The sequence below is a fragment of the Nocardioides sp. NPDC101246 genome, from assembly GCF_044767415.1.
Taxonomy (GTDB): domain Bacteria; phylum Actinomycetota; class Actinomycetes; order Propionibacteriales; family Nocardioidaceae; genus Nocardioides.
Genome location: NZ_JBIWNX010000008.1, coordinates 109,990 through 167,660, shown reverse-complemented (window position 1 = coordinate 167,660; position 57,671 = coordinate 109,990). Strand labels below are relative to the sequence as shown.

Annotated in this window: 49 protein-coding genes and 2 pseudogenes; 15 read left to right on the top strand and 36 right to left on the bottom strand. The window is 66.9% G+C overall.

Annotated features, from left to right (window positions below):
- Window positions 1-57: 57 nt before the first annotated feature.
- The 3 genes from ACIRON_RS16745 to ACIRON_RS16735 form a co-directional block, all read right to left on the bottom strand.
- Window positions 58-1,992: a flavin-containing monooxygenase gene (locus tag ACIRON_RS16745; RefSeq protein WP_402993523.1), complete on the bottom strand. Its 1,935-nt coding sequence runs from the start codon at window positions 1,990-1,992 to the stop codon at window positions 58-60.
- Window positions 1,993-2,205: 213 nt separating this feature from the next.
- Complete coding sequence (locus ACIRON_RS16740; RefSeq protein ID WP_402993521.1) at window positions 2,206-2,973, bottom strand: crotonase/enoyl-CoA hydratase family protein; 768 nt, start codon at window positions 2,971-2,973, stop codon at window positions 2,206-2,208.
- Entirely contained in the window at window positions 2,970-3,737 is a 768-nt protein-coding gene (locus ACIRON_RS16735) for an SDR family NAD(P)-dependent oxidoreductase (RefSeq protein WP_402993519.1), read from the bottom strand. Before ACIRON_RS16735 ends, ACIRON_RS16740 begins: the two co-directional genes overlap by 4 nt.
- A gap of 100 nt (window positions 3,738-3,837) precedes the next feature.
- Here ACIRON_RS16735 and ACIRON_RS16730 point away from each other — a divergent pair, with 100 nt between their 5' ends.
- On the top strand, window positions 3,838-4,602 hold the full coding sequence (locus ACIRON_RS16730) for an enoyl-CoA hydratase/isomerase family protein (RefSeq protein WP_402993517.1): 765 nt from the start codon (window positions 3,838-3,840) through the stop codon (window positions 4,600-4,602).
- Between the two features lie 131 nt (window positions 4,603-4,733).
- Here ACIRON_RS16730 and ACIRON_RS16725 read toward each other — a convergent pair whose 3' ends face one another.
- Genes ACIRON_RS16725 through ACIRON_RS16715 form a run of 3 tightly spaced genes read right to left on the bottom strand, consistent with a single transcriptional unit; the run spans window position 4,734 to window position 9,367 of the window.
- Entirely contained in the window at window positions 4,734-5,933 is a 1,200-nt protein-coding gene (locus tag ACIRON_RS16725) for a CaiB/BaiF CoA transferase family protein (protein WP_402993515.1), read from the bottom strand.
- Between the two features lie 30 nt (window positions 5,934-5,963).
- A complete protein-coding gene (locus tag ACIRON_RS16720) occupies window positions 5,964-7,763 on the bottom strand; it encodes an AMP-dependent synthetase/ligase (protein WP_402993513.1) in 1,800 nt (599 codons plus the stop codon).
- A 14-nt stretch (window positions 7,764-7,777) separates the two neighbouring features.
- Entirely contained in the window at window positions 7,778-9,367 is a 1,590-nt protein-coding gene (locus tag ACIRON_RS16715; protein WP_402993511.1) for an aldehyde dehydrogenase family protein, read from the bottom strand.
- Window positions 9,368-9,514: 147 nt separating this feature from the next.
- On the opposite strand from ACIRON_RS16715, the gene ACIRON_RS16710 reads away from it, so the two are divergent.
- Entirely contained in the window at window positions 9,515-10,234 is a 720-nt protein-coding gene (locus tag ACIRON_RS16710; protein ID WP_402993509.1) for a TetR/AcrR family transcriptional regulator, read from the top strand.
- A 53-nt stretch (window positions 10,235-10,287) separates the two neighbouring features.
- Here ACIRON_RS16710 and ACIRON_RS16705 read toward each other — a convergent pair whose 3' ends face one another.
- The 16 genes from ACIRON_RS16705 to ACIRON_RS16630 form a co-directional block, all read right to left on the bottom strand.
- On the bottom strand, window positions 10,288-11,478 hold the full coding sequence (locus ACIRON_RS16705) for an NAD(P)/FAD-dependent oxidoreductase (RefSeq protein WP_402993507.1): 1,191 nt from the start codon (window positions 11,476-11,478) through the stop codon (window positions 10,288-10,290).
- 1 nt (window position 11,479) lies between these two features.
- Window positions 11,480-11,674, bottom strand: a complete 195-nt coding sequence (locus ACIRON_RS16700) for a ferredoxin (RefSeq protein WP_402993505.1) — start codon at window positions 11,672-11,674, stop codon at window positions 11,480-11,482.
- A gap of 25 nt (window positions 11,675-11,699) precedes the next feature.
- On the bottom strand, window positions 11,700-12,953 hold the full coding sequence (locus ACIRON_RS16695) for a cytochrome P450 (RefSeq protein WP_402993503.1): 1,254 nt from the start codon (window positions 12,951-12,953) through the stop codon (window positions 11,700-11,702).
- Window positions 12,954-13,110: 157 nt separating this feature from the next.
- Window positions 13,111-13,518 (bottom strand): SCP2 sterol-binding domain-containing protein, encoded by a 408-nt coding sequence (locus ACIRON_RS16690; protein WP_402993501.1) that lies wholly within the window; start codon window positions 13,516-13,518, stop codon window positions 13,111-13,113.
- A 29-nt stretch (window positions 13,519-13,547) separates the two neighbouring features.
- Entirely contained in the window at window positions 13,548-14,114 is a 567-nt protein-coding gene (locus ACIRON_RS16685) for a hypothetical protein (RefSeq protein ID WP_402993499.1), read from the bottom strand.
- On the bottom strand, window positions 14,111-14,599 hold the full coding sequence (locus tag ACIRON_RS16680) for a hypothetical protein (RefSeq protein ID WP_402993497.1): 489 nt from the start codon (window positions 14,597-14,599) through the stop codon (window positions 14,111-14,113). The genes ACIRON_RS16685 and ACIRON_RS16680 overlap by 4 nt, the downstream gene beginning before the upstream one ends.
- Window positions 14,599-15,942 (bottom strand): MCE family protein, encoded by a 1,344-nt coding sequence (locus ACIRON_RS16675; RefSeq protein WP_402993495.1) that lies wholly within the window; start codon window positions 15,940-15,942, stop codon window positions 14,599-14,601. The genes ACIRON_RS16680 and ACIRON_RS16675 overlap by 1 nt, the downstream gene beginning before the upstream one ends.
- A 1-nt stretch (window position 15,943) precedes the next feature.
- Entirely contained in the window at window positions 15,944-17,218 is a 1,275-nt protein-coding gene (locus tag ACIRON_RS16670) for an MCE family protein (protein WP_402993493.1), read from the bottom strand.
- Complete coding sequence (locus ACIRON_RS16665) at window positions 17,218-18,417, bottom strand: MCE family protein (protein ID WP_402993491.1); 1,200 nt, start codon at window positions 18,415-18,417, stop codon at window positions 17,218-17,220. Before ACIRON_RS16665 ends, ACIRON_RS16670 begins: the two co-directional genes overlap by 1 nt.
- 2 nt (window positions 18,418-18,419) lie before the next feature.
- Window positions 18,420-19,442, bottom strand: a complete 1,023-nt coding sequence (locus ACIRON_RS16660) for an MCE family protein (RefSeq protein WP_402993489.1) — start codon at window positions 19,440-19,442, stop codon at window positions 18,420-18,422.
- Entirely contained in the window at window positions 19,439-20,476 is a 1,038-nt protein-coding gene (locus ACIRON_RS16655) for an MCE family protein (protein ID WP_402993487.1), read from the bottom strand. The genes ACIRON_RS16660 and ACIRON_RS16655 overlap by 4 nt, the downstream gene beginning before the upstream one ends.
- Window positions 20,473-21,711 (bottom strand): MCE family protein, encoded by a 1,239-nt coding sequence (locus ACIRON_RS16650; RefSeq protein ID WP_402993485.1) that lies wholly within the window; start codon window positions 21,709-21,711, stop codon window positions 20,473-20,475. Before ACIRON_RS16650 ends, ACIRON_RS16655 begins: the two co-directional genes overlap by 4 nt.
- A gap of 6 nt (window positions 21,712-21,717) precedes the next feature.
- Window positions 21,718-22,524 (bottom strand): ABC transporter permease, encoded by an 807-nt coding sequence (locus ACIRON_RS16645; protein ID WP_402993483.1) that lies wholly within the window; start codon window positions 22,522-22,524, stop codon window positions 21,718-21,720.
- Between the two features lie 85 nt (window positions 22,525-22,609).
- On the bottom strand, window positions 22,610-23,374 hold the full coding sequence (locus ACIRON_RS16640; RefSeq protein ID WP_402993481.1) for an MlaE family ABC transporter permease: 765 nt from the start codon (window positions 23,372-23,374) through the stop codon (window positions 22,610-22,612).
- 133 nt (window positions 23,375-23,507) lie between these two features.
- Window positions 23,508-24,677 carry an acyl-CoA dehydrogenase family protein gene (locus ACIRON_RS16635; RefSeq protein WP_402993479.1) on the bottom strand — a complete coding sequence of 390 codons (1,170 nt, stop codon included), beginning with the start codon at window positions 24,675-24,677 and terminating at the stop codon, window positions 23,508-23,510.
- Between the two features lie 21 nt (window positions 24,678-24,698).
- Entirely contained in the window at window positions 24,699-25,496 is a 798-nt protein-coding gene (locus ACIRON_RS16630; protein ID WP_402993477.1) for an enoyl-CoA hydratase/isomerase family protein, read from the bottom strand.
- A gap of 148 nt (window positions 25,497-25,644) precedes the next feature.
- Here ACIRON_RS16630 and ACIRON_RS16625 point away from each other — a divergent pair, with 148 nt between their 5' ends.
- Window positions 25,645-26,772 carry an acyl-CoA dehydrogenase family protein gene (locus tag ACIRON_RS16625; protein ID WP_402993475.1) on the top strand — a complete coding sequence of 376 codons (1,128 nt, stop codon included), beginning with the start codon at window positions 25,645-25,647 and terminating at the stop codon, window positions 26,770-26,772.
- Window positions 26,773-26,851: 79 nt separating this feature from the next.
- Here the strand turns inward: ACIRON_RS16625 and ACIRON_RS16620 are convergent, their stop codons facing one another.
- Together ACIRON_RS16620 and ACIRON_RS16615 are read right to left on the bottom strand one after the other, a co-directional pair.
- Window positions 26,852-27,652, bottom strand: a complete 801-nt coding sequence (locus ACIRON_RS16620) for an alpha/beta fold hydrolase (protein WP_402993473.1) — start codon at window positions 27,650-27,652, stop codon at window positions 26,852-26,854.
- Window positions 27,649-28,116 (bottom strand): PaaI family thioesterase, encoded by a 468-nt coding sequence (locus ACIRON_RS16615; RefSeq protein ID WP_402993471.1) that lies wholly within the window; start codon window positions 28,114-28,116, stop codon window positions 27,649-27,651. Before ACIRON_RS16615 ends, ACIRON_RS16620 begins: the two co-directional genes overlap by 4 nt.
- Window positions 28,117-28,218: 102 nt before the next feature.
- Here ACIRON_RS16615 and ACIRON_RS16610 point away from each other — a divergent pair, with 102 nt between their 5' ends.
- On the top strand, window positions 28,219-29,013 hold the full coding sequence (locus ACIRON_RS16610; protein ID WP_402993469.1) for an enoyl-CoA hydratase/isomerase family protein: 795 nt from the start codon (window positions 28,219-28,221) through the stop codon (window positions 29,011-29,013).
- Between the two features lie 33 nt (window positions 29,014-29,046).
- Here ACIRON_RS16610 and ACIRON_RS16605 read toward each other — a convergent pair whose 3' ends face one another.
- The 9 genes from ACIRON_RS16605 to ACIRON_RS16565 all read right to left on the bottom strand — a co-directional run bounded on the left by ACIRON_RS16605 (window position 29,047) and on the right by ACIRON_RS16565 (window position 40,546).
- Window positions 29,047-29,946, bottom strand: a complete 900-nt coding sequence (locus ACIRON_RS16605; RefSeq protein WP_402993467.1) for a lipase family alpha/beta hydrolase — start codon at window positions 29,944-29,946, stop codon at window positions 29,047-29,049.
- 208 nt (window positions 29,947-30,154) lie between these two features.
- Complete coding sequence (locus ACIRON_RS16600; RefSeq protein ID WP_402993465.1) at window positions 30,155-31,180, bottom strand: acyl-CoA dehydrogenase family protein; 1,026 nt, start codon at window positions 31,178-31,180, stop codon at window positions 30,155-30,157.
- Between the two features lie 11 nt (window positions 31,181-31,191).
- The gene (locus ACIRON_RS16595; RefSeq protein ID WP_402993463.1) at window positions 31,192-32,349 is read right to left on the bottom strand and encodes an acyl-CoA dehydrogenase family protein; all 1,158 of its coding nucleotides are present in this window, start codon (window positions 32,347-32,349) and stop codon (window positions 31,192-31,194) included.
- Window positions 32,350-32,370: 21 nt separating this feature from the next.
- On the bottom strand, window positions 32,371-33,564 hold the full coding sequence (locus tag ACIRON_RS16590) for a thiolase family protein (RefSeq protein WP_402993461.1): 1,194 nt from the start codon (window positions 33,562-33,564) through the stop codon (window positions 32,371-32,373).
- A gap of 26 nt (window positions 33,565-33,590) precedes the next feature.
- Window positions 33,591-34,013, bottom strand: coding sequence for a nuclear transport factor 2 family protein (locus ACIRON_RS16585; protein ID WP_402993459.1), 423 nt, complete (start codon window positions 34,011-34,013; stop codon window positions 33,591-33,593).
- An 81-nt stretch (window positions 34,014-34,094) separates the two neighbouring features.
- A complete protein-coding gene (locus ACIRON_RS16580; RefSeq protein ID WP_402993457.1) occupies window positions 34,095-35,513 on the bottom strand; it encodes a wax ester/triacylglycerol synthase domain-containing protein in 1,419 nt (472 codons plus the stop codon).
- Entirely contained in the window at window positions 35,506-36,456 is a 951-nt protein-coding gene (locus ACIRON_RS16575) for an alpha/beta fold hydrolase (RefSeq protein WP_402993455.1), read from the bottom strand. Before ACIRON_RS16575 ends, ACIRON_RS16580 begins: the two co-directional genes overlap by 8 nt.
- Before the next feature lie 127 nt (window positions 36,457-36,583).
- The gene (locus tag ACIRON_RS16570; protein WP_402993453.1) at window positions 36,584-38,134 is read right to left on the bottom strand and encodes a class I adenylate-forming enzyme family protein; all 1,551 of its coding nucleotides are present in this window, start codon (window positions 38,132-38,134) and stop codon (window positions 36,584-36,586) included.
- 66 nt (window positions 38,135-38,200) lie between these two features.
- On the bottom strand, window positions 38,201-40,546 hold the full coding sequence (locus tag ACIRON_RS16565; RefSeq protein ID WP_402993451.1) for an ATP-binding protein: 2,346 nt from the start codon (window positions 40,544-40,546) through the stop codon (window positions 38,201-38,203).
- A 152-nt stretch (window positions 40,547-40,698) separates the two neighbouring features.
- Between ACIRON_RS16565 and ACIRON_RS16560 the strand changes: the two genes are divergently transcribed.
- Entirely contained in the window at window positions 40,699-41,097 is a 399-nt protein-coding gene (locus ACIRON_RS16560) for a hypothetical protein (protein ID WP_402993449.1), read from the top strand.
- A 350-nt stretch (window positions 41,098-41,447) separates the two neighbouring features.
- Here the strand turns inward: ACIRON_RS16560 and ACIRON_RS16555 are convergent, their stop codons facing one another.
- The gene (locus tag ACIRON_RS16555; RefSeq protein WP_402993447.1) at window positions 41,448-42,167 is read right to left on the bottom strand and encodes a hypothetical protein; all 720 of its coding nucleotides are present in this window, start codon (window positions 42,165-42,167) and stop codon (window positions 41,448-41,450) included.
- A gap of 613 nt (window positions 42,168-42,780) precedes the next feature.
- On the opposite strand from ACIRON_RS16555, the gene ACIRON_RS16550 reads away from it, so the two are divergent.
- The 5 genes and pseudogenes from ACIRON_RS16550 to ACIRON_RS16530 all read left to right on the top strand — a co-directional run bounded on the left by ACIRON_RS16550 (window position 42,781) and on the right by ACIRON_RS16530 (window position 49,830).
- A complete protein-coding gene (locus tag ACIRON_RS16550; RefSeq protein ID WP_402993446.1) occupies window positions 42,781-43,179 on the top strand; it encodes a hypothetical protein in 399 nt (132 codons plus the stop codon).
- 284 nt (window positions 43,180-43,463) lie between these two features.
- A complete protein-coding gene (locus ACIRON_RS16545) occupies window positions 43,464-44,711 on the top strand; it encodes a lytic transglycosylase domain-containing protein (protein ID WP_402993444.1) in 1,248 nt (415 codons plus the stop codon).
- A 229-nt stretch (window positions 44,712-44,940) separates the two neighbouring features.
- Window positions 44,941-45,781 (top strand): annotated as a pseudogene (locus tag ACIRON_RS16540) (acyl-CoA dehydrogenase family protein); the annotation flags it as partial.
- Between the two features lie 489 nt (window positions 45,782-46,270).
- Window positions 46,271-49,234, top strand: a complete 2,964-nt coding sequence (mobF, locus tag ACIRON_RS16535) for a MobF family relaxase (RefSeq protein ID WP_402993442.1) — start codon at window positions 46,271-46,273, stop codon at window positions 49,232-49,234.
- A gap of 107 nt (window positions 49,235-49,341) precedes the next feature.
- The gene (locus ACIRON_RS16530; protein ID WP_402993440.1) at window positions 49,342-49,830 is read left to right on the top strand and encodes a hypothetical protein; all 489 of its coding nucleotides are present in this window, start codon (window positions 49,342-49,344) and stop codon (window positions 49,828-49,830) included.
- 30 nt (window positions 49,831-49,860) lie between these two features.
- On the opposite strand, the gene ACIRON_RS16525 is transcribed toward ACIRON_RS16530, so the two are convergent.
- Window positions 49,861-50,781: a hypothetical protein gene (locus ACIRON_RS16525; protein WP_402993438.1), complete on the bottom strand. Its 921-nt coding sequence runs from the start codon at window positions 50,779-50,781 to the stop codon at window positions 49,861-49,863.
- A gap of 109 nt (window positions 50,782-50,890) precedes the next feature.
- On the opposite strand from ACIRON_RS16525, the gene ACIRON_RS16520 reads away from it, so the two are divergent.
- The 3 genes and pseudogenes from ACIRON_RS16520 (at window position 50,891) to ACIRON_RS16510 (ending at window position 54,772) form a co-directional block, all read left to right on the top strand.
- Entirely contained in the window at window positions 50,891-51,556 is a 666-nt protein-coding gene (locus ACIRON_RS16520; protein ID WP_402993436.1) for a helix-turn-helix domain-containing protein, read from the top strand.
- A 210-nt stretch (window positions 51,557-51,766) separates the two neighbouring features.
- Window positions 51,767-52,414: pseudogene (locus ACIRON_RS16515) on the top strand (DEAD/DEAH box helicase family protein); the annotation flags it as partial.
- A 309-nt stretch (window positions 52,415-52,723) separates the two neighbouring features.
- The gene (locus ACIRON_RS16510) at window positions 52,724-54,772 is read left to right on the top strand and encodes a hypothetical protein (RefSeq protein WP_402993758.1); all 2,049 of its coding nucleotides are present in this window, start codon (window positions 52,724-52,726) and stop codon (window positions 54,770-54,772) included.
- Window positions 54,773-54,884: 112 nt separating this feature from the next.
- Here ACIRON_RS16510 and ACIRON_RS16505 read toward each other — a convergent pair whose 3' ends face one another.
- Entirely contained in the window at window positions 54,885-55,724 is an 840-nt protein-coding gene (locus ACIRON_RS16505) for a hypothetical protein (protein WP_402993434.1), read from the bottom strand.
- Between the two features lie 138 nt (window positions 55,725-55,862).
- On the opposite strand from ACIRON_RS16505, the gene ACIRON_RS16500 reads away from it, so the two are divergent.
- Entirely contained in the window at window positions 55,863-56,969 is a 1,107-nt protein-coding gene (locus ACIRON_RS16500) for an ATP-dependent DNA ligase (protein ID WP_402993432.1), read from the top strand.
- Between the two features lie 33 nt (window positions 56,970-57,002).
- The gene (locus ACIRON_RS16495; protein WP_402993430.1) at window positions 57,003-57,527 is read left to right on the top strand and encodes a hypothetical protein; all 525 of its coding nucleotides are present in this window, start codon (window positions 57,003-57,005) and stop codon (window positions 57,525-57,527) included.
- Window positions 57,528-57,671 lie beyond the last annotated feature (144 nt).

The following is a 57,671-nucleotide window of genomic DNA, read 5'->3' as shown; positions in this document are numbered from 1 at the left end:
CGCCCATCTCCCGGAAGTGCGGCCAGGAGAACGGGCGCTGCTGCGATCAGAGGGGCGCTAGGCGCCGCTCGGCACCTCGACGTACTCGGTGCGGTCGAGGTCGTGCAGGCGGCCCCAGTAGTCGAGGTAGGTCCACGGACTGCTCACCACGACCCGGCCGGCCTCGTTGCGATACCAGTTGGTCATGCCCGGGTGGCTCCAGATGCACAGCTCCAGCTCGGCGTCGAGCTCTTCGTTGTACTTCGTGAAGACGTCCTCGCGGACCTCCACACTGTCGGCTTCACCGGTCGCGAGAAGCGCGACCGCCTGCATCACGTAGCGGATCTGGAACTCGCACGCCAGGAACGCACTGCCGCCGTGGCCGGCGTTCGTGTTGGGGCCGTTCAGGATGAAGAAGTTCGGGAAGTCGGGAACCGTGACGCCGAGGTAGGCCCGTGCGTCGTGATAGCCCCACTGCTCGGCGAGCGTCTTGCCGGACAGGCCCCGGATCTCCATCGGCCAGAGGAACTGCAGCGCCTTGAACCCGGTGGCCCAGACGATCACGTCGGCATCGTGCTGATCGCCGGACTCCCCCACCACACCGTTCTCGTTGATCTGCGAGATGCCCTCGGTGATCAGCTCGACGTCGTCGCGCTTGACGGTCTGGAACCACTTGTTGTCGAGCAGCGGCCGCTTGCCGTACGGCGGGTAGTCGGGGAGGCAGGCGTCCAGGAGGTCGGTACGCTCCCCGAGCTGATCCTTGATGTACCTCGTCAGGAACTGGCGGTGACGCTCGTTCTGCGTGTTGATCGATCGATCCGTCTGGGTCCACTCGGGGTCGATACGCAGCGACGAGTGGAGGCGGTCGCTGAAGTTCCAGAAGGCGCGCAGCCGGTACCAGCGGGTGTACAACGGCACGCGACGCATCAGGTAGCGCACCCCGTCGGGGACGTTGCGGTGGTAGTTCGGGTGCGGCACGGCCCACTGCTTCGAGCGCTGGAAGACCATGACCTTCTCGGCATCCCCTGCGATCGTCGGAACCAGCTGCATTGCACTGGCACCGGTCCCGATCACGGCGACTGTCTTCCCGGAGATCTCCGCCGAGGAGTCCCACGCCGCAGTGTGCATCACCGGGCCGGCAAAGGTCTCGGCTCCTTCGACGTTCGGGATCGAGGGGCGGTTGACCATGCCGACAGCGCTCACCAGCACCGGAGCCTCGAGGGCGTCGACGACACCGTCGGTCTCCTTCGTCTCCACCACCCACTTCGAGCGCTCAGCGTCGTACGTCGCGCGGACGACCTCGACGCCGAAGCGAATGTGGTCCAGCAGGTCGTACTCCTGCACGAGGCGGTCGAGGTAGTCGTGCACCTCGGGGCGCTTGGCGAAGAAGCGCGACCACTCGGCGTTCGGGGCAAAGGAGAAGGAGTAGAGGTGGCTGGGCGTGTCCACGCCGCAGCCCGGGTAGGTGTTCTCCCACCACGTGCCGCCGATGGCGTTGTTCTTCTCGAGGATCGTGAACGGGACGCCGGCGGCCTTCAGCTTGATCGCCAGCCCGATGCCCGAGATTCCGGCGCCGATGATCGTCACGCCGAACCCAGGACGGATCGAGGCAGGGACGTCGATGTCTCGCGGCGCCTCGCCGAGTTCCTCCGCGAGCAGCTCGCCGTACTCCTCCGGGATCTCCTCGACGAGGGCGGCCCCCAGCATGCGGGTGACCTTCTCCGGCGACAGCGGCTGCGCGGCAGAGGTGTTGTCCGCCTCGCTGGCGAGGATCGCGTTCAGCGCCGCGGCGCGGATCACCTCCTGGACCGCCTCAGGAAGCTGGCCGCTGTCGTTGTCGTCCAGAACCGGACCGCGCTGCGGCACATACGGCTCCTGCAGCCAGGTGTCGTCGCCCGTGAGGTGGGCGAGGACCAGGACGAGCGTGGGGATGTTGGCCTGCTCGAGCGCAGCCGCGAGCTGCTCCCGGTCCTCGCCCTCGCGGACGTCGACTCCACTGATCGTGTCACTCACTGGCTTCCTCCGAAACGCGTCACACCGGGGTCAGCCGGCGGGCAACGTGATACGGCGCTATGCGCCATCACGTTATTGAGTATGTGTGTCTCAATAATGCCCTGAGCCTGGCCGCAGCGTCAACTCGCCCCGTCCAGAACCCGCTCCATCCAGCCAGAAATACAGCGATGGCCGGTCGTAGTCCGACCGGCCATCACCCTTCGACTGCTGCGCTCAGCTACCCGACCAGACGGGATCACGCTTCTCCACGAACGCACGAGCACCCTCCGCGGCGTCGGCCGAGGAACGCACCGGATCCGTGTGGACCCGCTGGCGCACGAACTCCTCCTCCGCGGACCAGTCGGCGGACTCGACAACGATCCGCTTGGCGGCACGGATCGCGAGCGGGGCGTTCGCCGCCACCGCAGCGGCAAGCTCACGCGCCGTCTCGAGCGCCGCACCGGAAGGCGCCACCCGGTTCACAAGACCCCACTCCCGCGCCTGGGCCGCCGCCATCGGCTCCCCCGTCAGGACCATCTCCATCGCGATGCCGTACGGGACGCGTCGAGGCAGACGCAGGACGCCACCTGCGGCGGCAACGAGACCGCGCTTGACCTCGGGAAGACCGAGCATCGAGTCCTCGGCAGCGACGACCAGGTCGCACGCCAAGGCGATCTCGAGTCCGCCCCCCAGGGCCTTCCCCTCGATCGCAGCGATGATCGGCTTCGCCGGCGGACGCTCTGCAATGCCGAAAGCACCGCGTACGTCGTCGATCGGCCGTTCCTTCGTCGCACTGAACGCCTTGAGATCCATGCCGGCACAGAAGGTGGAACCGGCTCCGGTCAGCACGATGACCGAGACGTCGTCACGCGCGTCGGCCTCGTCGAGCGCGGCGGCGATCGCGACCGCCGTCGGCCGGTCGATCGCGTTGCGCACCTCCGGCCGATTCAGCGTGACGGTGGCGATGCCGCCGGCGACCTCGACGAGGACTGCGTCACTCATCGAGGAGCCATCCGGATCGCGCCGTCCAGTCGGATGGTCTCGCCGTTGATCATGCCGTTGTCGATGATCGAGAGGGCGAGCTTGGCATACTCGTCCGGCTGACCCAAGCGGCTCGGGTGCGGCACGGTCGCCGCCAACGAGCCGCGCACGTCTTCACTGAGTCGATTGAGCAGCGGCGTGTCGAAGGTGCCGGGCGCAATCGTGCACACGCGGATCTGCTTGCGAGCCAGGTCACGGGCGGCGACGATCGTCATACCCACGACTCCCGCCTTGGCCGAGGCATACGGGATCTGGCCGATCTGACCCTCGAACGCCGCCACCGACGCGGTGAGGATGCACACGCCACGATCACCGTCGACAGGCTCGTTCTTCGCCATCCGTGCCGCAGCCAGACGCAGGACGTTGAAGCTGCCGATCAGGTTGATCCCGATGACCTCGCTGTAGAGGTCGATGTCCCCGGGCGAACCGTCCTTGTTGACCAGGCGGACCGCACCACCGCGCCCGGCACAGTGGACCAGGGCCCGCACGGGGGCGACCGCTTCGGCGGCGTCGTAGGCGGAATTGACCTCGTCAGCGTTGCGAACGTCGGCCGGGGCGAAGACCGCCTTGTCGCCCAACGACTCAGCGACGGCCTTGCCGTCCGAGGCCGGCAGATCGACGAGGACGACCACCTCGGCGCCTGCTTCGAGGAGACGCTTCGCGGTGGCGAGCCCAAGGCCGGACGCGCCGCCGGTGACGACCGCCGAGGAACCTGTGAGATTCATGCGAGAACCTTCCAATATTTTTGAAATCGCTTGTCTCGAATATACTTCGACGCGTAGGGGCGGTCAATCGCCGCGCCAGCACACCTTCCGGAGGAGTCGCATGAACACGACCACCCACCTGCTCGTCGAGCGTCGCGACGGCTATGCCGAGGTCACGCTCAACCGGCCCGAGCGCTACAACGCGCTCAACCACGCCCTCGTGGGTCAGCTGCGGGAGACCCTGGAGGAGCTCGAGACCGACCCGTCGGTACGGGCCGTCATCCTCACCGGCGCGGGCCGCGCCTTCTGCTCGGGCGCCGACCTCAGCGCCGGACCAAGCGATGTCGAGGACGTGATCCGTCGCCTCTACATCCCGCTTGTCACGACGATGACCGAGATGTCGACGCCCATCGTGGCCGCGGTCAACGGGGTGGCCGCCGGCGCCGGCTTCTCGCTCACCCTGGGAGCCGACCTCAGGATCGCCTCCGCCGAGGCTTCGTTCTCCCTTTCCTTCGTCAAGGTCGGCCTGGTGCCCGACGCGGGCGCCACCTGGCTCCTCCCCCGCCTCGTCGGGGCCACACGCGCCGCCGAGATCGCTCTCCTGGGGCGCAAGGTGACCGCAGCGCAGGCGGAGTCCTGGGGTCTCGTCAACGAGGTGGTCGACGCCGATCACGTGCTGACGCGAGCGCGAGAGGTGGCCACCGAACTGGCCGGCCTGTCCGCCTCGGTCGGGACCATTCGCAGGCTCCTGCGGGAGGCATGGTCAACCAACCTCGACCAGCAGCTCGACGCCGAGGCGACCGCCCAAGGCGACTCCCAGCGGCACCCCCACTACGCCGAGGCGAAGCAGGCGTTCAGCGAGAAGCGGGCTCCGCGCTTCTGGTGAGCCCGGGCTGAGGGCACCGGCGATCCCGCGTGCGACTCGTCGCGGCATCGTCAAACAGCAGGCGGGCCGGTCTCGTCTCCCGACGAAACCGGCCCACCACGGCCTCAGCATCCAGGACCCTCTCGGGACGGTCACGCCTGCTCCGCGACCCCGTCCCGGAGCAGCCCGTCGATGTCAGAGACGCCCAGCTCCGTGAACACCTCCCGCGTGTGAGCGCCGATCGCCGGCGGTGCCTCCGGCACACCTGACGCAGTGCGACTGAAGCGCGGTGCCGGCGCAGGCTGGTTGACGCCACCGACGTCGAGGAACGAACCGCGCTCAGCGAGGTGCGGGTGGTCCGCCGCCTCGACCAGCGACAGCACGGGGGCAACACAGGCGTCGGTTCCCTCGAACACGGCCGTCCACTCCGCACGGGTCCGCGACGCGAACGCGCTCTCGAAGGCGGAACGGAGCTCGCCCCAACGCTTCGGGTCCGAGCGATCCCCCTGCTCGGGCGAGAGACCGAGCAGTCGCACGAACTCGTCGTAGAACTGCGGCTCGAGCGCGCCGACGGCCATCCACAGATCGTCGGACGTACGGTACGTGTCGTACCAGGGCACCCCACCGTCGAGCATGTTCGCGTGCGGCCGGTCGCGCCAGAGGCCGGAGGCCAACATGCCATGGAGCAGGCCCGTCAAGGAGCTCGCGCCGTCGACGATGGCACCATCCACGACCTGGCCCAGCCCGGATCGCGCCGCCTCCCAGCACGCGGCCAGGATTCCCGTCACGAGGAACATCGAGCCACCGCCGAAGTCGCCCACCAGGTTGAGGGGCGGCACCGGCTTGCCGTCCGGACCCGCAATCGCACCAAGGGCACCGGTGATCGCGACATACCCGATGTCGTGGCCGGCAGCCTGGGCAAGCGGACCTTCCTGGCCCCAGCCGGTCATCCGGCCGTAGACCAGCCTCCGGTTCACGGCCCAGCAGTCCTCCGGCCCGACCCCGAGACGCTCGGTCACCCCGGGTCGGAAGCCCTCGATGAGCACGTCCGCGTGCTCCACGAGCTCGAGGACGGCCTGGCGACCCCGCGGATCGCGGATGTCGAGGACGACCGAGCGACGGTTGCGACGGAGTACGTCCTTCTGGGGAGGAACACTGCTGCCCGGCCTGCCGGGCCGCTCGACACGGATGACCTCCGCTCCCATGTCCGCCAGGAGCATCGCGGCGTACGGCCCCGGGCCGATGCCCGCGAGCTCCACGATGCGCATACCCGCGAGAGGTCCACGGTCGGTGCCGAGCTGGGGGCTGCCGACCGCGTCCGCGATCTCCTCGATGCCGTGACTCTCAGGCACTCGGGGTCCTTTCGTTTGCGGGTACGCCGACTAGTCGGCGTACATCTCCTCGATCTGGGGGGCGTACTTGCTGGTGATCACCCGACGCTTGAGCTTCGCGGTCGGCGTGAGCTCATCGCTGTCCGGAAGCCACGCCGAGCCGAGCACGGTGTACTTCTTGATCTGCTCGTTGCCGTGCAGCCGCTTGTTGGCGCGGGCGATGACGTCGTCGATCGCGGCGAGAAGGCTCGGGTGCGTGACGAGTTCGTCGAGCGGCAGCTGCTCGAGGCCGAGCTCGCGAGCGCGCACCGGAACCGCCTCTGGGTCGAGGGTGATCAGCGCGGTCACGTACTTCCGGGCGTCACCGATGACAACGACCTGGCCGACCAGCGAGCTCTCACCGCGGACCGTCGACTCGATGTTCGCGGGCGACATGTTCTTGCCCGCCGAGTTGATGATGATCTCCTTCTTGCGGTCGACGATGGAGATGAAGCCGTTCTCGTCGATCTCGGCGATGTCGCCGGTGTGGAGCCAGCCGTCGGGGTCCACCGTGTCGGCGGTGGCCTGGGGCTGCTTGCGGTAGTCGGCGAAGTTGAGCCTGCCGCGCACCAGCAGCTCGCCGTCCTTCAGCTGCTTGACCTCGACGCCCGGGAGCGCCTTGCCGGCCGAACCGGTCTTGTAGTCGTCCACGCGATTGAAGACGTTGAGCGACCCTTCGGTGAGCCCGTAGGCCTCGAGCATCGGGATGCCGACGGCGCGGAAGAACTGCGAGAGCTCCGGGCTGGAGGGCGCACCGCCGACGAAGGCGGCCTTGATGCGGTCCAGTCCGAGCCGGGCCAGGATCGGCTGAAGGCGAGCAAGGAGCGCCTCGTGCTTGTCGACCAGGGCAGCGGCATCCTCCGGGCTCACACCCGAGCCGGCCTCGACCGCCTGGACCCGCTCGAGGCCCACGTCGATGACCTCCCGCAGAGCGCCGCGCTCCTCGTCGGGCTGACCCGCGATCATCGCCTGGATGCCGACCTGGAGCTTCTCCCACAGGCGGGGCACCGAGAAGAACGCGTCCGGGCGAGCCGCCACGAGCGCGGCCGGGACCTCCCTCATGTCCGGGCAGGCCGTGATCGTCGCACCCTTGGCGAGGCACATGTACTGGCAGGTGATCCGACCGCCGGCGTGCGCCATCGGCAGGAAGGAGATGATGCCCTCCTCCGGCACGGGCAGCGCCTCCGCCATCGCTCGCTGCGCGGACATGACCGTGTCATGGGTCCACTGCGCACCCTTCGGCGGGCCGGTCGTGCCAGAGGTGTAGATGAGGGTCGCCAGATCGTCCGCTGAGACCGCCTGCCAGGCAGCATCGACGTCGAACGCCGGGTCCCCGGCTGCCTCTACGTCGGCCAGAGTGACGACCGCGCCCGAGGCCTCACCGTCGACGACGACGACCTTCTCCACCTGGCCGTCGAGGACCGCAGCGGCCTCGAGTGTCTTGGGCAGGAAGGCCTGCTGGGTCACCACGACTCGCGCGTCGGCGTTGCGCAGCTGGTGCGCGATCTGCTCGGCGGGCGAGCTGTTGAAGATCGCGAACGGCACCGCACCGAGGTGCGCAGCACCGAAGTCGACCAGGTGGCACTCGGGCGTGTTGGGCAGCATGAGCGCCACCGTGTCGCCACGGCCGACCCCGATGCCAGCCAGCCCGGCAGCAATGCTGCGGACACGGGCGTCGACCTGGCTCCAGGTGAGGCTCACGCTTCCGTCGATCGTGCGAAGCGCCGGCTTGTCGGCGTACACGGCGACCGTGCACTGGAAGGCCTCGGGCACCGTACGTGCCTCGAGCGGGTGGGAGATTCTCGTGCTCACGGGTGGCTCCTGCTCTACTTCTTCTCGGACGGGGTGGAGGGGGTGCCCGGCACCGGCCGGCCGAGACGGCGGCGCCAGTCGTGCATGCCGACGAGGCGTAGTGCCTTGTCGGTGATGGCCGCCTTCTTCGGCGTGTACGGGTACCAGTGCAGCTCGCTCTTGAGGTTGACGCGCTCGCTGACGAAGGCCTGCTGACGGCAGTACTTCTGAACGATGTTGGGACCACCGAAGCGGTGACCGAGGCCGGACGACTTCCAGCCGCCCATCGGCAGGGGGAACTGGAAGACGTGGGTCATCGCGTTGTTGATGTTGACGCCCCCCGCCTCGAGTCGTCGACCAACCCGCTGGGCGCGCTCCTTCGAGGAGGTCCAGACGCTGGCCGAGAGGCCGTAGGGCGAGTCGTTGGCGAGGCGAATCGCCTCCTCCTCGTCAGCCACCTTCATGACGGGAAGCAGCGGACCGAAGGTCTCCTCGGTCATCGCGAGCATCGAGTGGTCGACCTCGGTGAGGACGGTCGGCGGGTAGAAGAGGCCCTTCTCCCCGCGCTTGCCACCCGTGATGACGGTGGCGCCCTTGTCGACGGCGTCGGCAACGTGGCGCTCGACGATGTCCATCTGGTTCTGGTTCGCGAGCGCGCCGTAGTCCGCCTCGAAGGCACCCGGAGCGTCGTGGCCGATACGAAGCCGATCGGCCTCATCTGCGAGGCGGCGGACGAACTCGTTGTAGGCCGGGGCCTCGACGTAGATGCGCTCAACCGCGACACACGACTGGCCGGAGTTGAACAGGCCGCCCCAGATCGCACCCTGGACGGCCCGGTCCAGGTCGGCGTCGCTCAGCACGACCATCGCGTCCTTGCCGCCGAGCTCGAGGCTCGAGGGAATCAGCCGCTCGGCGGCACGGACGCCGATCCGGCGACCCGTGGCGGTGGAACCGGTGAATTGGATCATGTCCACCTCGTCCACGACCGCCTGGCCGGTCTCGCCCAGACCCGTGGCGATGCCGAGCACCGGCGGGGCTCCGATCTCGTCCCACCCGCGGACGACCTCGGCCCACGCAAGCGGGGTGACCTCCGACGGCTTGGTCAGCACGGCAGCGCCTGCCATGAGGGCACCAGGAACGTCCATCATCGGCATCGCGACCGGGTAGTTCCACGGGGTGATGATGCCTACCAGCTGATAGGGCCGACGGAGCAGACGCAACCTCTTGGTCACCGCCGACACGTTGTGCGGCGTCCTCCGCTCGCCTGCGAGGAACTCCGCGCCGTGCTTGACCGCGTAGTTGATGACCTCGACGGCGACGAGGAGCTCGATCTGCGCGTCGCCCCAGCTCTTGCCGGCCTCCTTGTGCACGAGCCCGAGCACGTGGTCCTTGTTGTCGACGATCCAGTCGAGCCACGCGAGCAGGAACTTCTTGCGTCCCTCAGGCCCGATCTCCTCCCAGGCAGGCTGGGCGTCTCGGAGGCTCGCCGCCAGGGCCGCGACCTCCGCGGCGCCCATGTCGGTCACCGAGCCGACGATGCTGCCGTCGGCAGGGTTCACGACGTCGACGACGCGACGCTTCGCCGCCTTGGGAACGGGGTGGATGGACTCGTCGGTCGTCGACATAAGAGGAACTCCTCGGGATCGGGGACACCATGACATAGATTATGAGACAGTGAATCTCATTACAAGAGGAAACCGCTTGAACCTTTTGAGACACCGGATGGGTAATATTCTGGAAAGCACACTGCCCAACCGCCGATGGAGCCGACGATGACCGCAGATCCCACCGAGGGGCAGAAGACGAAGCGTCCGCGAGGACGCCCGCGACGCGACATCGACCCGGACGCCGTGGCCGACGCCGTCGCGGAGCTGTTCGCCGAGGGAGGGCTCGAGGCAGTGTCGATCCTGGACACCGCCGAGAAGCTCTCGGTGAGTCGAGCAACGCTCTACCGCACCGTGCCGACGAAGGAGCACCTCGTCGGCATCCTCTTCGAGCGGAGCACAGGCGAGCTCACCGAGTCCGCGCGTGCCATCGTCTCTGACACCGAGGACCCCGCCGACCAACTGCTGGGGCTGGTCCGCCTCCAGGTCGACGCCGCGATCAAGATGCGCCGATACATGCCGGTCTTCTTCGGCGGCGGCGACCTGCCACCCGAAGTCTTCGAGCGGTGGCATGAGTGGAGCCGCTCATATGAGGAGATCTGGGCCGACGTCATTCGTGCGAACGTCGAGACCGGCCAACTGAGCGACGTCGATCCCGCGATCACCGCCCGCCTCCTGCTCGGCGCGTGCATCTGGGTCTCCCGTTGGTACCGACCGAGCGATGTCTACGACGCGGAGGCGATCACGGAAACCGCTGTCTCCCTCACTCAGACACTCCTGGGAGGACCGAGCCGACAGCAATCGTCAGCGCGGCCCACCAAGAAGGCGGCAACTAAGAAGGCATCTGCCCAGAAGAAGACCGGCAGCAAGGCCTCTGGCAAGTCCTGACCGCGACCCGAGCGACCGACGACTCACCGGTCATGCCGCGGTCGTACGCCACGTCAGACGGCCGCACCCTCCGCCGCCAACGAGCGGTGGTAGGTGATGATGCTGCGGTTCATGTTGAATCCCACAGCAGCGACGAGCTCGTCACCCCTGTGGCCCTCGACAAGGAGGGACGGTTTCTCGACATCCTCGGAGACCACCGTCCAACGGTCGGCTGCACGCAGGTAGCCAGCCGACTTGATCTTGACGTTGTACTGGTCGGACCAGAAGGTCGGGACCGAAGCAAGCGCCGCCATCGGAGCCCGATCGGGCACGTCGACAAGAAGGTTTCGCGCGGCGAGATCCGCCATGTCACGCGCGTTCGACCAGTGCTCGATGCAGACCGCGCCGCGACCGTGCGGATGCGGCCACGCGGCGACATCCCCTGCAGCCATGATCTCCGGCACGGGCCGACCAGCTTCGTCCAGGACCGTGCACGTGATGTCGCAGCTCACGACGCCCCCGTCGACGGCCAGGCCCGACCCTTCGAGCCACTCCGAGTTCGGGACGGAGCCGACCGCGATGAGCACGACCGTCGCAGGGAGAACTTCGCCGGAGTCCAGACGGACGCCGGTGACCGTCTCGTCACCCTCAACGGCGGCGACACCAGTGCCGAGCCGGAAGTCGACGCCATGCGCCTCGTGAATCGCGATGGCACGAGCGCCGACGTCCGGCCCCATCACTGGCATCGGGTAGGCCGAGACGCCAACCACGGTGACGTCGGCCCCCTCGTTGCGGAGAGTGGCCGCCACCTCGCACCCAATGAAGCCGGCGCCGATGATGACCACCTTCGCAGCCTCACCGATCGATGCCCGGAACGCGGCGGTGTCCGCGAGGTTGCGCAGCATATGCACCCCGGCATGCGGCAACACCCCAGGCCACTCGCGGGCCCGGCGCCCCGTCGCGATCAGGAGGCCGTCATAGGGGATCTCCTCACCGTCATCCAGGATGACCAGATGTCGGTCCCGGTCCAGGCGAGCGGCGCGGCGACCGAGCTTCCAGATGGCATCGGCGACATCGCCCGCCAGCGCGCACTGTTCCTCCGTGTAGGCGCCGGAGAGCAACTGCTTGGAGAGCGGCGGCCGGTCATAGGGCCGGTCGAGCTCATCGCCGACCACCGTGAGCGACTCGGTATACCCGGCGTCGCGAAGGTCCTGCGCGAAGCGGAAGCCGGCCAGGCCTGCGCCGACAACGACGACGTTGCGCATGTCAGCCCTCGATGAGGATTGCGCTGACCGGACACATGCGGGCGGCCTGTGTGACCGTCGCACGGTGCTCCTCACCGGGATCGGCGAGCAGCAACTGCACCACGTCGTCGTCCTCACCGATGTCGAAGACATCGGGGGCAGCGACGACGCAGTCGCCGTGGACCTCGCACAGATGGGTGTCGACGTTGATCTTCATGTGGGTTCCTCGAGGTAGGGCCGGCTCAGGCCGGGGTCACGGTGACAGGGAGCGAGTAGACGCCGCGCGAGTAGGCGTCGCGGACGTATTCGATCGGCCCTGCCGGTTCGATGCTCGACGTGCGCTGGAAGAGCTCTTCGAAGAGGATCTTCATCTCGAGCGCGGCCACGTGCTGCCCCAAGCACTTGTGGGCACCGCGGCCGAAGCTGACGTGCGGGTTCTCGATGCGATCCGGACGGAACTCGTGCGGGGCCTCGAAGGCGCGCTCGTCGAAGTTGCCGGCAGCAAAGAGCATGGAGACGATGTCTCCTTCCTTGATCTGCTTGCCGTGAAGCTCGTGATCGCGGGTGGCTGTGCGGACCAGGTGGGTGAAGGGCGACGCGATGCGCACCATCTCCTGGATGAGCGTGGACGGGATGTTGTCCTTGCGCTCCCGGACCCAGGCCATCGCCCGCTCGTTGCGCATGAGCTCGTGCATGCCGTGCGACATGGCGGTACGCGTGCTCTCGGCGGCGCCGCTCGCGAGGAGCGCGACGTTGCCCATGATCTCGTCGGGCGACATCAGCGGGTCGCCGCCCTCGCCCGAAGCCACGAGCCGCGACATCACGTCGTCGGCTGGGTTGGCCCGCTTCAGCTCGGCCAGCTCCTCGGAGTAGACCATCAGGTTGCCGATCGCCTCCATCACCTCGTCGAACGAGGCGGTGATCCGGGTGTCGAACGGTGCGGCGAACTTGTCGACCCACCCGAAGAACTTCGACCGGTCCTCCTGCGGGACACCGAGCACGTCCCCGAGCGCCTCCATCGGCATGTTGTGCGCGATGGTCTGCACGAAGTTGAACGTGCCCTTCTCCAGCGCGTCGTCCACGACGTCCTTGGCGTACTTGCGGAACTTGCCGTCCAGCTTGCGGACGAAGCCCGGCGTGAAGCCCTTGGCGAGCACCTGACGCTGCGCACGGTGCCGCTCGCCATCGGTGGTCAGCATCGCCGGCATACCGCCGTTCTTCGGGTCGATCGGAACGACCTGCCAGATGTTGACGTACCCACGGTCGGCCGCATAGAGCTCGGTGTTCCGGTCGACCTCCCAGATGTCCTCGTTCCGGCTGACGACCCACGTCTTGTCGATCAGCATCGGGTCGTCGAGCTCCTGGAGGTAGCACGGTTCCTCGTCACGGAGGTACTGGTACTGGTCCAGGGGCAGACCGAACGTGGTCGGGTCACCGTTGGCGTACGTGTCGTAGTCGAAGACCTTGATGTCAGGCTGGGTCGAGGTGGTGGTCATCGCAATGCCGTCCTTCGCTGGATGTCGTTCAACGCGCGGTAGAGCCGGCGTCGCAGAGGTGGGTCTTCCCGGTATTTTTGAGACTGCCCACTCCATAAAAGATACGGATGGTCTCAAAAAGTGTCAACGACCTGGCCCCAACTCCTTGGTTCGGTTCTCAGGCAGCGCGGCCGATGGACTCGAGGTGCGCGCGGTAGAGCGCGTACGCCGGCTGGAGAGCGGGCACGAGGCCCATCAGCTTGGCCACACCGCCGTCGACCTTGATCTTGCGGCGCGCGAGCGCGACCGGCAGGTTGAGCTGGCCGAGCCAGAACTTGTGGCCGTCTTCGGCCGACATGGTCAGGTCGACCTCGGCTGACTTCCCCTCGGCCTCGTCGCCGACGTACAGGCGCGGCGGATCGACGGTCGCGTCGAGCAGGAAGACTCCGTCCGGGTCGGTGTGGTTGACACGGAACGACGTGTTCGCCGCGACGAACTTGCGGCCGACGACCGGGTCGGTGGTGAGGCTCTGCATGAACGGCGTGAAGACGCTGTACATCTCCTCTGCGGAGCTGAAGACAGTCATGGTGGTTCCCTTCGCTGGGTGGGTGGTGGTCAGATCGGGTCGATAGCGCTGATCAGCCAGTCGCCGTCGACCTCATCGAGGTCGACGTGGAGCCGACTTCCAGTGATCTGGGGGGTCTTGCTGCCGCCCTGCTGAACGGCGACGTTGACGAACACGAGCAGTTCGACGTGGTCACGACTCGACGACTCGACGCCGCTGGCGACCGCGTTCGCCTCGGTGATGAGCTTCGCCTTCTCGGCCTCGGGCCCGAACGTGTCCGAGATCAGCGGCGTGTAGGACTCCATGAAGCCCTTGGTCAACCAGTCGCGCTCGATCTCGAGCTCGTGCTCGATGTCGCGGTAGTCGTAGCTCAGGAGCTCCTCGACGTGCGCGACTCCCGTCGTGCGCGCGTCATCGGCGCTGTCGGCCAAGCTGTCGTGACGGTGGTTGACGACATACATGGCCGCGGCGGCTATCACCAGCACCGCGGCAACGGCGAGAAGCGGCCAGCGCGGGCGCTGCGGGTTCGTCTCGGCGTCGTCTGTGGATCGGTCCTTGGCGGCGGATCGGTCCTTGGCGGGGCGAACGGTCAGTCTTTCCTCGATCTTCGTGTTCACTGTACGAACTCCATTCCCGAGATCAGCCAGTCGTCTCCCGAGCGCTCGAGGTCGACGCTGAAGCGCCACCCGCGAGCCACCGTCTCCTGCCCGCCGCGACCGACGTCGGCGGCACTGGCAACGAGAACGGTGGCCTTGTCACCGTCGAACTTGGAGATCGCCGAGCCCTTGATCTTGCCCTTGGCGGTGATCTTGTCCTCGGTCACCGCGGTGACGAAGTTGGACGAGAAGCCGTTGAACTGTCGCTTGAAGTCGCCACTCAGACGCCCGGTGAGCGAATTCATCGTCTTCTTGACCGTCTTCGGGTCCATCGTGGTCAGGTCGAGAACCTGCGCCTCGGCAGTCTCGACCGCCGCGGCACGGCGATCGTCGTCGCGTTGGGCCGTACGCCACGCGGACGCCTGCCACACGAGGACGCAGAGCCCGAGCACAGCCAGGGCCATCACGGCCGCCACCGGGGCGGCCGGCATCGTGATTCGTCGCATCAGTTCACCAGTCCTTTCAGGAGATCGGTCAGGGTCATGGCGCCTGCTCCTCCACTGCTGAGGAAGGAGCCACCGTCGGTCGACGGCGCCAACACCGAACCGCGGTTCGGCGGAGTTCCGCCGGATGCCTGGGCCTGATGACGTGAGCGCTTCACCGCGCCCTTGTCGAAGACAAGGCCACAGCCCTCAGCCGTTGCGGCTCGCCCACCGTTCGGGCAGGGGGCGTTTCGGGCCCCGCGCGCGGCCAGGTCGCTCTTCGACGGCACCTTGCACCAGTCGTTCTGGGACGGATTCTGCATCGGCGCGATGATCGACGGGTCACGCATCTTGTCGGCGTCCCGGAAGCCGGTCGTGCACGGCGGCGGGTCGACACCGAGCTTGAACCAGAGGTTGGCGAAGCTGCGCTCACCACGCTTTTCGATCGGGACGCTGGAGAGCACGGTGGTGATGATCGCCGGCAGGACGATCAGGACGTGCTCGATGTGGCGCACGTAGACGTTCAGCACCTGGCCGAAGTTCGCGAGGTCGGTCAAGGCCGCAACCACCTCGGGGCTCAACTGGTTGACGAAAGCACCGACTTCACGCATGAACGGGGCACCTGTCCGCACAAGCCCACGCATCTGGGCGTCCGCCCCTTCGACAGCACCCGTCACCGAGCTCAGGCTCTTGGCGTAGGAACGAATCTCGGGATCGAGCCCAGCTTGCGTCTTCAGCACCGGCTCCGCATCCTCGAGCAGCTTGATCGTCTCCGGGAGGTTTTCACTGGCCGCCGCTTGGAAGTCGTGACTGTCAGAGATCAGCTGGCCGAGATCGTCGCCGACGCCGTTGGTCGCCGCACCAGCCTCGTCGACCGCGGTCCTGAGGTCGTCCAGCGGGATCGAGGTCAGGAAGCCGTCCAACGACGTGAGCAACTCGTCGGTTGTCGTGGGGATGCGAGTGCGGTCGACCGGGACCGTGGCGCCTTCGGCGAGGAGCTTGTCCGACTTCCGCTCCGCAAGGGGTACGAAGTTGACGTACTGCTCGCCGATGACCGACGCACTGCGAACCTCCGCGGTCGACTCGACCGGGATATCAGTGCCCTCGTCGATCTCGAGGTGGGCGAGAACGTCTCCGCTGCCGTTCGCCAGCGACACTTTGGTCACCTTGCCGACCTCGACGCCACGATAAGTGACAGACGCCTGCGGGTAGAGGCCTCCCGCGGCCGCGAGCTCGACGTCGACGCCGTAGCGGCCGATGCCGACCTGCTCCGGCAGGCGGACGTAGCTCAAAGCCATCACGACGAGGGTCACGACCGCGATCGCAACGAACACACCGAGCTTGACCTTGGTGATTCGAGTCAGCATCTCAGTCTCCCCCCAGCAGGCCGCCGAGGCCGCCGCCCAAGCCCGACCCCGAGTCGGTGCCGTGGCTCTTGGCACCGCTGTCATCGGATTCCTTGTCGCCCGCCCCAGGATTGAGGGCGCTTTCGCCGGGCTCTGTTCCGGTGCCGCCGAGCAAACCGCCCGTGCCGTTCCCGAGAAGCCCCTCGAGGGAGCCGGCGGTATCGTCCACTGTGCCGACAGGGGCACCGAGGAAGCCGTTGAAGAGTCCGTCTAGCGGCGTTCCACCCAGCCAGTCGCGAGCCAGGTGCTCGGCGCTGACCTCGATCTCCGCGATCAGGTTGATGTAGTCACCTTGGATCGTGCGGTTTCCGGCTCGGACCATGAACGGGTAACCAAGGGCATCGGCGTTACGGGCAAGCACTTCACTGTTCTTCGCCAGCTTGCCGGTCACCGGCCGAAGATTGTCGAGGTTGGTCTGCAGGTCGGCCTTGTTGGCGCCGACGACCCGGTCGGCCGTCTTGCCGAAGCCGTCGACCGCCTCGAGCGCGTCGACCAGCTGGGCGCGGTCGCGCTCGAGGAGCTCGACCCCCTCAGGGACCTCCTCGAGTGCCCTGTCGATCTTGTCCTCGTCCTCCACCACGGTGCGGGACAACTTGTCCAGCTGCACCAGGGTGGTCGCGATGTTGTCGCGCTGGCCGTCGAGCCGTGCGGTGAAGCGGCTGGAGGTACGCATGAAGGACTTGATGTCCCCCTCGCGTCCGCCGAGGGCCGCGTTCAGCTCGTGGGAGATCTCACGGATCTGTGGGAGGCCACCACCGTTGAGCAGCATGGAGCCGGCGGCCAGCACCTCCTCGGTCTCCGGGTAACGACCCGTCCGCTCGAGCCCGATCACGTCCCCGCTCGCGAGGTAGCCGCTCGACCCAGCCGCCGCGCTGGCGTCCTCTGGGTCGGACAGGGCCAGGTACTCGGCACCGAGGAGGCTCTTCTGGGCGACTTTGGCGGTGACGTCGTCGGGGATCTTGGCATCGCCGTCGATACCGATCGTCAACGTCGCCGTCCAGTCCTTCAGCTCGATCTTGCGCACCGAGCCGATCGTCACCTCGTCGTACTTGACCTCGGAGTTCGCGACGAGGTTGGCGGCGTTGTCCAGCTGCACCGTCACCCGATAGCTGTCGTCCCCTCCTCCCTTGGTGAAGGGCAACGAGATGCCGTTCAGTCCGGACCAGGTGCAGCCCGAGGCCGTCACCGTCACTGCGGCGAGCGCAGCCACGGATCGGGCGAGGCGTGGGATTGTCATCATCGCTTTCCTCCGAGCAGATCGTCGACGAGGCCGGGCTCGCTGTTGGACGAGGGCGACTGCTGCTTCTGCTTGCCGCCTGGCTCGATCGACCCTTGTTCACCGGTGCCACCCGACTCCAAGAGACTGGTACCGACGGGCGGGGCGTTCATGGCGAGGTACTGGACGAGCGGGCCGAGCGCCTGCTGGCACGCGACGCGGTCGCCTCCCATTGCGAGCAGCGCGCCACAGATGATCTGGGCCGGGGCCTTGAGGTTGTTGACCGCCAGCTCGCCCGTGATCATGGCGCCGTTGTCACCGCGCGTGTCGAGGATGTTGTAGAAGTTCGACACCGTGGACGGCGCGACCTGCAGCAGGTCGGCGACGCTCTGCCGGTTCTCGGACAGCAGCGACGTGGTCGCGCGGACCTCACGGAGGGTCTTGACCGTGATGTCTCGGTTGTCGACGAGGAACGCGTCGATCTCCTTGAAAGCCCGGTCCAGCCCCTTGAGCGCCCCCACCAGGGCGTCGCTGTCCTCCTCGAGACTGGCTGACACCGTGGCCAACCTCTCGTTGAAGAGACGGACCTGCGTGTCACTGCCCTTGATCGCCTCGATGAAGACCTGGAGGTTCCGGACGGTGGCGAAGAGGTCTCCACTGTTGTCCGACAACGTGCTCATCGCCTCGGACATGTTGCGGATCGTCTGGTTGAGCGATTCTCCGGTGCCGTCGAGGAAGGCGGCGCCCGCCGTGACCAGGTCGCTGGTCGCACCGTTGCGGTTGGCTCCGTTGGGGCCCAGTGCCGTGCTGAGCGAGACGAGCTGGTCCTTGATGTCGTCCCACTCGACAGGGATCGCGGTCCGCGAGATCGGGATCTCATCACCGTCCTCCAGCGACGCTCCCTTCGCCGTCACCGGACCGAGAGCGATCGAGCGTACGGCCACCAGCGACTGCGCGATGACGGCAGCCTTGACGTCGGTCGGGATGTGGACGTCGGGGTCGAGATCCAGAGTGACCTTCACCTGGTCCTTCTGCGGCTCGACAGAGGTCACGCTCCCGACCGGTACTCCCCGCACGGTGACGTCGTCACCCTTGTAGATCCCTTTGAACTGGTCGAAGTACGCCGTCACCTGGATCGTCCCGCCACCCCGGAACGCGAACGCACCGAGGGTGGCAGCGATCAGGGCGAGGAGGATCACTCGCACGGTCAGCCTGGACACCATCACTTGCTCACTTCCTGCTTGATGAGCCCGGAGACGCCGCCCGTGACGAGGTCCTCGGGGGACAGCAGGTTGGCTACGTACGCCTGGAAGAAGGGGCCGCTCGCGACACCCTCACCGAGAGAGCGCGCGTAGACCCCGATGTTCTTGATGGCGTAGTCGAGTGTGTCGCGGTACTCCTTGAGGAGGCTCGCGGTCTTCTTGATCTCGATGAGCGCGGGCTTCAGGCTGTCCTTGTTGTCGCGTACGAAACCGACCATCTGCTGGGTGGCCGCCTCGATGTTGTGGAGCAGGCGCCCGATGATCTCGCGGCGCAGCTCCAGCTCGTGGAAGAGCGCGCTGCCGTCCGAGATGATCGAGGTGATCTCCTTGTTTCGCTCCGCGAGAAGTCCGGAGACGCTGCTCGCCCGCTCGAGGAGTGTGGCGAGCTCCTCGTCACGCGAGCTGAGGGTCTGTGACAGCGCACTGACACCCTTCAACGCGGCCCGATACTCCTCCGGCGTCTCGGCCATGACCGCGCTGATCGACTCGAAGGACTCCGCGAGCTTCTCCGTGTCGATCTCCCCCGTTGCACGGGTGAGCTTGCCGAGCTCCTCGTTCACCGCGAAGCCGGAGTCGGTGCGGCTGCGAGGGATGTGCCGGACGTCGCCGTGCCCGGACGGGTCGAGCTCGAGGTACTTGGCACCGAGAGCGTTGTCCGCCTTGACACGCGCCCGGCTGGTGTCTCCGAGCTCGATGTCACCGACGCCGAACGTGACGTCGACGTGGTCGGCGGCGAGCTCGACCTTCTTGACCTCCCCCACGGCGATGCCCGCGACCCGGACGTCGTCGCCCGCACGGAGGCCGCCGGCTTCGGAGAAGTCCGCGGTGCCGGTCGCGTGGCCGACGAGGTCAGCGATCTTGCCGATGTTGAGAGCACCCGCCATCAGGAGGGCGGTGATCGTGAGACCAACCACCCCGATCAGGCCGAGGTCCATCTCGCTGAACGCCGTGCGGATCTTCTTGGGCTTGGTTCGGGTCCTCATCGCTTCTTTCCTCCGCATCGGCCGGTGTTGTCGATGACCCACGGCGTATAGACGTCGAGCTCGTTCCCAGGGAGATCGACCTTCACCTTCGCTCCGCACAGATAGAAGTTGTAGATGGAGCCGTAGGCACCCAGGCGGGCGAGCTTCCGGCCGAACTCCGGGTAGGTCTCGAGGACCTCGCGGATGTCGTCGGCGTTCGCGTTGATATCGCCGGCAAGCTTGCCGAGGTTGTCGACGTTGGCCTTGACCCCCGGACGGGTTCGCCGGAGGAGGTCTTCTGTCTGCGCCGCAGCCTTGCTCACCGAGGCGAGCGAAGAGCCGATCACGACACGATCCTTCGCGAAACCGTCCATGAGCTGGGCGAGACCGACGATGAGCTGGTCGAACTCCTTGCGGTGGCCGTCCAGGACCGCCAGTGCCTTCGAGAGGTTCGTGATCGTCTCGCCGATGATCTCGTCGCGTTCGGCGAGACGACCGGTGAACCTCGCGACGTCGCTCAGCATCGCCTCGACCGAGCCGGCCTGGCCCTGCGTGACGGCGATGATGTTCTCAGCGAGGTCGTTCATCTCCCTCGGGTCCAGGCCACGCATCAGCGGGTCGAACCCGGCGAAGAACTGGTCAAGGTCCAGCGCCGCCTTGGTCATCTTCAGCGGGATGGTCGCCCCTCCCTCCAGCGGCTCGGCACCTCGCGACTTCCCCGGCTCGAGGTCGAGGTAACGGTCGCCGGTCAAGTTCGCGTAGCGGATACGGGCCATCGTGGCCTTGGTCAGATCGACACTGTCCTCGACGACGAACGTGACCAGCGCGGTGTTGCCCTTGCCGACCTCGACCTTCTTGACCGAGCCGATCGCCACGCCGTTGCCGCGGACATCGCTGCCGCCCTGGAGGCCAGAGGCGTTCGTGAACATCGCCTTGAACTCGTTGCTCGGGCCGATCCGCATGCGGCCGAAGACCACGCCCACGGCCGCGATGAGCAAGGACATCGTGCCGACGAAGATCAGCACCTTGATCAGTGGAATCGCGTTGAGTCTCATTTCTCGATCCCTTCGAGGAATGCCTTCTTGCCGTCCTTGCCGAGCCAGTCAGCAAGCAGGTCGCCATAGAGATTGATCGGCTGCTCGCCAGGATGGGCGAGCTTGTCGGTCTGTTCGTCGGAGTAGATGCCCAGCGAACCGTCGTCGAAGCGCACCCGGGGAGGCGTCGGGTTCTTCTTGGTCGCCAGTGGGTAGCAGGCCGGGCCGCCGCCTTCGATGAGCTTCGGCGCGTACTTCTTCATCGAGTACTTCTCCTGGCCGGGCAGGAATCCGACGCTCGCGTAGAAGTAGAACTCGTCCGGGTTCTCGTGACCGAAGAAGTTGTTGAACACCTTCCGGTGCTCGTCGAGCCCCTTGATCACGCAGTCGTACTCAGGCACGTACTTCTTCGCCAGGCCGGTGACCGGCAGCCACTCACGGTTGAACGCGCGCAGCGGAGCCTCCACGGCCAGCAGGAACTTGCGGGCGGCATCAGCGCCGTCCACGGCGCCGGCAAGTAGGCCGGTGAACTCGTCACCGTTCGCGACCAGCGTGTGGCTTGTCGTGGCGAGGTTGTCGGCGCTGTCGATCAGGGCCGGCGCAGCTGCGGAGTAGGTGCCCAGGACGGCCGGCGAGGTCTCGAGAACGTACTCGAGGGCGTCTAGGTGCGGCTCCATGCGCTTGAGATAGGCGTTCCACTCGGTGAAGAACTGCCCGAACTCGTTGCCACGTCCACGCAGCGCCGTCGAGATGGAGGCGAGAGTGGTGTTGAGCGTCGCCGGATCGACCGCACTGAGCACTTCCAATCCACGTTCGAAGACATCGTTGACCTCGATGGTCACCTCGTTGGCATTGATCGTGTCTCCGGCGGAGATCGCCTGCTCGGCGGGCACGTCGGGGAGGCTGAGGTCGATGAACTTGGAGCCGAAGACCGTCGTGCCCTTGATGCTGGCCAGCACATTCGCCGGCACCTGGTCCACCTTGTCTCCGTCGATCGCGAGCTCGATCTCGACGTTTCCGTCGTCCCCGAGCTTGGTGTCACGAACCTCGCCCACCGCCACACCCGAGAGACGTACGCGCGCGCCCTTGTCGAGTAGCAGGCCCGCGCGATCGGAGGCCACCGTCACGGGCACGGTGTCGGCAAACACCTTCAGGTAGGTCGCGATGAGGATCCCGCAGACCGTCAGGATGACGACGAGCCCGGCCAGACCCATGAGCTGGGTCATCGTGCGGTTCGTCTCGAATTCGTTGGACACCTCAGATCACCCCGTGATGTTGAGCGAGTGCGACGTGCCGTAGAGCGCGAAGCTCAGCAGCATGTCTGCGAACAGGATCGAGATGAGCGAAAGCCGCACAGCGCTACCGACGGCGCGCCCGACTCCAGCGGGGCCACCCTTGGCGTTGTAGCCGTAGTAGCAACAGATCGCCATGATCACGACCGCCATGCACATGACCTTCACGACCGACAACACGATGTCCGAGGGGATGAGGAACGTGTTGAAGTAGTGCTGATAGGCACCGCTCGACTGCCCGAAGGCCACGGTGACCACGAGCCGGGTGGCTGCATAGGAGGCGAGGAGCGACACGGCGTACAACGGGACGATCGAGACCAGACCCGCAACGATGCGCGTGCTCACCAGGAAGCGCACCGAGTGGATCGACATCACCTCGAGAGCGTCGATCTCCTCACTCACCCGCATGGCACCGAGCTGGGCGGTGAAGCCCGCACCGACAGTCGCGGTCAGCGCGATACCAGCCAGAGCCGGCGCCGCCAGGCGCGTGTTGATGTAGGCGGAGACGAAGCCGCTGAGCGCCTCGACTCCGATGTTGCTGAGCTGCGAGTAGCCCTGCAGGCCCAGCTCGATACCGGCGAAGGCGGTCAGGAAGGAGACCACCACGACGGTGCCGCCCACGAGCGCGAGTGCGCCACTGCCGAACGCCACGGTCGAGATGAGCCGGAGCACCTCGCGGCGGTACGTAGTGACCGCATGCGGGATGCCGGCGATCGCACCGATGTAGAACCGGACGTGTTCGCCGCTGTCGAGGAGGATCCGCCCCGGAGCTGTCACGACCCTCTTCGCGAAGGCCACCTGATTCGCACGCAGCTGTTTACTCAGACTGGCGCGCTCTTCGGACATCGAGACCGCAGACATTTCAGCCTCCCAGCTGGAGATAGACCGTCGTGACGGTCGAGTTGATGACCAGGAGGACCATGAGCGTGAAGACGACGGTCTGGTTGACCGCCTCCCCGACACCCTTGGGGCCGCCCTTGGCGTTCATGCCGAGATGGCAGGAGACGAGAGCCGCGGCGACGCCGAACAGCGCGGTCTTGATCAGCGCGGTGACGAAGGAGCCGAAGCCGGTGACCAACGTCAGGTTCGACACGAAGAGTCCGGGGCTGGCTCCTCCGAGCGTGACAGCGAAGACATAGGTGCCGAGCAGACCGACGACGCAGACGACGCCGTAGAGACAGAGAGACACGACGACGAACGCAAGGATCCGGGGCGCGACGAGACGCTGCATCGGATCGAGCCCGAGCACCTCCATGGCGTCCAGCTCCTCGCGGATCTTCCGCGAGCCGAGGTCGGCACAGACGGCGGTGGCACCGGCGCCGGCGACGACGAGAACACTGCAGAAGGGCCCGAGCTCCTGGATGACGACCAGTCCCGCACCCGCACCTGAGAGGTCGGTCGCGCCGATCTCCATGAGCAGCTGATTGATGAAGAACTGGACGACCACCGTAAACGGGATCGTGACGAAGATCGCCGGGAGGAAGGAGACACTTGCGATGAACAGCGTCTGCTCCAAGAACTCACCGGTCGCGAACGGCCTGCGGAACATCGCCCGCAGCGAGTCTCCGGCCAAAGCGAAGAACTGCCCCAGTGGGATAAGCTTCGCGCGAATCCGAGCGGCGGTCATGCGTCACCTCCTAGTCAGGTGCATTTATGAGACGGTGTGCCTCACATTAAACGAGCAAATGTGACGTTGGCTACGGTCGGCACCCAAAGAATCTCCTTTTTTTGAGATTCAGTGCCCGAAAACAGGCTGGGCCTCAGAACCGCGATGGGCGAAGGCCGTACGTGGCCGAGATGATGTCGCGCTGGATCTCGTTCGCTCCGGCGTAGATCGTCGACGGAATGGCGACCCGCAGGTGACGCTCCATGTCGAACTCCAGCGTGTAGCCGTAGCCGCCCATCATCTGGACACCCTCCAGAGCGACGTGCTTCGCAGTCTCGGTGACCTTGACCTTCGCCATCGAGGTCGCCCGGACGAGCTCCTCGGGCGGGGCCGTGCTCGCAGCGACCTTGCGCGTGGTGTCGTAGGTGAGGGCGCGTGCGGCCTCGATATCGATCGCCAGGTCGGCGATCCTGTGCCGGAGTGCCTGGAAGGACCCGATCGGCGCACCGAACTGCTCGCGCTGCTTGACGTAGGCCAGCAGGTCGTCGAAGGCACGCTGCGCCATGCCGAGCCCCTGGGCCGCACAGACGATGCGCTCGCCATTGAGGCCGGCCATCACCTGCCGCCAGGCGCGACCCTCCTCGCCCACGACCGCCAAGGCAGGAACGACGACGTCCGTGAAGAAGAGGTCGTTGACCTCCGCACCGCCACCCATCGTGCCGATGGGGCGGATCTCCAGCCCCGGAGCATCGGCCGGGACCTCGAACATGGTCAGCCCGTCGTGCGGGCGGTCGCCGCGGCCCGTTCGGGCGACCAGGAGAATCCGGTCGGCGAACTGGGCGTCAGAGCACCACGTCTTCTGACCGGTGATGCGGAACTTGTCGCCGTCGCGCTCGGCCTTGCACGCAATCGCGGCTGCATCCGAGCCCGCCCCCGGCTCAGAGATGCTGATCGACATGACCGCACCCGAACAGATCGCACCCAGGACGGAGGCCTTCTGCTCGTCGGTCGCATAGCGCTTGTAGACACCGGCGACTGTGTGGGACGTACCGGCACCATGCACCGGCACCATGCCACGCCACAGCTCCTCGAAGAGGATCACCTGTTCGGCGATCCCCCCGCCGCTACCGCCGAACTCCTCAGGGATCGAGACTCCGAGGTAGCCCGACTCCGCGAGCTTGCGATAGATGCCTTCATGGTGCTGTTCCCGACCGTTGTCGGTGAGCTTGTCGCGCTGCTCGCGGGTGCCGCACTCCTTGGCCGCGAAGTTGCGCACCGCCTTGGCGAACTCAACCTGCTCCTCAGTGAAACCGGGCGTATCCATCTTTCAGCTCCTCTGTCGTTGTCATCGTCCGGACCAGCGGGGATCGCGCCGCTCGACGAAGGCGTTCATGCCCTCGACACGGTCTTCACAGGCGAACGCGAGCTCCATGAGCTTCCGTTCGGCGAGCATCCCCAGCTGGATCGGTCCTTCGTCGGCCGCGAGCACGGCACGCTTGGCGAGACGGGTCGCCAACGGCGGGCCAGCAGCCACCTCGCGCGCGAGCTCGATCGCACCCGAGCGCCACTCAGCCGGGCCCACCACACGATTGACGAACCCGAGGCCACGCGCCTCCTCCGCCTTGACCGGGCGCCCCGTCAGCACGAGCTCCATGGCGACGTGCTTGCCCAGGGTGCGTGCGAGCCGCTGAGTCCCTCCGCCCCCAGGCATGATGCCGACCTTGATCTCCGCCTGAGAGAAGACCGTCGTCTCGGATGCGACAACGAGGTCGCACGCGAGCGCGAGCTCGCACCCGCCACCGAACGCATAACCGGAGACCGCCGCTACGAGCGGCACCTCGATCTCGCGAAGGCGCATCCAGAACCGGCTCGCAGACGCGGCCAGCACGTCGGCAACGGTCCTTCGAGCCATGCCCTTGATGTCGGCACCGGCAACGAAGACGTTGTCGTGACCGGCGATCACCACGGCGCCGACGGCGGGGTCGGAGTCGAGGTCACGGAGCACGTCGATGAGCCGATCCATCATCTGGGTCGAGAGGGCGTTCATCTCCTCGCGCCGATTCAGCTGGACGACGACGACGCCCTGGTGGCGCTCGATCAGGACAAGGTCAACGTCAGCGGAAGACGTCGTCGCGTCGGACATCGGCATCCCGTTCGATCGTGCCGGCAATGCGGCGCGGACTTGTTTTTGAACCTAACCGTCTCAATACTATGAGGGCAGTGGGATGGCCGTCAACAGACCGACAGGACAGCCAAGCCCGACGACGTAGACAGACAGGGAGTGACCCACGATGCTGAAGCGAACGGTCTTCAACGAGGAGCACGAGGCACTTCGGGCACGAGTCCGGCAATACCTCACAGACCACGTGGTGCCGGACTACCCCGACTGGATCCAGGCAGGAAAGCCCTCCCAGGAGTTCTGGCGGGCGATGGGTGACCTCGGCGTTTTGGGCATCGGCGCCCCCGTCGAGCACGGCGGCCTCGAGGGCACCGACTTCCGGCACAGCGCCGTCGTCACCGAGGAGATCCAGCGCCTCGGCCTCGCCATCGGCGGGCTTCGAGTGCACACCGACATCTGCATGCCCTACCTGGCGAGCTACGCGACCGAGGCACAGAAACAGCATTGGCTGCCGCGCCTGTGTGCCGGCGAGTGCGTCGTGGCACTGGGCCTCTCCGAGCCCGGCGCAGGGTCGGACCTGAAGGCGATGTCGACGCGCGCCGAGCGGCGCGGCGACGTCTACGTCGTCAATGGCGCCAAGACGTTCATCTCGAACGGCGCAGCTGCCGACCTCGTCATTCTCGCCGTCAAGACCGCACCCGAGCTCGGCCGCAAGGGGATCAGCCTGCTCCTGGTCGACTCCTCGACACCCGGCTTCCAGCGCGGGCGCAAGCTCGACAAGCTCGGCCTCGCGTCACAGGACCTCGCCGAGCTCGCCTTCACCGACATGGAGGTCCCGGTCAGCTGCCTGCTCGGCGAGGAGAACCGCGGCTTCGAATACCTCACCGCGAACCTCGCTCACGAGCGTCTCTCCATCGCCGTGAACTCCCAGGCCGCGGCTGTCGCCGCTCTCGACTGGACGATCGAGGCACTGCGCGGCACCGACCCCGACCAGGACGCGAAGTTCACGCTGGCCGCATGCGCGACCGAGGTCGCCGCCGGCCAGGCGCTCGTCGACCAGTCGATCAATCAGCACGTCGCCGGCGAGCTCGCTGTGGCCGATGCAGCCCTTCTCAAGCTCTTCTGCACCGAGCTCCAAGGCCGCGTCATCGATCGCTGCCTGTCGCTGCACGACCCCGCCATGGCGTACCGGGCCGATTCGCGGATCGGTCACGCCTATCTTGACGGCAGGGTCAGCCGGATCTACGCCGGCTCGAGCGAGATCATGAAGGTCATCGTCAGCCAGAACCTCGGCCTCTGACCGACACGAGCGCGACATCCTCGGCAGAGGGTGTCGCGCTCGTTGACTTCAGGCGGGCCGCACAACGTGCGGCAGCGGTTCAACCCAGCGCGGCCAGCAGTGCCGCGTCGAACTCCTCGGCCGCCTCGAACATCGGGTAGTGCCCGCAGCCCGGCAGTGTGACCAGGCGCGAGTCCGCCAGCCTCTCCACGAGCCAGCGGGCACCGCGGGCGGAATGAACCGGGTCGTCCTCACCGATGACCTCCACCACCGGATGCCGGACCTTCTCGATGTCGTCGACCAGGTCGGTCTCCAGCATCGAGCGATAGCACTCGATGGTCGCCCAGGACGGCATCATCAGCGACTGCGCGGTCATCCACTCGAGCACACCCGGGCGAGGCTCCGTACCGAACCCGCCCTGGATCGCCGCACGGCGCGCGGTGAAACGGTTCTCGAGCTCGACAGCAATGAGGCCGGGGAGCATCTGCTCGGGCGGGAGACCGAAGGGGAACGCCTCGCTGCGGCTCGCCCGGACGGCGTTCGAGCCGACCAGCACCAGTCGCGCGACACGCTCGGGCCGGGTCGCAGCGACCCGGAACGCGACCTGTCCCCCGAAGGACCATCCGACCAGGTCCGCCCGGTCGACCTTCACTGCATCGAGGACGGCCACGAGGTCGGCAGCAAGCTGGTCCACCTCGTAGCCGCGCAAGGGTTTGTCGGACCTGCCATGGCCGCGCTGGTCGTACGCGATCACCCGGCGACCTGCCTCAGCCAGCGTACGAACCTGGCGGTCCCACGCCTCGTGTGTCTGACCGAAGCCCGCCACAAGAACGACAGGGTCTCCCTCCCCGAGATCCTGCACGAACAGATGCACGCCCGGCTCGACCTCGATCATGGTCATACCTTGGCCTCCCCGGCCGTACGCCGGACCGGACCGACCGCCATCGTGCCCATGGCGGTGCAGCACCGCTGCCCCTTCGCGTTGCGAACGATGACCTCGATCGCCTGGATCACATTGCCGCCGCCGATAGCCACCGCATCCATCGTGATCTCCGGGAACGCCGGCGCGTGGTACTGGACCTGGAGGTTCGCCGTCACCGGGGTGGCGCCGGTCGGCGTGACCCGGGCCGAGAGGGCGCCCATCGCCTGGTCGACAGCAAGGGCGACGACCCCGCCGTTCACCGCACCGTTCGGATTCAGCGGGAAGAGCGTCTCGTCCAGACCGAACCGCGCCTTCCTCTCCCCCATCTCCACACAGCGAAGACCGCTCGCGAGAAAGGTCGGATAGGAGTTCACCCAGTCGCGCCAGGCGACATCGGGGTCTTCGTGGGCAGGGATCGCCGCCATGCGGGTCTGGGTGTCCATCCGGAAGTCCTTCTGGCGAACCGAGCCGCCATTGCTTATTGAGCCTTGTCGTCGCAATAATAGCAACGCGAAGCCCCCCGGACCAGTGAGCGAAGGAAACCCATGAGCACCTACACCACCATCCGCGTCAGCACGGACCCTCGAGGCCTGTGCGAGATCCAGCTGGCCAGGCCCGAGCTGCTCAACCGCTTCGACCCCGACCTCCACCACGAGCTGACCAGAGCACTCCGCGATCTCGCCACAGACCCCGATATTCGTGCGATCGTCCTCACCTCCACCGGCAAGGCGTTCTCGGCCGGCGGCGACTTCGAGCTCATGGAACAGGCGAACAAGGATGCGGCCACGCGCCGCGAGATCATCGCCGACGCACGTCGCCTCCTGGACGCGTTCATCGAGCTGCCCCAGCCCGTCGTAGTGGCCGTGCAGGGTGCCGCTATCGGCCTCGGGGCGACCGTGGCCATGCTGTGCGACGCTGTTGTCGCCACACGCACGGCCGTCCTGGCCGACACCCACGTCGCCATCGGTCTCGTGGCCGGAGACGGTGGTTGTCTCGTCTGGCCCGAGGCACTCGGGATGACCCGTGCCCGGCGCCACCTGCTCACCGGCGACCCGTTGGACGCAGGCACGGCCTTCACGCTCGGCGTCGTGACAGACCTGGTGGACACCCCGGACGAGGCCTCCGCCACCGCCCGCGAGATCGCCGGACGGATCGCGTCACTAGCACCCCTGGCGGTGCAGGGAACCAAGCGTGCACTCAACAGCCGCTCGCAGCTGCGCGCCCTCGAGGTGGTCGACCTCGCGCTCTCCCTGGAGGAGCAGACGCTCGGTTCCGAGGACCTGATGGAGGGCGTGAACGCCTTCCGACAGAAGCGAACCCCGGAGTTCCGCGGCCGCTGACCCCGGGGATCCTCGGCCGCGAGACCCGCCTGGTCAACGTGCGTACGCCCTCAACGGCGGTTCCGTGCGACTCTTGTGCGCACCCACGAGATTGAACGGCGACGCACCCGAGACCAGGTAGGGGAACGCGGTCAGCACGTGCGGCGCGGCGATCGGGTCGAGTCCGGGGATCACCAGCTGGGCGCAGGTCGTCGAGGAGACCCGCGACGCGCGGGCCGGACCGCGGTGGGTGATCGCGTCCATGACCAGCGCGAAACCGACCGGGTCGGTGGAGCCGATGAGCACGTGGTCGGCCGGGTTCACAGGACACACCTGCTGGAGCGCGATGTTGGCGATCTGGCCCTGTCCGGTGCGCAGCGGCGAGGTCCCACGTGCCCCGGCCGGCGTGGAGAGCTCGTCATACCGGGTGTAGATCTGGGAATAGGAGCTGCCGCTGTGGGTCTCGACCGGGTGGTTCAACGCGCGCAGGAACCGCGACCCCGGACGCAGCTGCCAGGCGGCTGGCACGCACTCCGCGCTGCAGGTCCCGAGGTCCCTGATGATCTTGGTGCCGTGGTTGGCAGGGGCCAGGCCGATCATGTCGGCGACCCTGCCTCGCACGTCGGGCCAGAACTTGAGTGCCCAGCGCGGGATCACCCCGCCCTGGCTGTGGCCGACGATCGCGATCCGACGACCGGCCACGCGGTGCATCCGGCGAACGGCGAAGACGATGTATTCGGCGGCGACCTGGATGTCGCCGAGCGTGTGGTCGGGCATCGTCACCGTGCACCACGGCACGTGTCGCGCGGTCAGCGCGGGCTCATAGTTCCAGCTGTACTGCTCGTGCGGCGTCGCACCGGTGCCGGCGACGAGCAGGACCGGCTCGTGCCGGGCGTTTCTCAGCCCGCCGCTGCAGTGCAGGGCGGCGGCGAGCACACTCTTCGGCGTACGCAACGCCGGGGGGTGCCGTCGTCCTGCGCAGCAGCCGGCGCCTGGAAGGACAGTAGTGCGAGCACACCGAGAACGAGCCCGACGAGCACCGCGACGATCCGGGCATCGACCCAGCGGGGTCTGTCCATGTCCACCTCCGCGTCGCGGGTTGCCGGGCTGGTTACCGCCGGACGGGCGAGGGTCGAATCGTCCGCCCGGCGGAGTCTGTGTCCTACAGGCCGATCGCGTCGGCCAGGACATGGCGCGGCTCGCGCCCCGTGGCCGCGCGGGTTCGTAGGAACCGCGCGTCGCCGAAGGCCCACGCGATGGGGTACTCGCGCATGTAGCCATAGCCGCCGTGCAGCTGCATACCGAGGTCGACGGCACCGTCATGGACCCGGCCGGCGACGAGTGTCGCCGCTGCTGCGGTCGGACCGTCGAGCGTCGCGTCGGCGAGCGCCCCGAGCGCCCGATCGACGAGAGCGCCGGCAGCGGCGAGGTCGGCGCCGAGCTCACCGAGCCGACACCGGGTGTTCTCGAACTCGGCGATCGGACGACCGAAGACCTTGCGCTCGCGCACGTAGTCGGTCGCAAGCGCTAGGGCAGCTCGGGCTCCCGCGGCCGCGACGACCCCGGACCAGAGGTCGAGATCCCGTCGGACGCTCAACGCGTCGGGGAGCCGGACATACGCCGCGGCGTCCTGGGCGACCTCGACATCAGCAGCACCAGCGTCGGCGCCACCGAGCAAGGCCACCGGCGTCACGTACGCCTGCTCCCCCGTGACCACGGCGGCCTCCTCCGACCCCGGGGTCAACGCCACGAAGCAGGTGGCCCGGCGACCGGCGGGAATCGACCGGGCCACGCTGCCGGCCAGGTTCATAGGGACGACGAGGCCCTCTCCTGCTGCAGCCGTCGACAACCAGGCGTCGCGCTCCTGACTGGGATCCAGACGCAGGAGTGCCGGTACGCCGACACCAGCGTGCCCAGCGACCGCCTGCGCGATCCCCAGAGCTCCGATGCCTGACAGCTCCTCGACGAGGACCGCGGGAAAACGAGGGTCCTCGATCCCCCCGCCACCGAGCTCCTCGGGGACTGCCGTCCCCAGGAAGCCCTGCTCCCCCAGTGCGCGGTAGAGCTCGGCCGGCGCCCCGCCCGACGAGCGCCACTCGTCAAGGTGGGGCGACACCTCCGCGGCCAGGAAACGACGGACCGACTCCCGGAAGTCCGCGTGGTCCTCGTCGAAGATCAGGCGACCCAACAGCGCCATCGTCAGGCCCGCTGGTCGAATCGGCGCCCGAGGTACTCGGACACGATGCGCGTACGTTGGATCGTCGGCGTGCCACCGGCGATGGCCCAGCCGACGGCGTCGCGGTGCATGCGCTCGATCTCGTACTCCTCCGCATACCCATAGCCCCCGTGGAGCTGGATCGCCAGGTCGGTGACCTTCTTGACCATCTCGTTCGCGAAGCACTTCGCCAGCGACGCGTCGATCTGCTTCGGAGCACCGTCGCCGGCGGCCTCGGCGGCACGCCAGATCAGCAGTCGTGCGATGTCGACCTGCGAGATCATGTCGGCGAGCAGGACCTGGTTGGCCTGGAACTCGATGATGTCCTTGCCGAACTGCTGACGCTCCTGGACGTACTTCGCTGTGCGGTCGAGGGCCTCCTGTGCGATGGCAAGGCACATGGTGCTGTTGCCGAGACGCTCGATGGAGAACGCGGTGAAGAGCTTGTTGAAGCCACCCTCCGGGATGATCACGTTCTCCAGGGGCACGCGGACGTTGTCGAAGAACATGTCCGCCGACCCCACACCGCGGTGGCCCATCAGGTGCTCCTGAGGGCCGAAGGTCAGGCCAGGGGTCTCCTTGTCGACGACGACTGCGCCCATGCCCTTGCCGCCGGGGGTGTCGCTGAACCGGACGTAGACGAGGTACTGCTCGGCAACACCGCCGCCCGAGCACCAGCGCTTCACGCCGTTGATGACGACCTCGTCCCCATCGATCCGGGCTCGGGTCTTGACGTCGGTGGCCGCGGAGCCGGCGTCGGGCTCGGAGATGCTGATCGCGATGATCTTCTCTCCGCTCGTGACCGGCGGGAGGAACTTCTGCTTCTGCTCCTCGGTGCCGAAGAGGTGGATGACACGCGCCGGACCGGCCGAGGCCTCGAACAGGGGCCATGCCGCGAGGGTGTTCGCCTTGGCGAACTCCTCCTGGACGATCAGCGCGTCGATCAGCGGACGGCCACCGCCGCCGTACTCCTCGGGAAGGGCGAGAGCGAGCAGGCCGAGCTCGGCCAGCTTCTTCCTCTCCTCACGCGGGAAGTGCGTACGCTCGCGGTCCATCTCACGCGCAAGTGGCGCATACAGGTCGCGCGCGACCTTGCGGGACAGCTTCTGCAGCTCCTGCTGCTCCTCGTTGAGGTCGAACATCGTGTGGGTCCTATCTGCTCGTCAGAAACGCTCGATGATGGTGGCGTTGGCCATGCCGCCGGCCTCGCACATGGTCTGGAGGCCGTAGCGGCCGCCAGAGGCCTCGAGGGCGTTGAGCATGGTGGCCATGAGACGCGCACCCGAACCGCCCAGCGGGTGCCCGAGGGCGATCGCACCACCGTGCGGGTTGAGGCGCGACTCGTCGGCACCGAAGTGCTGCGCCCACGCGAGAGGCACCGGAGCGAAGGCCTCGTTCACCTCGTAGTGGTCGATCTGGTCCAAGGTGAGCCCGGAGCGCTTGAGTGCCTTCTCGGTGGCGGGGATCGGGCCGGTGAGCATCCGGATCGGGTCGTCGCCGGCGACGGCCATGGTGTGGATGCGGGCACGCGGGGCCAGGCCGAGCTCCTTGGCGCGCTCCTCGGACATGATGAGGATCGCGGCGGCGCCGTCGGTGAGCTGGGAGGAGTTGCCCGGCGTGATCTTCCACTCATCGATCTCCGGGAAGCGCGCGCGGTATTCGTCGGTGGCGAAGACCGTCGGAAGGCCCGCGAGGCCCTCGACGGTGGTGCCGGGGCGCGGGGTCTCGTCGGCGCTCACCACGGTGCCGTCGGGCAGCGTGACGTCGACGATCTCGGGGCTGGCGTCCGCGGCGACGGCGAGCTCGTGCGACCGAGCCGAGAACTCGTCCAGGCGGGCACGCGAGAGGTTGTACTGGTGGGCGATGATCTCGGCCGAGACACCCTGCGGGACGAGACCCGGCGCATACCGCTCCCCCACGCCGGGCCCGAACGGGTCCATGCCGATCCGCCCGGCACCCATCGGGATCCGGCTCATCGACTCGACGCCGGAGGCGACCACGATGTCCTGGACGTCGGAGATGATGCCTTGAGCGGCGAACTCGACGGCCTGCTGGCTGGAGCCGCAGGCACGGTGGATCGCCACCGAGGGCACCGATTCCGGGAGGCCGGCAGAGAGCCACGCCCAACGACCGATCGGACCGGACTGCTCCCCGACCTGGCTCACGCAGCCGGTGATGACATCGTCGACCAGGACCGGGTCGATCCCGCTGCGGTCGATCAACTGGCGCATCACCTGGCCCAGAAGGTCAGCCGGGTGCAGCGGCGAGAGGACACCACCGGGCTTGCCGTCCTTGGCGGGCTTGCCACGCCCGAGGGGCGAGCGGATGGCGTCGACGATGACGGCTGAGCGCTTCATGCGGTATCTCCTTGAGATTCGGCCGGTCAGGCCGGGTGGGTGGTACGGAACAGCGACGCGCAGGCCTCGGTGTCCCAGTAGTAGGCGCGTACTTCCTTGACCAGGCCTCCCTCGAAGGTCCAGAGCTCGAGCGCGCCCGACGGGATCGTCGACTCGCCGACCCTGAAGTCGAAGGTCACCTGTGCCGCAACCTGGTCACCGCCGTCGACGACGGAGACGACCTCGAGGCCCTCAGGGCCCAGCGTCGAAGAACCGGCGGTGAGCCCGGCAAAGACCTTGCGAAGCGTCCGTACGCCCTCGACCCTGCCGCCGTAGGGCAGCCCAGCGGGCCATTCGACGGCGGCGTCCTCGTGGAAGGACGCGGCCAACAGGTCGGCGAGCGCCGTGGCGTCCTTGCCGGCCGCGGCGGCATAGAAGGTTCGGACGACCTCGAGCGGGCTGACAGCCATGGTTCCTCGATCCAGTCAGGGTTTTTGATCCGGCATGTCTCAGAATACTCAGGACCGGCGGCCGGGGTCAAAGCCGTCCCATCACGCAGCCAGTGCCAGAACCTCGTCGAGGCCCTTCTGCAAGCAGTCCCACAGCACGTCCGTGTCACCGAAGACGTCACCGTCGACGTTCACCCCGATGCAGCAGACGCCCTCGTGCGTGCAGAGCGCAGCACACATCGAAGTGCCCGGAAGCGGACCGAACACGAACATCCGCTCGAACGGAGCCCCCGCGAAGTACGTCGGACGAGGGACACCCAGCCAGCTGGACGTGGTGAGCGTGGCCCCTGAGTTCAGTGCCTGGATGGCAGCCGTCACCAGGCCCGATGGCGCCAGGTTCATCAACGGCGTGACCTTGCCGAGGAAGTCGAGCGCCGGCTCCGCCCGAACCCGCTCGACCCGCTCGTGCATGACCTGGATCCGCTCCGCAGCCTCGGCGACACCGGACGGGGCGGAGAAGAAGGCGCCCGTGAATCGGTTCCCGCCCATCGGGTCGTCATCCCTGCGCACTGAGACCGGCATCGAGATCGGGACGTCGCCGAGTGCGGCACCGTGACGGTCGTGATAGATCCGCAACCCGCCAAGGATCGCCGACACGAACGCGTCGTTGACCGTGCCACCGGCCGACTTGGCCGCGCTCTTCAGGTCCGTCAGATCGCACTCCAGCGACCCGAAACGCCATTTCGACCGCGGCCCAGGCCGCAGCAGGTCGCTCGCCGCGCGCGGGGGTGGTGCCGCAACACGCGGTAACGAGGAGACGTAGGACTGACCACGGCGCACCGAGTCGACCGGGCCGGCCTTCACCTTCTGCACGGCCGCCGCGCCCCCGCGGAGCAGCTGACGGACACCTGAGGCCTGCCACTCGAACCCGCGACGGACCGCGGCAAGGCGGGAGATCGAGGGGCGCTCGCCTGCAGGCCGGACGCTGCTCGGACCCTGGTCGGGCATGTGGTCGAGGACCCGCGAGAACAGCTGGGTCGCCGCCGCACCGTCCATGAGGACGTGGTGGCTCTGGAGCAAGTACGCCGATCGGCCGCCCGTCAGCCCCTCGACGAAGATCGCCGTCCACGGCGGTCGCCGCCTGTCGAGCGGGGTGACCCCCAACCGTTGGGCCACCTCGAGCAGCTGCTCCATCGAGCCAGGCCCCGGGAGGCGTGCCCGGCGGAGGTGGTAGTCGAGGTCGAAGTCCTCATCGGTCGTCCAGACCGGCGGACCGGTCGGCACCAGCGGCTCCACGACCTTCTCGCGAAAGCGGGGAACGACGGCGATACCCCATTCATGAGCTCTGCGAACCCGCTCCCACGAGGGGCTGCCGCCCAGCATCATGACGACGACCCCCGTCCAGGAGTCCGCAGGCGGTCGCTCAGTGCGCCACATGAGCGCGTCCAGGGGGTTCAGTGCCGACTCGCCCCAGTGGGCGAGCTCTGCCCGAGCCAGTTCGCTCGCATCCTCTTCATGCATCATTTCCACACCTCTCCGTTCGGCTGTCACCAGGCCTCGACGAGAGCCACGCATACGCATCAGCCCTCTCCGAGGCAGGGCTTCCTCGGTCCGGTCGCTGCACGCCAAGGAAGTCGAGGATGTAGCCGTTGCACGCGTCCGGAGCCTCGAACATGGCGCAGTGCCCGACATCCTCGAGCACCACCAGGCGCGCCTCCAGGAGATCAGTCGCGAGGTCACGGGCAACGGCGAGCGGCAGGATCCGGTCCTGGCGCCCCCAGACCAGAAGGGTCGGCGCAACCACCTGGGCCAGGTCGAGCTCGCCGAGTTGTTCGCCGCCTCGGCGCACCGCGTCCATGAAGCCGGGGCCGACGGTTCGCGGGACCATCCGCGCGAGAAGGTCACGCGAGATGCTGCGGGAGTCGAACAGAGCAGGACTCAGCAACAGCCGACCGAGCGGAGTCGTGACAATGAGCCGCGATGCGCCAGGAACCGCGAGCACCAGCCTGAAGAGCCAGAACACACCCTGGATCGCCTTCAGCCGGAGAGCCGAGAGCTCGGCGCCACCTCCGGAGACAAGGACGAGACAACGGACACGATGTGGCATCGCGGCCGCGAGCGAGAGAACCACCAGCCCCCCGAGCGAGTGGCCGACAAGGCCCACGGCACCGACACCCAGCTCATCGAGCAACGCCTCCAGCAGGCGGACATAGCCACCGAAATCCTCGTCCGCGGGCAGCGCCTCGGACGCACCGAACCCCGGCAGGTCGACGGCGATGACGCGGTACTTCTCACCGAGCGCAGGGATATTGGCGAGCCAGCTCTCCCACGAGCCTGCCATGCCGTGCACCAGCAGGAGGGGTGGGCCATCCCCGTAGTCGACGTAGCGGACACGCACGCCCTCGATCCGGGCCTCGCGCTCATGCGCCGCCCAGTCGATGTTCCTCCAGGATCGAACAGCCATCACTGCATCCCTTCGTTCGACGAGAACTCCTAGAACGTAACAATTCTGAGCCAGTCCGTCTCACAAGATGTGCTATTTTGAGACACCCCAGACATAAAATGTTGCCGTCAGGAATCGCTTCGCGAGGTCAGCCGAGGCCTTCCCTGAGCTTGCGTCGCATCACCTTGCCGCTCGCATTGAGCGGCAGAGCGTCCACGACCTCCACACGGACCGGCACCTTGTAGCCGGCCAGCCGCTCACGACAGTGCGCAAGCACCGCGGCGGGATCCAGCTCGGCACCGGGCGCCGAGACGACGAACCCGACCACGACCTCGCCCCAATGCTCGTCAGGCGACCCCACGACTGCAGCATCGGCGATCGCCGGGTGCTCGCACAGCACGTCCTCCACCTCGATCGGGTAGATGTTCTCGCCGCCCCGGATGATCATGTCGCTACGTCGGCCCGCAAGGTACAGATAGCCCTCATCGTCCTGCCACGCCAGGTCCCCGGCCCGGAACCAGCCATCATCGGACAACGCCTCCGCGGTCGCCTCTGGCATGTCGAGATAGCCCGACATGGTCTGGCCGTTGCGGGTCACGATCTCGCCGACCTCACCCCGGACCACGGGTTCACCCTGCTCGTCGAGCAGACGAAGGGAGACACCGTACGCGGGCTTGCCGATGGAGCCCAGGATGTGCTCCTCCCCGTCGACGGCCCGCCGGTGGTCGGCCGAACCCAGGACGGTCTGGAGACCGGTCTCGGTGCCCGCCCCGAACGCATTGACGAAGTCGCACTCGAAGACCTCGATCGCCCGCCGCAGGACGGACGGCGGCATCGGTGCCGCCCCGTAGACGATCGACCGCAGCTCGCTGTAGTCGGAGTCACGAACACGAGGGTCTGCCAGGATCGCCGAGATCATGGTCGGCACCAGGAAGCAGCCGGTCAGACCCCCCGACTGCATCCACGGCAGGACCTCGTCCACCGAGAACTGGGAAAGCATGAGCGTCGAGAAGCCACGCCAAGCGTGCATGAGGACGGGACTCTGGCCACCGATATGGAACAACGGCGACGACGAGTACCGGAACTCGTCGGGCCGAATCTCGTAGTCGATCGTGATCGAGGTCGTCAGGTTGCGCAGCATGCGCTGGGACTGCAGCACTCCCTTCGGAGTTCCGGTCGTACCGCTCGTGAAGGCAAGCCCGACGATGTCCTCGTCCCCGACTCGCACCTCCGGCTCCTCCGGCGACCCCGCCGCCAGAAGGCTCTCGTAGGAGACGAACCCCTCGACAGCGCCATCGAAGGCGACAGCGAGGCGCACCGGCACCGACACCAGGAGCGGGCGAAGCAGGTCGCCGTACCTCGTGTCGACAAAGACAGCGATCGGGTCTGCTCGCTCGAGCAGCCTCGCGACCTCGACCGAGCGCAGCCGATTGTTCAGGGGAACATACACACAGCCGAGCTTGAGACAAGCAAAGAGAACCTCTGCGTAGCCGATGCCGTTCACGGCGAAGACCGCCACACGGTCGCCACGACCGATCCCATGGGATGCGAGCGCGTCCACCAACCGGTTCACCCGGGCGTTGGTCTCCGCGAACGTCCAGTGGGAGCCATCCCCGGAGACGAAGGAGCGGCGCCCGGGAAACCTCTCTGCCGACAGGCGCAGGTACTCCCCCACTGCAGGTCCGCCGCGGTCCGCCATAGCCACTCCCTTTTGAGACAGTGCGTCTTACTATGGAGTGGGTTGTGCGGCATCGTCAAGCAGCCATCACGACGAGTCGCCACGCCCCAAGGACCAAGCGGTGATGGCATGCCGCGAGTCCACACCCAGCTTGCGCAGGATGTTCTCGACGTGAGCCTCAGCCGTCCGGATCGAGATCACCAGGCGGTCCGCGATCTGTTGATTGGTGAGCCCCTCGGCGACCAAGACAGCGACCTCGGTCTCACGGCGCGTCAGCGGCGAAGACTGCGCCGGCGCCGACGTAGCAGCCGGTCGCGAAGCCCCTTCGGCCTCGCCAAGCGCGAAAGCGATCGCCGCCTCGAGAGTCATCCCCTCCCCTCGCGCCTCCGCCGCCATGTACCGTCCTCCCGGCAGCATGCGCCGCACGACGTCTCGTCCTTCCGCGCGACGGGTGGAGAAGAACGGAAGCACGTCGACGCTGACCCCGATGCTGCGCCACGTCGCACTCGCGGCGCCCAGAAGGATCGCGGCGCGCTCGAAGCCCTCCTCGATCGCGGCCACCCAGGCCATGAACTCCATGGACAGGGCAATCCCGAGCCGGTCATCGAGCTGGTGCTTCATCCGGAGACACTCCTCGAGCACCTCCCGACTCCTCTCCGGAGCACTCGGATCGAGGGAGAGGGCACCGATCATCGCGAGCGCGAACGAGCGGTAGTAGAGCTCACCGCGCGACTCGGTCAGCGCCACGACCTCCAGTTGCACCTGACGAGCCTGCTCCACCTCACCGCCGAAGCCGAGCAGCATTCCGTCGACGACCATGCCGAAGGCAAGGTCGGCGGAATTTCCGACCTTCCGGTGTAGATCGACGCACTGCTCGATCAGCGATCGACCGCGCGCAGGATCGCCCTCCCAGGCGAGCAGAAGCCCGCGCGCCATGAGCACATGGGCCCGAGCCGCATCGTCATCGGAACCACGCGTTGCCCATTCGATCTCATCGACAAGACGAGCAGCGGTGACCATGTCCACCTGGATCAAGGCGAACCACACTGCGACGCGGAGCGCAGCGAGACGCCATAACGGCGCATCGCCGTTGTCGTCGCACGCCAACGGACGCACCCTCTCGAACCAGAGACGTGCCTCCCGAACCAGGCCCGCGGCGACCCAGAACCCCTCGAGGCTGCTGATGATCCGGCAGGCGTGCTCTTCGTCCGTGCGGTCGACACAGAACTGGAGCGCCGTACGAATGTTCGGGTGATCGTTGCGCAATCGCTCCAGCCAGGCAACCTGGTCCGGCCCGATCCACTCCGCACCGCATCGCTCAGCCACAACAAGGAAGTGCTGCAGGTGCAGTTCGCGGATCCTCTCGAGGTCGCCAGAGGCCGCCAGGCGCTGCTCACCATAGAGTCGGATGGACTCGAGCATCCGAAACCTGACCTGCTGACCATTGTCCTCGCGGAGCAGCACGGACTTCTCCACCAGACCGGTCAGACCGCCGAGGACGTCCTCGATACCGGCAGCCGGCACGACCTCCTCGAGATCTTCCAGACCCATGCCGCCGCGGAACACCGAGAGCACGGCCCACAGGCGCCGCTCAGGCTCATTGCACAGGTCGAAGGTCCACTGCACCGACGCCTCCAGCGATCGCTGTCGATCCGGAACCCGGCCGGCGTAGCCGTGGCTCAGCAGCCGGTAACGGTCGTTGAGGCGATCGACCATGGCTTGCGGGCTCAAGACCCGGATCCGAGCTGCCGCCAACTCGAGGGCGAGCGGGATGCCGTCGAGGGCCCGGCAGAGCTCGATGACGGCAGCGGAGTTGTCCTGCGTCAGCTCGAAGCCGGAACCCAGGGCGCGGGCCCGGTCGACGAAGAGGCGTACGGCGCCGTAGTGGTGGATCGTCTCGAGATCGACGCCATCTTGAACGGGAAGCGCGAGCGGCGGCACCTGAAAGAGCGCCTCGCTCGTCAGCCCGAGCGCCCGCTGGCTGGTCGTGAGCACGCGGATGCCGGAGCAGGCCTCGAGAATCTCGTCGACAAGGTCGGCACAGGCCTGAGCCAGATGCTCGCAGTTGTCGAAGACCAGAAGGGCACGACGCTGCTCGAGAAAGTTGATGAGCACCGAAGCACTCCAGTCCCCGGAGCCGACCTTGAGCCCCACGGCGCGCGAGACGGTCTGCCCCAGGAGGTCCGGGTCCTCGATGTCGGCGAGCTCGACGAACCAGACGCCGTCCTTGAAGGCCCTGGCGAGGTCGATGCTCGCGCGTCGCGCAAGCCTGGTCTTCCCCGTGCCACCGACTCCGGTGAGCGTCACAAGTCGACTGCCTTCCAGCAGTTTCTTGATCGACTCAAGCTCCTGTCGACGACCCACGAGCGGTGTGGGCTCAACTGCACGGCCAACCATGGGGCATATCTCACACGCAGCGCGGTTCCCACGCAAGCGCGCTCGCCGGACAGCAAATGCCGGTCTCGGCGTCCAGGCCCGGCGACTTCTACGTAGTCATCTACGTAGTCGCCCGAATGTCTCGTTGCGGCGACGAGAGCAACCTGTGACCACCGCCACATTCGACAGACCTTCTGGAGGAGTTCCCCATGAATGCCACGATCACGACGCACCGTCGCGACACGAGCTCTGGCGCACCGACCTGTCTCTCCACCGCCGTCGTCGTCGTGGTCGCCCCTCGCGGGACGCTCTCCGACTGCGACCTCGCCATCGCCAGCGCCCTCTCGCGCGGCGCACGTACCTACACATGCGAGATCTCGACCGGCGCAGACGCCGAGCTGCTCGAGGGCGAGTTCGCGTACACGATGGCGCTCGAGACGATCGCCGCCACCCTCGACCAGGCGGAGGCCGAGGTTCCCGGCCTGCCGATCGTCCTGGTCGGACACGCGGAAGCCGGCGCCGCCGCCCGCCTCTACGCCGACCTCTGCCCCGGTGATCTCGCCGGTGTCGTGCTCACCGAGAAGACCAACCACTTCACCGCTACCTGAGCGGGGCTCGCCCCGAGTTCACCACCCAGCCCGCTCACCCGAATCCACCACAGGCCACAGCAGGAGGCACGAACATGTGGGACATCGTCCAGGTCGGTTCACTGCATCTCTCGCACGACCTTCCGTGCCTTCGCTGCGGCCACCCGGCCCACACCTATCTGGCCTGTAGCGACGACTGCAGCTGCCGGCCGGCGCTCATGCCGGGCGAGGCCGGACAGCCTCAGTACGTGCTGCACGGGCTACCGCAGGACGACGCTGCCTGAGCCGACAGCGGCACAACACAGCCTGATCGTCCTTTCGGCGGGAGGGGATGGTTCAACCACATCCCCAGCGCCGCGGACGCCTGTCGGTCACCAGTCGTAGGCCGACCGGCCCTCCCCCGGGCGCCATGCAGGAAGCGTGCGAACCAGCCACACGTTTCCGAGTGACCAGGCCACGGCGGCAATCGTGAAGCCTACGAACTCCCAGGTACGGAAGAAGTCGTCGACGTACCACAGCGCGCCCTGGAAACCCGCCACGATGATGGCGACGCATCCTGGCTGTACGACGGACTGCCCGCGTTGGGTGCGACGCCGCACGAGCAGCGCCGTCCCGAACGGAACCGCCCAGAAGGCCGTGATCGGGAACGAGATCAGGTACAGCTCGTCGTCGACCGACCGCTTCACCAGGATCCACAGCGCCGTGATACCGATCACTGCTCCCATGACGCCGAGCGCGAACGTACGGCGCGACAGGTGCGGCGCCAGCTCGGCGTGGCCGTACCTGACGACAAGGCCGACCAGCGCGAACTCGATGATGCTGGTCGCGATCAATGCGAACCACCACGCCTTGACCCACCAATGGTCGTAGGTGTGGAACCAGTCGTCGTACTGCAGAACGAAGCCGAGATCGTGGACCGCGAACCAGCCGACTGCCGGCAGCGCACAGGCGTAGGCACGGTCGCGCACCGCCACGCGGAACGAGGTGACCAGGTAGACGAAGGTCGCCACCGCGACGATCGAGAAGAACCCGACGACCGGAACCACGTTGTCGTCGATCGCAGCCAGCGCGGCATGCGGGTCATAGGTCACGCGAAACCTCCGGTACTGATACCGCCGGCATGCAACGGCGACTCGGCCGCCGTACCGACTGCAGGTAGTTGGCGGTAGAGCACGAACACGGGCTCTGTTTCGTACATCGCGATCTCCCGACACTCTCTCAATTTCTGAGGTTGATCATCTCTAAAATCTCGCGGACGATCAAGCGTCGATCGCAGCCAGTCTTGCTCATGAGCACAGCAGCACTCCAGTCACCGGAGCCGACCTTGAGCCCCACAACACCCGAGACCCTCTGACCCATGAGATCGGCGTCCTCGATATCGGCGGGGCAAGCCTGGTCTTCCCCGCGCCGCCAACTCCCGCGAGCATCACTAGCCGAATTTTCTTCCAGCACTTTTGATCGACTCGAGCTCCCACCTACCCACTCCCCCAGAGTGGGGTGGATCAGCTGCACGTCCAACCGGGGCATATCTCACACGCAGGGCGGTCCCGCGCAAGCACGCTCGCCGGACCGCGCATGGCAGTTCAGCCTCCGACTCGAGCCATTTCTACGTAGTCATCTACGTAGTCGCCCGAATGTCCTCGACCAACAACGAGAGCAATCTGTGACGACCGCCACATTCGCAGACCTTCAGGAGGAGCCCCTATGAGTGCCACGATCACGATGCACCGCCGCAACATGGACTCTGGCGAACCGACCTGCCTCTCCACGGCCGTGGTCGTGCTCGTCGCCCCACGCGGGATGCTCTCCGACTGCGACCTCGCCATCGCCGGTGCCCTCTCACGCGGGGCGCGTGCCTTCACCTGTGAGGTCCCGACCGAAGCCGATGGCGACGTATGCGATGACGGGTCCACCTATACCATGGCGCTGGAAGCGATCGCCGCTACCCTCGACCAGGCGGAGTCTGAGCTCCCTGGCCTGCCGATCGTCCTCGTCGGTCACGCAGAAGCCGCGGTCCCGGCCCGCTTGTACGCCGATCTCTGCCCCGGTGATCTCGCTGGCGTCGTGCTCACCAAGAAGAGCAACCACCTCGACGCCGCCTGAGCCAGCGCTCATGCCCGGCGAAGTTCGTCCGGTTCGCTGCAAGGCACAAGCGAAAGCCGCATAACAGGCAAGATCCAAATGACGTGCGGCGCGAGGATCACCAAGGACATGTGCGGCCACAGCGACTGGTCCACGGCCGTCGCAATGAGACCGCGCTTCCAGGAGCGCAGGCTTCCAGGAAGCGAGTGACTTACCTAGATCTGACCGAGGCGGTTCGTTGGGCCGTTGGGAACCGAGGAGCAAGGGCCGAAGCACTCTGGTCCGAGGATTGAGAGGAAAGTTCGATGTCCGCTACGCGCTACAACCGCCTTCAGAAGGCGACAGCGCTCGTCCCGATCGCGGTGCTCAGCACCGCCTGGACAGCTAGCGTTACTGGTCTGTCGCAGTCGGGTGCCACCGCATCAGGGACCAGGTACGACGACGCGTTCAGCCTGCCCGACGGGACATCGGTCCCGACCGAGGCGATCGAGGCGCCGGCCAGCGTGTCGGCCTCGACCAACGAGGGCGACAAGTCGCTGCCGGGGACGGCCAGCACGGCCGGCATCCCCTCCGCCGCGCTCGCCGCCTACCAGCGGGCGGCCACCGTGATCAACGCCGCGGACGCCGCCTGCAGGATCGACTGGCCGCTGATCGCCGCGATCGGCCGGGTCGAGTCGAACCACGGTCGCGCCAACGACAACCGTCTCAGCACCGAGGGCGTCTCCACCCCCGGCATCTACGGGGTGCCGCTCAACGGCAAGGGCAACGTCTCCCAGATCACCGACACCGACGGTGGACAGTACGACGGCGACACCAACTACGACCGCGCGGTCGGCCCGATGCAGTTCATCCCCTCCACCTGGGCGATGGTCGGCGTGGACGCCGACGGTGACGGCAAGCGCAACCCGCAAGACATCAACGACGCCGCCCTCGCGAGCGCCGTCTACCTCTGCTCCGGCAACGACGACCTCTCCACCGACCAGGGCGCGCGGGCAGCGGTCTTCCGCTACAACCACAGCCAGTCGTACGTCACCACAGTGCTCGGTGTCGCCGAGGCCTACCGCTCCGGCGACTTCACCTCGATCCCGAACAGCACGATCCCGGTCGACTACGCGATCCCGCGGATGGAGGCTCCCAAGCCTTCGAAGCAGAAGGGCCACGAGCTCCGCGCAGGCGGCCAGCAGACCGGCCCGCGCGGCGGCTCCTCGCAGGCTCCGTCCAACCCGTCCAGCGAGGCCCCTTCCGGGGAGACTCCCGGCGGGAGCACCGGCGGCGGCACCGGTGGCGGCGGCAGTGACGACGGCGGCACCACCACCGACCCAGGGAAGGCGCTGGAGCCGGTGACCAAGCCGGTCGAGGATGTCAAGGCCACAGCGAGCGAGCTCATCGACATCTGCACCAAAGCACTCGTCGGCGAATACGGATCAGTTCCCCAGACCTCCGTCGACCAGTGCGCGGCCCGGCTCGCCGGCAAGACCGTGGACGAAGCGCTCGCTTCCGTCGGCGGGGTCATGGAAGGCATCCTAGAACTTGTCGAAATCACGCAGAACTGACCGCACGGAACCCGCCCCGCCGTTAGGTGTGGTCGGTTCCGTCGTTCTCGGATATCGGCAGGGGGCGTGCGTTCTGCATCGACTTCAGATGTCCGTCTGCAGGCCAGTGTGACGGTGCTTCGATCGCCGAAGTCAGTGGCCGCGACCCTCTCAGCCTCGTCGGAGCGCGGCCGTCAGACATTTGCGCCGGTACTGTTCCGCCAAACCTCGAAGGATGCTTCGGTAGTCTGGCTCGCTGCCGGTGCAGATCGGTGGCTCCGAGGAGCTGAAGAAGAAGTACCTGGGCAAGCTCGCCGCCGGTGAGGGCAACTTCTCGTACTGTCTCTCCGAGCCCGACGCGGGCTCGGACGCCGCCAACCAGAAGACCCGCGCCGTACGCGACGGCGACTTCTGGGTGCTCAACGGTGTGAAGCGCTGGATCACCAACGCGGGCGTCTCGGAGTACTACACGGTGCTGGCGGTGACCGACCCCGAGAAGCGCTCCAAGGGCATCTCCGCGTTCGTGGTGGAGAAGTCGGATCCCGGGGTGTCGTTCGGTGCCCCGGAGAAGAAGCTCGGCATCAAGGGCTCCCCGACGCGCGAGGTCTACTTCGACAACGTACGCATCCCCGCCGACCGGCTCATCGGCGAGGAGGGTCTCGGGTTCACCTATGCGATGCAGACCCTCGACCACACCCGGATCACCATCGCCGCCCAGGCCGTCGGCGTCGCGCAGGGCGCGCTCGACTACATCAAGGAGCGCAAGCCGATCGCCGAGTTCCAGGGGGGTGGAGTTCATGGTCGCCGACATGGGCATGAAGATCGAGGCCGCCCGCCAGCTCACCTACGCCGCCGCCGGCCGCTCCGAGCGTGGCGACAAGGACCTCACCTTCTTCGGTGCCGCCGCCAAGGCCTTCGCTTCCGACGTCGCGATGCAGGTGACCACCGACGCCGTCCAGCTGCTCGGCGGCTACGGCTTCACCCGCGACTACCCGGTCGAGCGGATGATGCGCGACGCCAAGATCACCCAGATCTACGAGGGCACCAACCAGGTCCAGCGCGCACACCGGCCACCGACGCATCGAACATGAACGTATTCCACTCCACGTGACCCTCAACGCGCTCCAGGCAGCATCGCACGTGCGGAGGACGCTATCTGGAACGGGGCTCTTCGGCTCCAATCTTGAGTGAGCTGCCGGGACCGAGGACAGGGATTCGTGCGGACCAAGCGTTGAGAGCAGCCCGCAATGGCACGAATTGGCACGGCCCTGCGCGCGCATCCAAGCCGAACGGGTGTTGCAAGGGCGGGCGCTAGTCACGTGGCACCAGTTAGATCACAGGGACAGCGGGCCAACGTGCTTCCGAGCCCGGCGGTTCCTGCACGATGTCCCTGCGACGTATGCACCTGGCTCTCGGGGCTCACCCCGCACCGGTGTGTGCCCCGACATCACCAGACGACGCCCACCTCGATTCTCATCCCCCCAACGCAACGACGAAGTCGCAAGCCTTCACACCTCTTTCATTGGAGATACCCCCTGGTGGCCACTCGGCCATGCTCCCTGCCCTTGGGGAGGGTGACGATGACGATTCACAAGCTGGCGGCCGGGTCGGGGTATGAGTACCTGACGCGGCAGGTGGCGGCTGCGGATTCGACCGAGCTGGGTGGGATGCCGCTGGCCGACTACTACGAGGCGAAGGGCGAGGCACCAGGTCGCTGGCTGGGATCCGGACTCGCCAGCTTGCACGGGATCGAACCGAGACAGGTCGTTACTGCCGAGCAGATGGGGCACCTGTTCGGGGAGGGCACGGATCCGGTGAGCGGGGCGGCGTTGGGGCGTCCGCAGCGGAAGGGCGGGGTGGCGGGGTTCGATCTGACATTCAGCCCGGTGAAGTCGGTCTCGGCGCTGTGGGCGGTCGCTCCCCCGCCGATCGCGCGGGCGATTGAGGAGGCACATGAGGCCGCGGTCGCCGACGCACTGACGTACGTCGAGCGGGAGGTGCTGTTCACCCGGGAGGGGACCGACGGTGCCCGGCAGGTCGAGACCCGTGGGCTGGTCACGGCCGCGTTCCAGCACCGCGACACCCGGGCCGGGGATCCGGATCTGCATACGCACGTGGCGGTGGCGAACAAGGTCCAGACGCTAAGCGGGAAGTGGCTCTCTGTCTACGGCAGCATGTTGTTCGCGCAAACCGTGGCGATCTCGGAAACGTACAACACCGCGTTGGAGGTGCGGCTCCGCGAGCGGCTGGGGGTGCGGTTCGCCGAGCGGCCCGGGGGCGTACGGGAGACTCGTCCGGTTCGGGAGATCGTGGGCGTGGATCCGGGGCTGTGCAGGTTCTGGTCGCGGCGGCGGCTCTCTATCGTGGCCACAGAGCGCGACCTGGCCGAGACGTTCATCCGGGAGCACGGGCGGGCACCGACGGCGAAAGAGGAGCGTGCGCTGGCTCAGCAGGCGAACCTGTCCACGCGTGATCGCAAGCACGACCCAGTCTCCGAGGCAGAGCAGCGGGCGAACTGGCGCCGCGAGGCCACAAACGTGCTGGGCTCATCAGACGCCGTAGGCCAGATGATGCGAGACGCGGTTACTCCCGGCGATGCTCCTCCAACGGGAGCATTGCCGAGATGGCGGTCGCAGGCGTGGGTCGAGGAGGTTGCCGAGCAGGTGGTGGCCGCCTTGGAGGGGCATCGGGCGACCTGGCAGTCCTGGCACCTGCGCGCGGAGGCACAGCGGCAGGTCCGTGCACATGGTGAGGTCCCTGGTGAGCTGCTCACCAACGTGGTCGTGTCGGTCGAGGATGTGGTGAGGTCGCGGCTGGTCAACCTCACCCCCGAGCCTCCCGACCGGCTCGAGGACGGCGTGAGGGTCCCGGCGTTGCTGCGTCGCCGGGACGGGACCAGCGTCTACCGGCGTTCCGGCAGCGACCACTACACCAGCCTGCGGATCCTGCAGGCCGAGCAGCGGCTGGTCACCGCCGGTGCCCTGACCAGCGACTTCCGGTTCACCCATGAGGAGGTCGAGGTCAGCCTGCGGCGCGCCGAGGTCCGTGGCGGAGTGCGCCTCAACGAGGGTCAGCGGGCGCTGGTGGTGTCGATGGCGACCAGCGGCCACCGGCTCCGGGTGGCTTTGGCGCCGGCGGGCTCGGGCAAGACCACAGCGGTCCGCGTCTTGGCCCGGGTCTGGGCCGACGACGGCTTCCCGGCCGTCGGACTCGCTCCGTCTGCCGCGGCCGCGGCGGTGCTGCGGGAGGCGACCGGGATGCCGTGCGAGACCCTGGCCAAGCTCGACTACGACGTCACCACCACGCCCCCGGGCCGGGACCCGCGTGGGTTCGCCAGCCGCATCCGGGCCGGGTCGCTGGTGGTGATCGACGAGGCCGGCATGGCCGATACCCCGACCCTGGCCCGGGTCGTCGGGTACTGCCTGGACCAGGGCGCGACCGTGCGGCTGGTCGGCGATGACCAGCAACTCGCCGCAGTCGGCGCCGGCGGCGTCCTCCGCGACCTCGTCACCCACTACGGCGCCGACCGGTTGGAAGAGGTCGTCCGGTTCACCGACCCCGCCGAGGCCGCCGCCTCCCTCGACCTGCGAGCAGGTGACCCGGCCGCGCTGGGGTTCTACTTCGACAACGACCGCATCCACACCGGCGACACCGAGACCGCCCTGGCCCAGGCCTTCGACCAGTGGAGCACAGCACACGCGGCGGGGGTAGATGCGTTGATGCTCGCCCCGACCCGCGAACTGGTCGCCGATCTCAACGCACGGGCACGAGCAGCACGCCTCGCCGCCGACGCCTCGGGCCGGTCTCAAGGCCATCGGGTGGCTGAGGTTGCGCTCTCTGACGGCAACCAGGCCTCGGCCGGGGACGTGGTCATCACCCGTCGCAACAACCGCCGCCTCGGCCTCAGCGGCACCGACTGGGTCAAGAACGGCGACCGGTGGACCATCACCAAAGTACGCCGCAACGGCGGGCTGAAGGTGGTCAACCAAGCCTCCGGGCTCTCGGTCGTGCTACCGGCGGACTACGTCGCCGACCACGTCGAGCTCGGGTACGCCTCCACGGTCCACACAGCCCAAGGACTCACCGCGGACGCGACCTACGGGATCGTCACCGGTACCGAGACCCGACAACTGCTCTACACGATGCTGACCCGCGGCCGCACCGCCAACCACCTCCACTTGATCATCGACCCCGACAACGACACCTGTGGCACCACCCGCGGCCCCACAGGCGCTTCCGCGGCGAGTGACCCTGTCTTGCCCGGGATCCTCGAACAGCTCTCGGTCGGCCCCGTGCTGGAGGAGATCATCGCCTGCGACGGCGCCGCTGTCTCGGCCACCACCGCCCGACTCCGTGGCACCAGCACCCGCGAGCACCTGCGCGACGCCGTCACCCAGTACACCGACGCGATCACCTTCGCCGCCCAACGCAGCTACCAGGGCGATTGGGAGGAAGCCCTCGAAGCCGCCGGCCGAGGCCCTCTCCCCTGGCTGCCCGCAATCCCCATCGATGTTGCCGCACACGAGACCTGGGGCCCTATCTGAAGGCCCTGGGCGACCTCGTCACCGCCCAGGCCACCACCTTCCACTCGAACACAGACGACCATGCACGTGACACCGAGCCGCCGACGTGGGCGAAGCGCTACGCCGATGTGCTCGACAAGGACCGCGGTCTCTACGACGAGATCCGGCTGTGGCGAGCCGCCACCGGCATTCCCGACGACGACCGTCGCCTCACCGGCAAACCCACCAACACCCCTGGGGCGGCCGCGTACCAGCGCAGCCTGCGGCGCCGGTACGAGGCCGCCCTCCCCGACAGCGTGCACACGTGGGCCGAGAAGATCGCCACGTACGCCGGCGGCCGCGACGAGCACACCCTCGACCTCGCCCGATTCCTTGACCGGCTCGACCGCGACGGGCACAACGCCGCCGCCATGCTCCACCGCGCCGCCAGCACGCGACCACTCCCTGCCGAGCGCACGAGCGAGGCCCTCGGTTACCGAATCCAGCAGCAACTGCGACCCGCGATCTTCCCTCCCGATCTCGCCCGCGGCCCCCTCCGACCCGAACCCGAGATCAGCCCATCCAGCGGTCTAGGTGGTCGCGATCCCTACCGCAACAGCCCCGGCATCGGGATGTAACCCCGTACCGAAGGAGGCGGCATCGGGTGGTCAGGCCGAGGAGCCGTACGTCTCCTCCACCCACGCCCCTTCCCGGGCGAGCTGCCGCCACGTCGGCAAGACCTCGGGATGCTCCAGACGCCACCGCGCCAGCCGAGTCTCGTCGACCTGCACGGCGGCGTACTCGGCCAGCGCATCCAGGGCCTGGCACGCCCGTCGCCTGACCGTACGCTCCGACTTCCCACACAGCCGTGCCACCTTGGCCACCGCCGCCGGCGTGGTCAACCCGAACCGCCCCCGATGCAACGGCGCACCGACCTCATCCGCCGCGACCGCCAACTCATACACCAACCAGACCTCCCACCAGCCCAGCGCCCGATCACGTCCCGCAGCCTTCAAGAAGCCGACCACCTCGGCCGCCGGGTCCGCCACCGGGTCGGTGACCTCCTCACCGACCGGGTCCTCGCTTCCAGCATCCACGCTCGCGCCGAGAGTCTGGTCATCGACCTGGTCGAGAAGCGTGGTCCTCGACCAGGTCGCCTCCGCATGTACCCCGACATCGAGACCACGCAGAACAGCGCGACGGGTCTCGCGCAGGATCCCGCGTGCCAACCCCCGAGGCGCCAGCCGATGGGCCCGGGACGCCTGGATCCACAGCTCAGCCGCGACCAAGTCGTCGATATCAAACGTCAGGTCGCTCAGCGACTGCGCCAACCGGCACGCGCCGGGAATCAGCAGCCACACCAGTGCAGCCACCGCCGAGCGGTCCTGCTCTGTCAACGCCGCCATCGACCCCAGCACCCGGTCCTTCTCCTCCCGCGACGCCTGTCTCGTCCACGACCGCAGGCCCCGCAACTCCTCGACCACCGCGAGCTCCGGGTCCAGCGCGCACCATCGCCGCCAACCCTCGGCCGCCTCCACGAGCAGCGGTGAATCCGGATCGTCGAGCCCGAACTTGTCAGCAACACTCATCACGGGCCTCCTGCCCTCGCCGTGCACGCCTGTCACCAGTCAGGTGCACCGCCAAAGGACAGTTAACGGACATGTCATCGCCGATCGGCTATGAACTATCCTCGAAGATGTGGCCACCCGACGGTCGCTGATCGAAGAAGCCCGCGTCGCAGCACGACTGACGCAGGAAGCCCTCGCACGCCGCGCCGGCACCACCCAATCCACGCTCTCCGCCTACGAACGCGGCACCAAGTCACCCACCCTCACCGTCGCCGAACGCATCCTCGCCAGCATCGGCTACGACCTCGCGCTCACCCCACACATCACCTTCCGCCAGCTCGAGTACCGCGCCCACACCTGGTACGTACCCAACCGGCTCTGGCGCCTCGACCTGATCGCCAGCTTCACCCCGGTCACCGTCCGTGACCCATACGGCACCGCGCACGACCTCGACCTCGACACCCGCCCCGGCCGTATCGACGCCTACCGGTGGCTCCTCGAGCACGGTGGCCCCGAGCAGATCTTCAACCATATCGATGGCGCTCTCCTCGTCGACGCTTGGAACGACCTCACCGAGCTACCGACACCACTCCGCATGGAATGGCAACCGCAGGTCGAACACGCCTACACGGACATGGTCGATGCCCTCCTGATCCGGGGACTGCGTGCCCGACACCCCGAGAAGGCGCCCAATCCCGTCACCCAGACCCGCCACCTGAAACGCCTCGTGCGTCGGATGGCCGACCGCGGGCTCACCCCCAACGAGATCCTCCAGGTCCTGCGGAAGCGCCGCTGATCTCTCAATATCTGCGTCGCCCCTCAAATCTGCGCAGCCTCCCAGCCGCCGATACCGCAGGGCCGCATCGACACGTGCCGAAGGCTCACGCATTGAGCGAAACGCAGACCTGGCGATCGCTTAGGCGGCCATACTGAAGTCCAGAGGAAGTCAAGGTCGGGGTGTGGGCCAGGTACTTCGCAAGTCTGGGACGAAGGGCACCACTTGACGGTGATCGAGCGTCGCAACATCGATGGGAATGAGTTGTGGTGGCTCAGGGACGGACCTGGAGCTCACCCCGAGGAACCACAGGACAGCGAAGTCGTGGCAACTGCCCTCGAGGGCAGGTTCCGATTCGCAGAAGAGTCCGACCCGGGAACCGGTCTCCGCCGGCCGCAACTCGGCGCCCTACATGCGATCCTGGCGTACCGCTCCACTGAGGAGCATGACCCGATCACAGTTGTGATGCCGACAGGGACCGGCAAGACGGAGACGATGCTTGCGGCGTATTGCCATTCGCCGGTCCAGACTCTGGTGGTCGTACCATCTGATGCGCTACGCACTCAGATCGCCGGGAAGTTCGCGACTCTCGGGGTGCTACCTAAGGTCCAGGCTGTCGTCGGAGATTTCTTGTGTCCTGCCGTTCTGGTGCTGAAGAGTGGGCTGCAGACAGTGGATCAGGTTCAACGGGTTCTCACGCGCTCGAACGTGGTAGTGGCGACAGCGCAAGTGCTGAACGCTTGCTCAGAGGAGGCGCGTTCGTTCCTCGCGCAGTCGTGCCAACGGCTGTTCGTGGATGAGGCCCACCACATGGGCGCACGCACGTGGAGACAGGTGGTCGACCTGTTCAGCGGGCGCGAGGTCGTTCAGTTCACCGCCACCCCGTATCGCGAGGACGGGCGGCACCTCGGCGGCCGAATCGCCTACGCCTACCCGCTCCGTCTCGCCCAGGCTCATGGCTACTTCGCCAGAATCAACTACCACTCGGTGGTCGACCTCACAGATCCCGACCGCGCCGTCGCCACGGCTGCTCTGGCCCAACTACGGGCCGACGTAGAGTCTGGGCTGGATCATCTTCTGATGGCACGCGCCCGCTCTGTGGACCGGGCCAAGGAAATCATCAAGCTGTACACGGAGCTCGGTCCGGAGCTCGGTCCGGAGTTCGCTCCGGTCCGCATCGACACAGCGATGGCAGAGTCGACTCGCAGCAAGCACCGACAAATGCTCTTCGATCGCGACAGCCGGATCGTCGTGTGCGTCAACATGCTCGGAGAGGGCTTCGATCTGTCAGCGCTGAAGATCGCTGCGATCCACGACCCACAGAAGAGCCTCGCCGTCACGCTGCAATTCGTCGGACGCTTCACCCGCGTCGGCGACGAGTCTCTTGGAGAGGCCTCGGCATTCGTGCCACTTCAAGTCGCCGGCGTTGACGAGCGTCTCCGGAAGCTCTACGGCGAGGACGCCGATTGGAACGAGGTCATTCGTGACCTGACCGAGCATGGGGTAGGCCATGAGAAGGACCGTACCGACTTCGAAGTGGCCTTCGGATCAATTCCGCGCGAGGTCGCCATGCGCAGCATCCATCCGAAGATGAGCACCGTCACCTATCAGTCCACGAAGCCCCTCACGTGGAATCCGGAGAGCATCTACGACCTGTTCGAGGACCGATTGCTGACAACACGTATCGGCATCAACAACAAGGACAAGGTCGCATGGTGGGTGTCCCGAGAAGCTACGCCCGTCAGATGGGGTGATTTCGCCAGCTTCAACGAGCTCGTTCACCACCTCCACGTCGTCCACATCGACGACGCCGCCGGGTTCCTCTACATCAACAGCACGAACAATGCTTCGATGCACGAAGACATCGCCAAGGCCATCGGCGGCGAGGACGTGTCTCTTGTCAAGGGCGAGACGGTGTATCGAATCCTCGCCAAGGTCAATCGGCGAGTACCGACCAACGTCGGTCTCCTCGACTCGGTTAGCCGCAATCGTCGATTTTCCATGCACGTCGGCCAAGACGTCCTCAACGCCTGGCGTGGTGAAGGCGGTACGAAGATGAAGACCAACATCTTCGCGCACGGCTTCACCGACGGCAGAGCCGTGAGCTTCGGGGCGTCCCGCAAGGGGCGCGTATGGAGCCATGAGCAGGCACGCGACATCCACGACTGGGTCAACTGGGCGACCCAGGTCGGACCAACCATCACGGACACCTCCATCTCCCTCGAGTCCGTGATGTCAGGCTTCCTGCTTCCCGAACCCGCCCAGGAGCGACCACCGTACGTCCCCCTGTCGATCGAGTGGCCATATCAGCTCCTCGCAACCTTCAGCGAGCGACGGAAGGTGAGCTACCGCGAACAGTCCTTCTCGCTGCTCGATACCGAGCTCGCCCTCAGCGATCACACGGCGGATCAACCACTGCGGTTCAAGCTCAAGACACCAGCATGGGAGCTCGAGTTCGAGTTCGACTTCCACGAAGATGCCCCACCCACGATTCGCCCCGTCGCGGACGATGGACAGATCCTCACCCCCGATGGCGCAGGTAGCCTCGCAGCATTCCTCACAGCTCATGGATTACTCATCACCTTCGAGGATGAGGTGGTCCTCGTCGAGCAAGGATTCCTGCTGCGACCAGACCGCGAGCGACGCCTCTTCCCGATTGATTCCATCGAGACGATCGACTGGACCGGCGTCAACATCAAGCGTGAATCGCAAGGTTCCCAACGGGATCCTGCAACGATCCAGCACCGCGCAATCCAAGCCCTCTCAGCCGAAGATGACTGGGAGATCGTCATCGACGACGACGGTGCCGGTGAGTTGGCCGACATCGTTCTCTTGAAGAGAACCGAGGATGCCCTCGAGGTCTTGCTCGCACACTGCAAGTACTCGTCGGGCGATAAGCCGGGCGCGCGGATCGACGATCTGTACGACGTCTGCGGACAGTCGATGAAGATGAATCGCGCCAAGGCAATCCCCGAGCTACTTACCAAGCGACTCTTCCGCCGAGAGCAAATGCGCCAAAGCGTTGGGAAGAGCGGCCTTGTCGTCGGTGACATCGAGACGCTGGCAGCGATCGTTCGGGAAGCGCGGTTCCGGACTCTCAGCGTTGCCGTTGTGATCATCCAGCCCGGGATGTCCAAGTCGCGCGCCAGCGACGACATGCGTGCACTGCTGGGCGGCGCCGATCGCTTCCTCTTCGAGACCCACGGGATGAGGCTGCGCGTCATCGCAAGCCCGTGACACCCCTGGCCGACGGCAATCTGGGTGTCAAGAAGTGAACATCAGAATGATCCCTCACCAGAGTTGTCTGGTGAAGCGACCCACAAGGGCCTAAGTCCACACCACAGCTGACTTAGCCGCTCCAGCTAGCAAGGGTGGCCGTCAAAGCGACACTGTCGCCGCCAGCAGTGAACAGTGTGTGCGGATGTCCGTGGAGCGCTTCGACACCCAGGTGCAGTTGCCAGTTGGCAGCGATCCGTCCACAGGCAGCGTCCCACGCAAGCGAGTGCTCAGGAGTGAGGTCGGCATGAGAGTCAGGCGCCGCACCGAGCTCGCGCAGGAATTCGGATCTATTGAGCGGCGCCGCCGTGAGCGCGACCAGGGTCGTTGCCGCTGCGAGCCGGTTGACCACTCGCGCGACCGCCCAACCCCCGATACCCATGCCGCGGAAGTGCTTGTCGATTCCGACACTGCGCACGATGAGGAGATCGTCATACCAGCCGTCCTCAGCCGCGTCCATGACCTGGTCGACGAATGGGCTTTCGCCTTCCAGGTCAACGATGGGCCCGACCAAGTCGGCGAGATCCTGCGACAACGCGTCAGCAGCCTCGAAGATCGATAGGCCGGTCGAGGGCACGCGGACGTCCTTCCCGAAGACAGGATGAGGCAGATCGAAGCGGAGCAGCATGAGCTCACAACCACCGACCTCGACCTCGAGCTCGTCCGTGCATTCACCGAGATCCGCTCGGCCTGAGGCCGGTGGAAAGATGCGATCGAGGCTGGCGGCGATCTTGGCGCCACGATCCGGATCGTCGTAAACGTCCCAGCCGGCGAAGATCCTCGCGTACCAACGTTCCCAGCCGAGGTCGTCGGACTGTTCATGACTCTGGCTACGAAGAGACACCGACAAGTCGATGCGCAACCAGTCCGGCCGCAGCTCCGCCTTGGCCGCGTCAACGTCATCAGTCGCCACACAGCCACGCTAGATCCTGGAATCGCTTCTTGGATAGGAAACCGATCACCCTCCTGCAGCGATCACCCAGCACAGCGCCGGCGCCCCGGCACCTGTGACACTCCGACCAGGACCCCGACCATCCTCTACTGTGAACTGATGGACCTTCCCGTGATGCCGCCGATCCTGCCGATGCTGGCCAAACCAGCCTCGCTCGACAAGGTGCTGTCGATGGCACCAAACGTCCAACTGGAACCAAAGTGGGACGGGTTCCGGTGCATCGTGTTCAAGGACGGGGACGAGGTGGAGCTGGCCTCGCGGAACACCAAGCCGCTGACGCGCTACTTCCCGGAGGTGGTCGAGGCGCTGCGAAAGGCGCTGCCGGAGAAGATCGTGCTCGACGGGGAGATCTTCGTGGCGATCGGGGACCGGCTGGAGTTCGAGGTGCTGCAGCAGCGGATCCACCCGGCAGCCTCGCGGATCAGCCTGCTGGCGGAGGAGACGCCCGCTGCGTACGCGGCCTTCGATCTGCTCGCGCTGGGCGAGAGGTCGTTCCTCGACGAACCGCTGACGGAGCGGCGGGCGGCGCTGGAGGATGTCTTCTCCTCGGTGACCTCGGACAACGTCCATCTGTGCACGACGACGACCGACCCGGAGGTCGCCCAGGACTGGTTCACCCGGTTCGAGGGCGCCGGCCTGGACGGAGTGATGGCCAAGCCGCTGGACGCTCCCTACGTCCCCGACAAGCGGACGATGCTGAAGATCAAGCACTCGCGTACGGCTGACGTGGTCGTGGCCGGCTACCGCGAGCACAAGACCTCCACCCCGGAGAACCCGCTGCTCGGGAGCCTGCTGCTCGGTCTGTACGCCCCTGGGGAGGACGGTCAGCCGGAGCTGCAGCACATCGGGGTCTCGGCGTCCTTCACCGCCGCTCGGCGCGCCGAGCTGTGGCAAGAGCTGCAGGAGCTGGTCGTCCCGATCGAGGACCACCCGTGGGGACGCTGGAACGAGTGGCTCACCGCCAACCCCGACCGGGTCCCCGGCACCCAGAGCCGCTGGTCCCAGGGCAAGGACCTGTCCTTCACCCCGCTGCGTCCGGAGCGGGTGGTCGAGGTGGGCTACGACCACATGGAGGGACGCCGGTTCCGGCACACCGCCCAGTTCAAGCGCTGGCGCCCCGACCGCGACCCGGAGTCGTGCGGCTACGAGCAGCTCGAGGAACCTGTGGCGTACGAGCTCTCGGAAGTGCTCGGAGTGCCCCGCTGAACAGCGCAGTTAAATCCGGCTAGGGTCGGAGTCATGAGCTACGACGTCGTACTCCTGGTCGAGCAGGCAATCACTCTCGACGACGCGACCCGGGTCCACTCTCTCCACGAGGGGGTCGAGGACCCGGTCTACCACGTGCTGCTGCCCTTGGAGGACGCCGCAGCGCGGATCGAGTCGGCGATGGGCACGCTCAGCGCGGCCGAATACCTCGGCTCGGCGATGATGATGAACGAGATCGACCTCGACGCGGTGCGCGAGGAGGCCAAGGACGAGGCCGAGAAGGCGCTCGAGCAGACCCTGAAGGTCCTGAAGACCTCCGGCGCCGCCGCCCACGGCGAGCTCGTCCAGGACCCGGTCAAGGCGCTGCGCGCCAAGGTCGCGGCCGTCGACGGCCGGGAGGCGATCATCATGACCCGCCCGCACGTGGTCGCCGAGTTCTTCCACGTCGACTGGACCCACCAGGCCCGACGCCATCTCCACGTGCCTGTGCTGCACCTGATCGAGCACGAGAACTTCGACGAGCAGGCCGGCGAAGGCGAAGGAATCACCGGAATGTAGGACGTTTCGTCCCCATGACCGCCGGATGCACCGGACGTGACGGGTAACACATCAAAGGTTACCGCTCTGTTACCGGCTTCACGTGGCAGTTGTGGCTCGCATTCCCCTAGTATCTTGGGGTTCGCTGTTCCGGGGGGATCCAGC

Bases quoted from the DNA above. Each gene is read 5' to 3' on its own strand.
- ACIRON_RS16545 (WP_402993444.1), top strand. From the start codon at position 43,464: ATGTCCGCTACGCGCTACAACCGCCTTCAGAAGGCGACAGCGCTCGTC.
- ACIRON_RS16715 (WP_402993511.1), bottom strand. From the start codon at position 9,367: ATGTCGACGACCGACGAGTCCATCCACCCCGTTCCCAAGGCGGCGAAG.
- ACIRON_RS16700 (WP_402993505.1), bottom strand. From the start codon at position 11,674: ATGAAGATCAACGTCGACACCCATCTGTGCGAGGTCCACGGCGACTGC.
- ACIRON_RS16655 (WP_402993487.1), bottom strand. From the start codon at position 20,476: ATGAGACTCAACGCGATTCCACTGATCAAGGTGCTGATCTTCGTCGGC.
- ACIRON_RS16680 (WP_402993497.1), bottom strand. From the start codon at position 14,599: ATGCGACGAATCACGATGCCGGCCGCCCCGGTGGCGGCCGTGATGGCC.
- ACIRON_RS16610 (WP_402993469.1), top strand. From the start codon at position 28,219: ATGAGCACCTACACCACCATCCGCGTCAGCACGGACCCTCGAGGCCTG.
- ACIRON_RS16640 (WP_402993481.1), bottom strand. From the start codon at position 23,374: ATGACCGCCGCTCGGATTCGCGCGAAGCTTATCCCACTGGGGCAGTTC.
- ACIRON_RS16710 (WP_402993509.1), top strand. From the start codon at position 9,515: ATGACCGCAGATCCCACCGAGGGGCAGAAGACGAAGCGTCCGCGAGGA.
- ACIRON_RS16595 (WP_402993463.1), bottom strand. From the start codon at position 32,349: ATGTTCGACCTCAACGAGGAGCAGCAGGAGCTGCAGAAGCTGTCCCGC.
- ACIRON_RS16500 (WP_402993432.1), top strand. From the start codon at position 55,863: ATGGACCTTCCCGTGATGCCGCCGATCCTGCCGATGCTGGCCAAACCA.
- ACIRON_RS16585 (WP_402993459.1), bottom strand. From the start codon at position 34,013: ATGGCTGTCAGCCCGCTCGAGGTCGTCCGAACCTTCTATGCCGCCGCG.
- ACIRON_RS16635 (WP_402993479.1), bottom strand. From the start codon at position 24,677: ATGGATACGCCCGGTTTCACTGAGGAGCAGGTTGAGTTCGCCAAGGCG.
- ACIRON_RS16730 (WP_402993517.1), top strand. From the start codon at position 3,838: ATGAACACGACCACCCACCTGCTCGTCGAGCGTCGCGACGGCTATGCC.
- ACIRON_RS16625 (WP_402993475.1), top strand. From the start codon at position 25,645: ATGCTGAAGCGAACGGTCTTCAACGAGGAGCACGAGGCACTTCGGGCA.
- ACIRON_RS16575 (WP_402993455.1), bottom strand. From the start codon at position 36,456: ATGGCTGTTCGATCCTGGAGGAACATCGACTGGGCGGCGCATGAGCGC.
- ACIRON_RS16630 (WP_402993477.1), bottom strand. From the start codon at position 25,496: ATGTCCGACGCGACGACGTCTTCCGCTGACGTTGACCTTGTCCTGATC.
- ACIRON_RS16705 (WP_402993507.1), bottom strand. From the start codon at position 11,478: ATGCGCAACGTCGTCGTTGTCGGCGCAGGCCTGGCCGGCTTCCGCTTC.
- ACIRON_RS16620 (WP_402993473.1), bottom strand. From the start codon at position 27,652: ATGACCATGATCGAGGTCGAGCCGGGCGTGCATCTGTTCGTGCAGGAT.
- ACIRON_RS16495 (WP_402993430.1), top strand. From the start codon at position 57,003: ATGAGCTACGACGTCGTACTCCTGGTCGAGCAGGCAATCACTCTCGAC.
- ACIRON_RS16690 (WP_402993501.1), bottom strand. From the start codon at position 13,518: ATGACTGTCTTCAGCTCCGCAGAGGAGATGTACAGCGTCTTCACGCCG.
- ACIRON_RS16660 (WP_402993489.1), bottom strand. From the start codon at position 19,442: ATGAGGACCCGAACCAAGCCCAAGAAGATCCGCACGGCGTTCAGCGAG.
- ACIRON_RS16740 (WP_402993521.1), bottom strand. From the start codon at position 2,973: ATGAGTGACGCAGTCCTCGTCGAGGTCGCCGGCGGCATCGCCACCGTC.
- ACIRON_RS16615 (WP_402993471.1), bottom strand. From the start codon at position 28,116: ATGGACACCCAGACCCGCATGGCGGCGATCCCTGCCCACGAAGACCCC.
- ACIRON_RS16580 (WP_402993457.1), bottom strand. From the start codon at position 35,513: ATGCATGAAGAGGATGCGAGCGAACTGGCTCGGGCAGAGCTCGCCCAC.
- ACIRON_RS16510 (WP_402993758.1), top strand. From the start codon at position 52,724: ATGGCAGAGTCGACTCGCAGCAAGCACCGACAAATGCTCTTCGATCGC.
- ACIRON_RS16550 (WP_402993446.1), top strand. From the start codon at position 42,781: ATGAGTGCCACGATCACGATGCACCGCCGCAACATGGACTCTGGCGAA.
- ACIRON_RS16560 (WP_402993449.1), top strand. From the start codon at position 40,699: ATGAATGCCACGATCACGACGCACCGTCGCGACACGAGCTCTGGCGCA.
- ACIRON_RS16590 (WP_402993461.1), bottom strand. From the start codon at position 33,564: ATGAAGCGCTCAGCCGTCATCGTCGACGCCATCCGCTCGCCCCTCGGG.
- ACIRON_RS16570 (WP_402993453.1), bottom strand. From the start codon at position 38,134: ATGGCGGACCGCGGCGGACCTGCAGTGGGGGAGTACCTGCGCCTGTCG.
- ACIRON_RS16675 (WP_402993495.1), bottom strand. From the start codon at position 15,942: ATGCTGACTCGAATCACCAAGGTCAAGCTCGGTGTGTTCGTTGCGATC.
- ACIRON_RS16695 (WP_402993503.1), bottom strand. From the start codon at position 12,953: ATGACCACCACCTCGACCCAGCCTGACATCAAGGTCTTCGACTACGAC.
- ACIRON_RS16525 (WP_402993438.1), bottom strand. From the start codon at position 50,781: ATGAGTGTTGCTGACAAGTTCGGGCTCGACGATCCGGATTCACCGCTG.
- mobF (WP_402993442.1), top strand. From the start codon at position 46,271: ATGACGATTCACAAGCTGGCGGCCGGGTCGGGGTATGAGTACCTGACG.
- ACIRON_RS16670 (WP_402993493.1), bottom strand. From the start codon at position 17,218: ATGACAATCCCACGCCTCGCCCGATCCGTGGCTGCGCTCGCCGCAGTG.
- ACIRON_RS16735 (WP_402993519.1), bottom strand. From the start codon at position 3,737: ATGAATCTCACAGGTTCCTCGGCGGTCGTCACCGGCGGCGCGTCCGGC.